Below are 57671 nucleotides of genomic sequence, written 5' to 3'. Positions count from 1 at the left end.
TCTGAGCCTGCCCCACCCCCTTGGACACCGGGGCCCCGGCGCCACCCGCCGGGCCCCACGAGATCGACAGGATGAACAGTGGCACGCGTCAAAAGGGCCGTGAACGCCCACAAGAAGCGCCGTACCACCCTTGAGCTCGCCAGCGGCTACCGCGGCCAGCGCTCGAGGCTGTACCGCAAGGCCAAGGAGCAGGTGCTCCACTCGCTCGGCTACGCGTACCGCGACCGCCGTGCGCGCAAGGGCGACTTCCGCAAGCTCTGGATCCAGCGCATCAACGCCGCGGTCCGCGCGAACGGCATGACCTACAACCGCTTCATCCAGGGTCTGCGTCTGGCCGAGATCGAGGTCGACCGCAAGATCCTGGCCGAGCTGGCCGTCAGCGATCCGGCCGCCTTCACCGCGATCGTCGAGCTGGCCAAGGCCGCCATGCCCGACGACGTGAACGCGCCGCTGGCCGAGGACAAGGCCTGAGCGACCACACTCGCGCACAACGACCCGAGGCAGCTCCGTTCACCGAACGGACACCTCGGGTCGTTGCTGCTCGGAGGCTGACCCGCCGTCCGGGCAGGGACCGCGCAGAACAATTCCTCGCCGAGGGCGCCCAAGCCGTCCGCGAGGCGCTCGCCTGGTCCGCCTCGGGGCGCGGCCGGGTCCACGAGCTGTTCGTCACGGACACCGCGGCCGAACGCAACCAGCCGATCGTGCACGCCGCGGTCGACGCGGGCGTGCGGATCAGCGTGATCACCGACAAGGCCGCCGCAGGCCTCTCGGAAACCGTGACGCCCCAGGGCCTCCTCGCCGTGTGCGATCCGGTCGACGTGCCGCTGGACGTCGCGCTGCGCGGCACGCCGCGACTGGTCGCCGTCCTGCACGGCGTCACCGACCCCGGCAACGCGGGCACGGTCGTCCGCGTCGCCGACGCGGCGGGCGCCGACGCGGTGATCTTCGCGGGCGACACCGTCGACCCGCACAACGGCAAGTGCGTGCGCGCCTCCACCGGCAGCCTGTTCCACCTGCCCATCACCCGCGCCCGCGACGCGGACGAGGTCTTCGACGCCTGCCGCACGGCGGGTCTCACGCTCGTCGCCGCCGACGGCTACGCGACCGACGACCTGGACACCGCCGACCACCGCGGCGACCTCGGCCACCCCACGGCGTGGGTGTTCGGCAGCGAAGCCCACGGCCTCCCGGACACCGTCATCGCGACCCTGGACACCTCCCTCAAGGTCCCGATCTACGGCAGCGCGGAGAGCCTGAACCTCGCGACGGCCGCCGCGGTGTGCCTCTACGCCTCGGCGAAGGCGCTGCGGAAGGTGTGAGTCGGGGCGCGAACCCGCGCTAACCCGGCCACGCCGATCCAGTGGACGGCTTCGGCAGCGCTTCGAGCCGGGTGCACGCCGCCGTGGCCTCGGCCGTCGGCGGGGTCGGCGCGGGCGGCAGCTCCCGCAGCTTGATCAGCTCCTCGTACTCCGCACCGGTCAACCCCATCGACTGGTAGTCGAGCCCGCTCGCGTCCGGCGACGTGCGGATCCGGTCCAGCCAGTAGAGCAGCCGGTCCGCGCACTGCACCACCGGATCACGCGGGGGAGGGGCCTGCGTCGTGGACGACACCGCGGGCGGGGGAGAGGGCGACCCGCACGCCACCACGGCGAGCAGCAGCGAGACCACGGCGACCCACCGCACGCCTCAGCCCTCCAGTCGCGCCGTCAACGCCCGCACCAGCGGGTCCGTCCCGGTTGGACGGTCGAGTTCGGTCAGCGCGTCCTCCAGCACCGACACGACCTCCGCGACCACCTCGCCCGGAGTCTCGTCGCCGAGCAGCGCGGCGGCTCGCCGCGCGGCGGTCTCCGCCGCCGCCGCGTCACCGGACCGGAGCCGGAACCGGCCACCGCGCGCGACGAGGAACGCCTGCCAGCCCTCGTCCTCCAGGTCGATCGCGGCCTGCTCGGCCAGGGCGTTCTGCTCGATCGCCAGGTCGTACTCGCCAGCCTGCGCGTGCAGGAACGCCCTGATCGCGGCGATCCGCGCGGCGATGTGCGTGCGCACGCCGCTGTCCTCGATACCGGGCAGCAGGCGTTCCGCCTCGGCCAGCGCGGCCAGACCCTCGGTGGACTCGCCCGCGGGCAGCACGTTCGCCGCCTCGACCCACGACCCGGCGGCCTCACCGGGCTGGTCGATCAGCATCCAGAACCGCGCGGCCTCGGAGTAGGTGTGCGACGACTCGACGAGCTGGTCGAGCCTGCGGCGCGCGTTGGCGAGCGCGTCCAGCGCGACCGCACGCTGCCAGTGCTCGTCGGGGCCGATGTGCTCCAGGGAGATCGTCAGGTGGCGCAGCGCGGCCTGGTTCTCGCCGAGCTGCGCGCACGTCTGGCCGAGCCGGAAACGCACCTGGAGCCCCAGTTCCGCCTCGACCCCGGCCGACTGGACCAGCCTCAGCGCCTCCTCCAGCGTCTCGGCCGCCTCCACGAGCCTGCCGGTCTTGAGGTAGCCACCGCTCAGCGAGTAGCACGCCTGCGCGGTGTGCGCGTCGCCGCCGTACTCGCGGCACGCGGCCACGGCCTCGCGCAGCTCGCCCAGGTGGGTGGCCTCCAGGCCGAGTTCCTCGACGGTCACGGCCCGCAGCCGCTGCGCTTCAGCGCGCCACCGCCCAGGGTACCGGGCCGCCCTCGCCACCAGGGCGTTGGCGGTGCGCACGGCCGCATCCCCTTGCCCCAGAACGGTTTCCAGCCGCAGCTTGATCCGCGTCCCGTCGAACCGCACGCTCTCCGGCAGGTCCTCGGCCAGCACCTCGGCGACCGCGGCGAGCGCCCCCTCCAAGTCCTGGCAGCGGGCCAGGTGCTCGGCCTGGTCCACCCGCACCCTGGTCACCAGCTCCGGCGCTTCCGCCGTGGCCTGGGCGTGCGCTTCGGCGAGCAGGAACTCGGCGGGCTCGTGCTCGTGCGCGTGGTCGAGCAGCTCCGCCAGCACGAGCCGGGCCAGCACGGCGGTGAACGGCCTGCCGTGCGCGTCGGCCTCGGTCAGGCACTCCTGGGCCACGGCGGTGCTCGCCTCCAGCCCGTCCTCCAGCAGCCGCCACACGGCCAGCCGAGCCCGGTAGCGGTTCGCCAGGTCGGCCTCGCCCGCGTCGGCGAGCTGGGCGACGACGTCGGCGAACCCGGTCAGCAGCTGCTCGCGCGGGATCCGGGACGCGTTCGCGGTCAAGCGCTTCGCCATGAGCTGCGCGGCCAGCGCGTCCGGCAGCAGCGCGTCCATGTCCGCGGGCAGCGACCGCAGCAGCCTGCTGCCGGTGATGAAGTCGCCCGCGTCGAACGCCGCGTTGGCGCGCTCCGCCAGCTCGACCGGGTCCGACGGGAGGTCGAGTTCGTCCAGCTCCTCCACGACGTCCGCGGGCGTGAGGACGGGAACGGCCAGCGGCACGTGCCCGGTGTCGGGGCGCTCCAGCGTTTCGCGCACCCGGTCGCCGACGGCGCTCGTGCCGTTGCGCTCGTCGAAGCGCTCGGCCCACGACAGCGCGGACGCCTCCAGCTCGGCGCGCAGTTCCCCCGCGCTCATGCTGCTGGTGGTGACGCCGTCGACCTGCGGCACCTCGAACCGGACGTCCTCGCCGACGCGGCTGAGCAGCAGGGCCGCGGCGGCGGCGAAGTCCATCGCCTCGGCCGGGCTGGTGGACTGGTGCACGCGGTGGAGTTGCCCGGAGAGCAGGTCCACGCCCCTGGCCGCGTGGCCCGAGGTGGCGCAGAACTCCAGGTGCGCGTTGAGGTAGCTCGTGAGCTCGTCGTCCTTGATCAGCCTGCACGCCACCAGGTGCGCGTTGCTCGCCCGCTCGTGGTCGCCCAGCGCGACGAACGCGGGCAGCAGCGCCGTCAGGATGCCCTGCGGCTGCGTCGAGCACGTGGTTTCCTGCCGCAGCACGGGTTCCGCGAGCGCCACGGCCTCCGCGTGCCGCCCGAGGCGGGTCAGGTGGGCGGCCTGGTCCTCCACGACGCACGCCTCGCAGTCGCTCATCGGACCGCGGTCGAGCGCGAGGAACCTCGTCAGGTGCTCGCGGTACGCCTCGTCGTCGCCGACGTGCAGCGCGAGGGTCGCCCGCACGCCGTGCACCGGCTGCATCGAGAAGCCGTGCTGCCGGTAGCGGTTCTCGAACTGGTCGACCACCGCGTTGAGCTGCGCCAGGCTGAACCGCGGGTCGCGCCGCAGACCGTTGGCGATCCACTTGTGGCACCAGTCGAACGTGTGCGACTCCCAGCGCCCGAAGTCCTCGGGGCCGCGCTTCTCCGCCGCGGTGCACCACGCGAACGGCGCCAGCATCAGGTCGTAGCGGCCGAGGTCGTAGCAGGAGCGGATCAGCGCCACCCGGCACGACACCGCGAGCTGCTGGTGGTCGGCCGCGTCCGCGACCCGCGCCGCGCGTTCGAGCGCCTCGTGCCGGGCCATGCCCGGCGGCAGGTGGTAGGCCTCGGTGAACTGCTCCTCGGCTGCCAGCTTGTCGGTCATCGGTCCCCCACGGCCCGGTTGAGCAACTCCAAGAACGATCGGTTGAGCGCTGCGGTGTCCTTGGGCCGCATCGGGCGCCGCGCCTGGAGCAGCGCGTGCACGTACAGGGATTCCACGGTCAGCTCGACCAGTGACGGGTCCGACAGCGCGGCCAGCCTCCGCACCAGCGGGTTGCGGCAGTTCAGCACGAGCTGCTGGCTGGCCGTCGACGCCTCGCCCAGCAGTTCGCCGAGCAGCTCCGCCCACAGCGGGTCCGCCTCACCGGAGATCTCCTCGGCGTCGCGCTTGCGCTCACCGTCCACGTTGGAGATGAGCAGCGCGGGCAGCGACACGGGGTCGAAGTCGCGCGTCACGGCCTCGCAGTCGTGGCGGTCCAGCACGCCCCGCGCCTCCGCCAGCCGCGACTTCAGCTCGGAGTCGAACAGCGGCTCCGGGTGGTCCAGCGCGGCCAGCAGCTCGCCTGGCGCGACCTGGCGCGCGGCCACGGCGCCGTCCAGCGCCACCAACCGGTCCAGGATCTCCACGTCGTAGGCGTAGCCCGCGTTCAGCAGCCCGATGCCCTGCGCCTGCGCGACCGGGGCGAGCTGGCGGAACTCGTCCACGTTCGGCACGTACAGCACGGTGCCGTGCATCCGGCGGAACTGCCGCAGCGGCACCGCGCCCTCGGTCGTCTCGAACGGCAGCCAGCGCTCGACCAGCCGCAGCATCTCGTCGTCCGCGCGCGCCAGCGACTTGATGCCGAGGTGGTGCGCGGACAGGAGCTGCGACGTGCGGTCCGGGTCGGTCGCGTCCAGGCGCACCAACCAGTCCCGCACCTGCTTGCCCAGCTCGTCGCGCACGGCCAGCAGCGTTTCATCCTGGTACAGGGATTCCCGGCTCGCGGTCGGCCGCAGCGCCGACGAGTCGACCACGCAGCGCACGAAGTACGCCCAGTCCGGCAGCAGGCCTTCGACGCCGTCGCCGACCAGCATCCGCTTCAGGTACACCCGGTGCGACTGGCGCGTGCCGGGGTGCACGCCCTCGGGCAGCACGAACGCGACCCCGGTCAGCCCCACCGCGGGCACCTCGATCGGGATGGCGTCGAACGGCCGGAACCCGAACAGCTCCTCGCCGTAGTCGGCCATCCGCTCGCCGAGGTCGGTGCCGGTCTCCTCCGACCGCCGCCCCCACGGCAGCTCGCCGGTCGTCGCGACCTCGCCCGCGACGCGCACCACGACCGGCAGCAGGTCGCCGTACTCGGTCACCAGCACCCGCACCATGTCCGTCGTCAGCCAGTGCTCCGCGTCGCGGTTCGGCACCAGCTCGATCGTCGTGCCGATCGCGTCGTGCGCGCCGTCGTCGACCTCGACCCGGTAGTTGCCGGACGCGTCCGCCGTCCACCGCACCGCGGGACCGCCCCCGGCTGACCGAGTGGTCAACCTGATCTCCTCGGCGACGAGGAAGGCCGACAGCATCCCGACCCCGAACTGCCCGAGGAAACCCTGCCGCGCGAACCCCAGGTCGTCTCGTTTGGACGTCTTGCCGAGGGTCGACAACAGGTCGTGGACCTCGTCCTCCGACAGACCGATCCCGGTGTCCGTGACGCGCAGCACACCCCCCGTCACCTCGACGGGCTCGATGTGCACCTCGGCGGGAGCGTCCGGGTCGAGGGCGCGGCGCGCGGTGATGGCGTCGACCGCGTTCTGCAGCAGTTCTCGCACGTAGACGCGGGGGCTGCTGTAGAGGTGGTGGCTGAGCAGGTCGATCATTCCGCGCAGGTCGACACCGAAGGTGTGGGACATGGGTGTGCTGCTCACCTCGGGGTCGCGTGGCCTGGACCTCGGATCCTAGTGCGCCGCGTGGCCTCGCAGGCGTTCGTTTCCACTAGCCGGGCAAGTGCAGCACCTCGACCGGGCCGCCCGACCACCGCGGGGGGACGACGGCGAGCGCGTCGGCGAGGGCCGCGCCCCACAGCGTGCCCGGACGGTCATGGCCGACCGGTGCGGCCGTCGAACCGGACAGGACCACGGGAACCAGTCGGGTGTCCCGAGGGTGCGCGACCACGTCCGATCGCAGGTGGGCGGTGACCGCCGGTTTCACCGACCGCCCCGCCAACGCTCCGACCAGCGGTTCCACCAGCGTGGCGCACGCGCCGAGCGCCGCGAACGGGTTGCCCGGCAGCCCGACGACGCACCGGCCGTCCGGCAGGACGGCCAGGAGTTGCGGATGCCCCGGCCTGCACCCGACCCCGGCCACCCGGACGTCGGCGCGCAGCTCTCCGAGCACCGTCCGCAGGTGGTCGGCTGGACCCTTGGAGGTCGCACCGCCCACGAGCAGGACGTCGACGCCCTGTCTCCGCAGCGCATCGGCCAGCGGTTCCGCCTGGTCGGGGACGTGCACGACGTCCACCAGTTCGGCACCGGCCGCGGCCAGCACGCCGGGGAGCACGGGCCCGATCGCGTCCCGCACCTGACCGACCCCCGGTGTTCCCGCCCGAACCACCTCGTCACCGGTCAGCACCACCGCCACCCGCGGCCTCCGGTGGACGCGCAGGACGTCGTGACCGGCAGCGGCGGCCAGCCCGAGAACGGCGGGGGAGACGACCGTGCCCGCGGGCAGCAGCTCCCGACCCCGCTCGCAGTCCTCACCCCTGCGACGAACGTGCTGACCGGCGCGGACCTCACCGGTGACCGTGCGGCCGACGAGAACGGCCCGCTCGATCGGCAGCACCGCGTCAGCGCCTCGGGGGACTGGGGCGCCGGTAGCGATACCGACAGCCTGACCGGGCGACAGGATGAGGTGTCCAGTCGACTGCATACAGTGTCCCGAAGCCTGTGCGTGTTGGCGTGCGTCTGCGCGCGATTCACACGATTGAGCGGACTGCGCAGGGGGCCCAGTCTGATCGACCACGTCCACGCGGGTCGATTCCGCGGCACCCAACCGCCCGCCATTGGTTGGTGGCGGCTCCGCGGCACCTGCTCGCACCGGTTCCGCGACACTCGCTTGAAGAGTGTTCGCTCGCCCGCCGCCTGTTCGTATCGGTGCTGTGGTGCCCACTTGCTGGTCATCCGTTGGTGGCGGCTTTGAGGCACCTGCTCGCGTTGGTTCCGTGGCACTCGTTTGAACAGTGTTTCCTCGCCTGCCGCTTGTCCGCATCGTTTCCGCGGCACTCATCCGCTGCCCCTCCGCTTGTGGCGGCTCTGCGGCTCCTGTTCGCACCGGCCCCACGGCACTGGTCTGGCCCGCGTCTGCTCGCTCACCGCCTGTTCGCATCGTTTCCGCGGCGCCCATCCGCTGTCCCTCCGCTCTCGGCGGCTCTGCGGCACCTGCTCGCGTCGGGTCCGCGGCACTCGCTCGAACAGCGTTCCCCCGCCCGTCGCCCGTCCGCGTCGGTTCCGCGGCACTCGCCTGATCGACACCCGTCCAGCCGACACCCACCCCGGTCGACGATGCGTCAGCCGCCCACCGCGCACTCGCCCGCCCGGTCTCCACCCACCCGGCACCCGTCGGAAGCAGGCGCCCGCCCGCCCGAACCTCCCCCACCAGCGACCACGGTGGAGGACCGGCGACGGCGTACCCGTCCATCGCGGACGTGTCGAAGGCGGGCATGGCGGTGTGTGCGGTGAGCGGCTCGGCGAGCGTGGCGCCCAGCGCGTCCGCCAGCGGCACCTCCACGGCCTCCAAGGGCTTCGCGGCGTCTCGGGCCGCTTGTCGGGCTTCTGGCCAGCTGGTCATGAGATTGCTCCCGACGTGGACATCCGGCACGGGCGGTGTTATACAAGAGGCTACTTAATACTGTATACGATCTCCAATGTTAGTGGGGTGGGAGTATGCCCGAACCACAGGAGATGCGGGACGTCTACGGCAGGCGCTACCGCGTGGGCGAGACGGACCGGGACCTGGTGGGCCGGTCGAGGAACTGGGTTCTGTGGTCCGCCTGGGCGGCGATGCTCGCCGCCGGGGTCCAGCAGTACGGGTTCGGCGCGGTGGTGCCGGTGCTCGTGGAGACCCACCGGCTGACCGACGTGGTCTGGGCGCTGGCGCTGTGGACCGTCTGCCAAGCGGCCACGGCGTTCCCCGCCGCGCGGCTGCGCGACCGGGGCCGCCTGTCCCCGGCGTTCGCCGTGGTCACGGGCGGCGTGCTCTGCGGGACCGGGCTGGCGACCCTGGCCCACGCCACCAGCCTCCCCGTCCTCTACCTGGGCTACTCGCTGCTGGGAGGCGTCGGCGCGGGCCTGGTGTACGCGGCCTGCGTGGGCACCGTGGTCCGCTGGTTCCCCGAGCGTGTGACGTCGAAGGTGGGGATCGTCAGCGGCGCGTTCGCCTACGGCTGCGTGCCCTTCGTGCTGGCCGCGGGCTTCGTGTTGGACACAGGCAGCAGGATCCCGTTCCTCGACATCGCCGCCCTGGTGGTGCTCGTCCTCATCGTCGCCGCGGGCGTGACGCTGAAGGACCCGCCGCGGCACTGGTGGCCCGCGCACGTCGAACCCCGCGCGTGGGCGCTGGACAAGGCCCGGCGGCGCAACCAGTCGGCGGTCCGCCAGTACCTGCCCGCCGAAGCGCTGCGCAGCGGAGCGGGCGCGCCGATGTTCCTCGCGGTGGCGCTCGCGGCCGCCGTGTCGCTGTTCGACCTTGCCTTCCTGGCCACGTTCAGCGGCACCGACCCGCTGTGGGCCGCGGTGGCGCTCAGCGCGCTCGCCGCCTGCACGGGCGGCGGCCGGGTCCTGGTCGGCCGCGTCTCCGACCACCTCGGCCGCAGACGCACCTGGTACCTGTCGCTGCTCACCGGCAGCGCCGCCCAGTTCGTCCTGCTCTGGGGCGGCACGCACGACAGCCCGGCCGCACTGCTGTGGGGCGCGTGCCTGGCGGGCCTGGGCACGGGCTGCTGCTACACCCTGCTGGTGGCGCTGGTCCGCGAGTTCTTCGGCGAGGAGAGCGGCCTGCAGAACTTCGGCCTCCTCTACAGCGCGAAGGCGCTCGGCGGGGTGCTCGGCATCGGCGTCGCGGGCGCGGTGGTCACCAGCCACGGCTACCCGGTCGCGTTCGTCGCGGCCGGGCTCGTCGGCCTGATCGGCGCGCTGCTCACCAGGGCGCTGGTGCAGCCGGGCCGCTCCCGACTCCTCCCCACGCCATGACCGCCGCGCCGAGGCTGTCGCGCGGCAGGCACCCCACGCCGGGCCACGGCCAGTGCCTGCTGGAACTGGTGTCGACGCTGGCGGGTGAGGTCTGGTCGGACCGCCCGGCCGCCGTCCACCCGGTGCTGGCGTCGATCGCCAGGTCCGTCAACGACGAGTGCACCGACGACGGCAGGCAACTCCTGTTCCCGTTCGCCGCGCGGCTCCTGCGCACGACCCGAGCGCCGGTCGTGGACCTGGTCCTGCACTGCGCGGCGCTGGCGGGCGTCAAACCGCTGCGCGGCAGGCTGATCGCGCCCACCGTCGTCGCGCACGCGACCAGGATCATCGCCCTCAGGGCGGGGGACCGCCGCGACGAGGTGCTGCACCGGCTGCTGACCGACTGCCTGGCGCTCTGCCACGACCCGACGACGAACTGGTGGACCAATGGGAAGAGTGACGACCAGACGCAGGGTGTTGCGCGTGCTGGAGGGGAAGGCGACCGCGCGGCCGGACACCCTGACCGTGGAGGAACCCCTGGAGATCCGGGTCGGCGGGAAACCCCTGTCCGTCACGATGCGCACCCCCGGTGACGACTTCGACCTGGCCGCGGGGTTCCTGGTCGGTGAGGGCGTGACCAGGGCGGTGTCGGACGTGGCCGCGATCCGCTACTGCGCGGGCGCCACGGCCGACGGCGTCAACACCTACAACGTCCTGGACGTGAGCCTCGCCGACGGCGTCGCGCCACCCGACCCGTCGGTGGAGCGCAACTTCTACACGACGTCGTCGTGCGGCCTGTGCGGCAAGGCGAGCCTGGACGCGGTGCGGATGGCGTCCACGTGGTCGGTGCGCGACGACCCGCTGCGGGTCGACCCGGCGACGCTGTCGTCGCTGCCGGACAAGCTCCGCGCGGCGCAACGGGTGTTCGACCGGACGGGAGGCCTGCACGCGGCGGGCCTGTTCTCCGCAGGCGGTGAACTCCTGTGCCTGCGCGAGGACGTCGGCAGGCACAACGCGGTGGACAAGGTCATCGGCTGGGCGGCGCGGTCGAACTGGCTGCCCGTCACCGGGACCGTGCTCGTGGTCAGCGGACGGGCGTCGTTCGAACTGGTGCAGAAGGCCGTGATGGCCGGGATCCCGGTGCTGGCCGCCGTGTCCGCGCCGTCGTCGCTCGCCGCCGAGCTGGCGGCGGAGATGGGCCTGACGCTGGTCGGGTTCCTGCGCGGCCCGTCGATGAACGTCTACACCGGAGCGCACCGGCTGGGTCTCGTGCCCGCGCCGGTGTGAACGGGCTTCCCCCGGGGCCTTCGGGAGCGCGAGCCCCGAAGGCCCCGGGGGTTCACGCCTCCAGCGCGGCCCGCACCAGCGCAGCCGTCTCGCCGGGCGTGCGCCCGACCCGGATCCCCGCCGCCTCCAGGGCTTCCTGCTTCGCCGCGGCCGTGCCGGACGAGCCGGACACGATCGCGCCCGCGTGGCCCATCGTCCTGCCCTCGGGCGCGGTGAACCCGGCGACGTACCCGACGACCGGCTTGGAGACGGTGTCCCGCACGAACTCGGCGGCCCGTTCCTCGGCGTCGCCGCCGATCTCGCCGATCATCACGATCAGCTCGGTCTCCGGGTCCTCCTCGAACGCGGCGATGGCGTCGATGTGCGTGGTGCCGACGATCGGGTCGCCGCCGATCCCGACGCACGTGGAGAAGCCGAAGTCCCGCAGCTCGTGCATCAGCTGGTAGGTCAGGGTTCCCGACTTCGACACCAGCCCGATGACGCCGGGTTTGGTGATGTCGGCCGGGATGATGCCCGCGTTGGCCTTGCCGGGGGAGATGACGCCGGGGCAGTTCGGCCCGATGATCCGCGTCCGGCCGGACTCCACCGCGTGCGCCCAGAACGCGGCGGTGTCGTGCACCGGGATGCCCTCGGTGATCACGACCGCCATCCCGATCCCGGCGTCGACGGCCTCGACCACCGCGTCCTTGGCGAACCTCGGCGGCACGAACAGCACGGACACGGTCGCGCCCGTCTCCGCCATCGCCTCGGCCACGTCGCCGAACACCGGCAGCGCTCGTCCGTCGAAGTCGACCGCCTGCCCCGCCTTGCGGGCGTTCACGCCGCCGACCACGGTCGTGCCCGCGGCCAGCATCCGCCGCGTGTGCTTGGTGCCCTCGGATCCGGTCATGCCCTGCACGACGACCCGACTGCCCTCGTCGAGGAAGATCGCCACCTCACACCCCCCCGCGCCGCGAGCGTGGCCGCCTGGTGGGCCGCGCCGTCCATGGTGTCCGCCAGAGTGATCAGTGGATGGTCTGCGGTGTGCAACATCCGGCGTCCTGCATCCACGTTGTTCCCGTCCAGTCGCACGACGATCGGCTTGTGCGCACGGTCGCCCAGGATGTCCAGCGCCCGCACGATCCCGTCGGCGACGGCGTCGCACGCCGTGATGCCGCCGAAGACGTTCACGAACACGCTGCGCACACCGGGGTCGCCGAGGACGACCTCCAGGCCGTCGGCCATCACCTGGGCCGACGCGCCGCCGCCGATGTCCAGGAAGTTCGCCGGTCCCGACCCGCCCAGTCCGGCGCTCGCGTCCGCCACGACGTCCAGCGTCGACATCACCAGCCCGGCGCCGTTGCCGATGACGCCGATCTCGCCGTCGAGCTTGACGTAGTTGAGGCCCTTCCGGTGCGCCGCCCGCTCCAGCGGGTCGCCCGCGTGCTGGTCGGCGAACCGGGCGTGCGCCGGGTGCCGGAACGCGGCGTTGCCGTCCAGCACGACCTTGCCGTCGAGCGCGAGGATCTCGCCGGACGCGGTGCGCGCCAACGGGTTGACCTCGACCAGCGTGGCGTCCTCGGCGACGAACACCTCCCACAGCGCGACGACGACCGGCGCCACCTCGTCCGGGAGGCCCGCCGCGGCGACGATCTCCCGAGCCCTGCCCAGGTCGACGCCCGCGAGCGCGTCGACCGGCACCCGCGCGAGCGCGGACGGGGTGGACGCGGCGATCTCCTCGATCTCCACGCCGCCCTCCGCGGAGGCCATCGCGAGGAAGGTCCGGTTCGCCCGGTCCAGCAGGAACGAGAAGTAGTACTCGGCGGCGATCTCGCAGGCCGCGGTCACCAGCACCTCGTGGACGGTGTGCCCCTTGATGTCCATGCCGAGGACCGCGGCCGCCGCGGTGGCCGCGTCGTCGGGTGACGGGGCGAACTTCACGCCGCCCGCCTTGCCCCTGCCGCCGGTCTTGACCTGCGCCTTGACCACCACGGCTCCGCCGATCGAGGTGGCGGCTGCGCGGGCCTGGTCCGGTGTGGTGGCGACGAGCCCGGCGGGCACCGGCACTCCGTGGGCGGCGAACAGGTCTCTCGCCTCGTGTTCGTAGAGGTCCAAGGCGGCCGTCCTCTCTGCGCGCGACCGGGCCGCACGGGCCTGGGACCCCGTGCGGCGACCGGTCTGGGAGGGATAACGGGCCGACCGGGTCACGTCACCGAAATCTTCCTGACGCCCTCTGGACATCGGCCCCAACGAGGCGTAACTATATGCCTACCCCATACGGTATGCAATCTACAGAGAACATCACCGGAGCGGCCAGCCGGACCGGCCGAGTGGAGCGAACTAAGGAGTTGACCAGCAATGGCGCGGACAGCGACCGAGGCCGCCTCAGGCGGCACCGTTGCGCCCAGCACCGACGACACCCCAGCCGGTCCGGACCTGATCTCCGGTGGACACCTGGTGGCCAAGGCGTTGAAGGCCGAGGGCATCGACACGATCTTCACCCTCTGCGGCGGCCACATCATCGACATCTACGACGGCTGCGTCGACGAGGGCATCAAGGTGATCGACGTGCGCACGAGCAGGTGGCGGCGCACGCGGCCGACGGCTACGCCCGCATCACCGGCACACCCGGCTGCGCGGTCGTCACGGCCGGTCCCGGCACCACCGACGCGGTCACCGGTGTGGCCAACGCGTTCCGCGCGGAGAGCCCGATGCTGCTGATCGGCGGCCAGGGATCGCTGAGCCAGCACAAGATGGGCTCGCTCCAGGACCTCCCGCACGTCGACATGATGACCCCGATCACGAAGTTCGCCGCCACCGTCCCGGCCACCGCGCGCATCGCGGACCTGGTGTCGATGGCGTTCCGCGAGTGCTACCACGGCGCTCCCGGCCCGTCGTTCCTGGAGATCCCGCGCGACGTCCTGGACGCCAAGGTTCCCGTGGACGAGGCCCGCGTCCCCGAGGAGGGCCGCTACCGCGCCTCCACGCGTTCCGGCGGCGACCCCGCCGACGTGGAACGGCTGGCGGACCTGCTGGTGGGCGCCAAGAAGCCCGCGATCCTGCTCGGCAGCCAGGTCTGGACGACGCGGGGCACCGACGCGGCCGTGGACCTGGTGCGGCAGCTCAACATCCCGGCCTACATGAACGGCGCGGGCCGCGGCAGCCTCCCGCCCGGCGACCCGCACCACTTCCAGCTCTCCCGCCGGTACGCGTTCGACAACGCCGACGTCATCGTCATCGTCGGCACCCCGTTCGACTTCCGCATGGGCTACGGCCGCAGGCTCTCGTCGAAGGCGACGGTCGTGCAGGTCGACCTGGACTACCGCACGGTCGGCAAGAACCGCGACGTCGACCTCGGCATCGTCGGCGACGCGGGCCTCGTGCTGTCCGCGGTCGCCGCGGCGGCCTCCGGACGGGTCGACAACGGCGCCGTGGGCCGCAAGGCGTGGCTGGAGGAGCTGCACGGCGTGGAGGAGCAGGCGAGGCAGCGCAGGCTGCCGCAGCTCCTGTCGGACGCGTCGCCGATCCACCCGTACCGGCTGGTCCACGAGATCAACGAGTTCCTCACCGAGGACTCGATCTACATCGGCGACGGCGGTGACATCGTCACGTTCTCCGGCCAGGTCGTGCAGCCCAAGTCTCCGGGCCACTGGATGGACCCCGGCCCGCTGGGCACGCTCGGCGTCGGCGTGCCGTTCGTCCTCGCCGCCAAGCTCGCCCGCCCGGACAAGGAGGTCGTCGCGCTGTTCGGCGACGGCGCGTTCAGCCTCACCGGCTGGGACTTCGAGACCCTGGTCCGCTACGACCTGCCGTTCGTCGGCATCGTCGGCAACAACTCGTCGATGAACCAGATCCGCTACGGCCAGGCGCGGAAGTACGGCGTGGAGCGCGAGCGCGTCGGCAACACGCTCGGCGACGTGAAGTACGACCAGTTCGCCACGATGCTCGGCGGCTACGGCGAGGAGGTGCGCGACCCCGAGGACATCGCACCCGCCCTGCGGCGCGCCCGCGAGTCCGGCCTGCCCTCGCTGATCAACGTCTGGGTCGACCCGGACGCGTACGCGCCCGGAACCATGAACCAGACCATGTACAAGTAGCGCGCGCCCCTCTAGCGGGAGGACTTCCCCATGGGAAAGGCACTGGAGGGCGTCCGCGTCCTCGACATGACGCACGTCCAATCAGGACCGTCGTCCACGCAGCTCCTCGCGTGGCTCGGCGCCGACGTGGTGAAGCTGGAGACGCCCGGCCGCGGTGACATCACCCGCGGCCAGCTCCGGGACATCCCCGGCGTGGACAGCCTCTACTTCACGATGCTCAACGCCAACAAGCGCAGCATCACGCTGAACATGAAGAGCGAGCAGGGCAAGGAGGTGTTCACGAAGCTGGTCGAGAACACCGACGTGCTGGTGGAGAACTTCGGCCCCGGCGTGGTCGACCGCTTCGGGTTCCCCTGGGAACGGCTCTCCGAGCTGAACCCCGGCCTGGTCTACGCCTCCATCAAGGGGTTCGGCCCCGGCCGCTACGCCGACTTCAAGGCCTACGAGGTCATCGCGCAGGCCATGGGCGGCTCGATGAGCACCACCGGCTTCGAGGAGGGCCCGCCGACCGCGACTGGCGCGCAGATCGGCGACTCCGGCACCGGCGTCCACCTGGTGGCGGGCATCCTCGCCGCGCTCTACCAGCGCACGTCCACCGGCCGCGGCCAGCGCGTGCAGGTCGCCATGCAGGACGCGGTGCTGAACCTGTGCCGGGTCAAGCTGCGCGACCAGCAGCGCCTGGCCCACGGGCCGCTGGGCGAGTACCCCAACGAGTCGTTCGGCGAGGACGTGCCGCGCTCCGGCAACGCCTCCGGCGGCGGCCAGCCCGGCTGGGCCGTGCGGTGCGCGCCCGGCGGGCCGAACGACTACATCTACGTGATCATCCAGCCGGTCGGCTGGAAGCCCATCACCGAGCTGATCGGCAAACCCGAGCTGGCGAACGACCCGGAGTGGGCGACCCCGGAGGCACGTCTGTCCAAACTGGACAAGGCGTTCGCGCTCATCGAGGACTGGACGCTCAAGCACACCAAGTGGGAGGTGATGGACCAGCTCAACGCCCACAACGTGCCGTGCGGACCGATCCTGTCCACCAAGGAGCTGATCGAGGACGACACCCTCGCCGCGATCGGCGCCGTCGTCGAGGTGCCGCACCCGCAGCGCGGCTCGTTCAAGACCGTCGGCTGCCCGATCAAGCTGTCGGACTCCCCGGTCGACATCGAGACCTCGCCGCTGCTCGGCGAGCACAACGACGAAGTGCTGGGCGCGCTGGGCTACAGCCCCGAGCAGCTCGGCGAGCTCCGCACCGCAGGCGTCATCTGATACCCGAGGAGACAGCCGGACATGCCTGACACAGCAACGGGTTACGACCGCGCGGCGGTCGAGGACGTGCTCAGGGCGGTGAGCGCGGACGGCCGCGACTCGCTGACCGCGCCCGAGGGCAAGAGGGTCTGCGACGCCTACGGGATCACCACGCCCGAGGAGGGGCTCGCGGTCTCCTCGGAGATGGCCGTCGCGATGGCCGAGGAGATCGGCTTCCCCGTCGTCCTCAAGATCGTCTCACCGGACATCCTGCACAAGACCGAGGCGGGCGGCGTGCTGGTCGGCCTGAAGACGGCGAAGCAGGTCGCCGAGGGCTTCCGCACGATCGTCGACAGCGCCCGGTCCCACCAGCCGAACGCGAAGATCGTCGGCGTGCAGGTGCAGCAGATGCTGACCGAGGGCCAGGAGGTCATCGTCGGCGCGGTCACCGACGAGACGTTCGGCAAGATCGTCGCGTTCGGCCTCGGCGGCATCCTGGTCGAGGTGCTCAAGGACGTGACGTTCCGGCTCGCGCCGACCGACGTCGCGACGGCCGCCTCGATGGTCGACGGCATCGGCGCCGCGGAGGTCCTGCGCGGCGTGCGCGGGAACCCCGGCGTGGACCGGGAAGCCCTCGCCGACCTGATCAGCAGGGTGTCCGACCTCGTCACGGACTTCCCGCAGCTCGCCGAGGTCGACCTGAACCCCGTCCTCGCCACGCCGACCGGCGCGACCGCGGTCGACGTGCGCATCCTGGTCGACGCGACCGCGGCGGAGGTGCCGCACCGCTTCACCCAGGACGAGATCCTGACCTCGATGAACCGCATCATGCGGCCGTCCGCCGTCGCCGTCATCGGCGCGTCGGCGGAAGAGGGCAAGATCGGCAACTCGGTGATGAAGAACCTGGTGAACGGCGGCTACCAGGGGGAGATCTACCCGATCAACCCCAAGGCGACCGAGATCCTGGACCGCAAGGCGTTCAAGAGCATCGCCGACGTGCCCGGCGACATCGACGTCGCGGTGTTCGCCATCCCGGCCAAGTTCGTGCCGCAGGCCCTGGAGGAGGTCGGTGCCAAGGGGGTGGCGGGAGCGATCCTCATCCCGTCCGGCTTCGGCGAGACCGGCAACCACGAGCTCCAGGACGAGGTCGTGGCCATCGCCCGCAAGCACGGCACCCGCATCCTGGGCCCGAACATCTACGGCTACTACTACACGCCCGAGAACCTGTCGGCGACGTTCTGCACGCCCTACGACGTCAAGGGCGGTGTGGCGCTCACGTCCCAGAGCGGCGGCATCGGCATGGCCATCCTCGGCTTCAGCCGGTCCGCGGGCATGGGGGTGTCGTCGATCGTGGGCGTGGGCAACAAGGCGGACATCGACGAGGACGACCTGCTGACGTTCTTCGAGTCCGACCCCAACACCCAGCTCATCGCGATGCACCTGGAGGACCTCAAGGACGGCCGCTCCTTCGCCGAGACCGCCAAGCGCGTGTCGGAGAAGAAGCCCGTCGTGGTGCTGAAGGCCGGGCGCACCGCGCAGGGCGCCAGGGCCGCCAGCTCGCACACCGGGGCGTTGGCGGGCAACGACCGCGTGTACGACGACGTCCTGCGGCAGAGCGGCGTCATCCGGGCGCCGGGCCTCAACGACATGCTGGAGTACGCGCGCGGCATCCCGCTGCTGCCCACCCCCAAGGGCGAGAACGTCGTCATCATCACCGGCGCGGGCGGCTCCGGCGTGCTGCTGTCGGACGCCTGCGTCGACAACGGCCTGACGCTCATGGGGATCCCGGACGACCTGGACGCGGCGTTCCGGAAGTTCATCCCGCCGTTCGGCGCGGCGGGCAACCCGGTCGACATCACCGGCGGCGAGCCGCCGTCGACCTACCGCAACACGATCGCGCTCGGGTTGGCGGACGAGCGCGTCCACGCCCTGGTGCTGGGGTACTGGCACACGATCGTCACACCGCCGATGGTGTTCGCGAAGCTCGTGGTGGAAGTGGTGGAGGAGTACCGGAGCAACGGCATCGACAAGCCCGTCGTGGCCTCGCTGTCCGGGGACGTCGAGGTCGAGGAGGCCAGCGACCACCTGTACTCCCACGGCGTCGTCGCGTACCCGTACACCACCGAGAAGCCGGTCGCGGTCCTCGGCGCGAAGTACCGCTGGGCGCGGTCCGCCCGGCTGCTCTAGCGCCGACCACCGCTGCCCAGGAGGTCAGTCGAGAACCCAACTCCCGTGGGAGGCCCAACCGTGGACTCGTCGAAAGCCCCGGCCACCAGCTCGTCCGAGAGCGGAGCCACCCCTCCGCCCTCGGTCGAGCGGGTGTGGCCAGCGGGGCGACTGGAACCGATGCCCATCCGCAAGCTGCCCGACGCACCACCCTCCATCCACCTGCTAGGCCCGACCGTCTTCCTCGTCGCGCTCGGTGTCGGCATGGGGGAGTCGTACATGTGGCCCCGACTCGTGCTGCTGTTCGGGCCCGAGATCCGGTGGCTGTTCCTCATCGGCGTCACGCTCCAGGCGGTCGTGATGCTGGAGATGGCCCGCTACGCCATGGCCACCGGGGAGAGCATCTTCTTCGGCGCCGCACGCGTGTTCAAGCCGATCATGTGGTTCTTCTTCGTGGTCGCGATCCTCGTCTACATCTGGCCCGGCCACCTCTCGGCAGGCGCCGCCGCGCTGGAGAGGATCACCGGTATCCCCTGGGTGGTCTCCGCCTGCGTGGGCCTGGTGCTCGTCGGGATCCTCTTCAGCATGGCCAGGGTCATCTACCCGCTGCTGGAGAACGTGCTGGCCATGCTGATCGGGCTGCTCGTCGTGAGCACCTCGGTCGTGGCGGCGATGGTCGGCCAGTGGTCCGACGTCGTCTCCACCATCACCGGCATGTTCCACTTCGGCTACTTCCCCGAGCAGGCGATGTCGCCCGCGTGGTTCCCGATCATCGTCGGCTCGATCGCGTTCGCGGGCCCGTCCGGCATGCAGCAGATGTGGTACACGCTGCACCTGCGCGACAGCGGTGCCGGCATGGGCGCGCACATCCCGAAGGTGCGCGGCCTGCGGCACGCGGGCGAAGAGGAGGAGATGCCGTCCCGCGGCTTCATGTTCGACACCTCCGACGCGGACGAGATGGAGAAGTGGAAGGGCTGGCGGCGCTGGGTCACGTTCGACGCGCTGCTGCTGTTCTGGGGCATCACGATGCTCGTCACGATCTCCTTCACCGTGCTGGCGCAGGCCGCGTCGCGGCAGAGCCCGGACGTGAAGGGGCTCATCGAGTCCGGTGAGCGCGAGGCGGCGCTCAACGCCATGTCCGACGCGTTCGCCTCGGCGGGCGGGTCGGTGCTCGGCGGCGTGTTCCTCGGGTTCATCGCGCTGATCGGCCTCAACGCCACGCTCGGCCTGTTCGACTCGTTCTCCCGCGGCCAGTCGGACATGGCCTACCACTTCGTGCCCGGAGCCAAGAGGTTCGGCGTCTCCAAGCTCTACGCCGGGTTCCTGTGGGGCGTCATCCTGTTCGGCATCGCGATCCTGCTGTGGGGCCCGGCCGACGGACCCGGCGCGATCCTCGACGTGCTCGCGTTCCTGTCGACGTTCGCCATGGGCGCGTACTGCGTCGTGCTGCTGCTGGTGAACAACAGGATGCTGCCGAAACCCATCCGCCCTGGGCTCGTCACGAACCTGATCATCGGGTTCGGCGCGGTGTTCTACCTGGGGATGCTCATCTTCAGCCTGGTCAAGTTCGGCGTCGTGGTGGGGTGAGGTGACCGCTGTGAGGCGACTCGGTGAGTTGGCCGTGCCCGGTGCGGTCGTCGGCATGACGGCGGGCTTCGTGGCGGGCGGTCTGGCGCTGGTGGTGGGGCAGCCACCGGGCTGGGCGATGGTGACCGCGCTGACCCTCGGCGTGCCGCTCGCCCTGCTCGGCGGGGTCTACGGCCTGCTGGTCGGGTCGGGCAGGATCAGGATCGGGGTCTTCGCGCCCGCCGCGCTGTTCTGGTTCGCGGGCTTCCCGCTCGCGCGGCTGGCGCACGAGGTGCTGTCCGGGCTCGTCCTCGGCGGTGCCCCCGCGTGGCCGCCGGACCTGCCGGGGTTCCTGGCGTACCAGGCGATGGTGAGCGTCGGCTGGGCCATCGGCTTCCTCTGGCTGCACGAGCGGATCGCGCCCGGCTGGCTGCGCCGCGTGCGGGCGGGCAACCCGGCCGCGGACCGGTTGTTCCAGCGGTACGTCGAGCACGCCGCGTCGCTCGCGGAAGCCCGTGAGCGCAGGCGGTCCCGCGCTGGGAGGGCGTGAGCATGGACCTGCACACCTGGGTGTGGCTGGCGACCATCGGCGGGTTCGCCGCCGTGATCGGGTTCGACTTCTGGCTCGTGGCGCGGAACCCGCGCGACCCCTCGTTCCGCGAATCCGTGCTGTGGGTGCTCGGCTACGTGTCCCTGGCCGTCGTGTTCGGCCTCGGGGTCACGCTGTTCGCGGGCGGCCGGTACGGCGGCGAGTTCTTCGCGGGGTGGATCACGGAGTACTCGCTCAGCGTCGACAACCTGTTCGTGTTCGTGCTGATCATGTCCAGGTTCGCCGTGCCGCGCGAGTACCGGCAGAAGGTGCTGCTCGTCGGCATCGTGCTGGCGCTCGCGCTGCGGGCGGTGTTCATCGTGGCGGGAGCGAGCGCGATCTCCCGGTTCGACTGGCTCTTCTACGTCTTCGGCGCGTTCCTGGTGTTCACGGCGTGGAAGCTGCTGCGGCAGGAGGAGGCCGAGGAGGAGTTCGCCGAGAACGCGGCCCTGCGGGCGGTTCGCCGGGTGGTGCCGACCTCGGACGGCTACCACGGCGCGGCGATCACCGCCCGCGTGAACGGACGGCGGGTCGTCACGCCGATGCTGATCGTGATGGTCGCGGTCGGCACCACGGACCTGCTGTTCGCCGTCGACTCGATCCCGGCGATCTTCGGGCTCACGAGGGAGCCGTACCTGGTGTTCACGGCCAACGCGTTCGCCCTCATGGGGCTGCGCCAGCTGTTCTTCCTCGTGGGAGGACTGCTGGACCGGCTCGTCTACCTGAGCAAGGGGCTGGCGTTCGTGCTCGCGTTCATCGGCTTCAAGCTGATCTTCGAGGCGCTGCACCACCACGGGGTGCCGTGGGCGCCCGAGGTGCCGATCGCGCTGTCCCTCGGCGTGATCGTGGTGACCCTGCTGATCACCACGATCGCGAGCCTCGTCGGGACCCGACGCCGGGCGGCGGCGGTGACGCGGGAGGCGGAGGCCGAGGTGGGGTGACGGGCGGCCGGGTGGTGCCCCCCGCCCCACCACCCGGCCGGCCCGCCTTCGGACGTGCTGTTCCGCTGGCACGTCCCAGCGGGGTTCGCTGCTGGGCGTGCGGTTCGTCCGGCGTGGGGTGTCGGACGTGGGGTCCTGCTCCTGCGTCCCGCCCTGGCCGGTGTGGGCGTCCCGCTTTGGCCGGTGCGGGCTTCCCGGCTTGGCCGGTGTGGTGGGTCGTTCGTGCCGCTCGCGGTGCGGAAGCGGTGTCGGGCGCTCAGTCAGGTCGTTGCGCTCCGGCCGGTTCGCGCTCCGGCCGTTCGTGGTCTGGCCGGTTCGCGCTCCGGCCGGTTCGTGGTCTGGCCGTCACGTTCCATCGGTTCGTGGGCGGACGGCGGTTCGGTTGTCGTGCTCCGTCTGGCTGGTTCGCGGCCGGACGTCGTGGGGTCGGACGCCACGCTCGCTCCATCCGGTCGGTTCGCGGCAGGACTCGCGTTCCGGCTGTCGCGCTCCACCGGCCGTGCGTGTGGTCCGCCGCACCTGCTCCACCCGGCTGGCTCGCGTCCGGTCGTGTGCTCCGGTAGTCGTGTCCCCCGGCCGGTTCGCCGCCGGTCGTTCGGGTCCGCTCGCGCGTCGCACTCGGCGCGGATCGGACGTGCGGTTCAGCCTCCGCGCCTCACCCGGTGCGGGGGCGGTGCCGCTTTCCGGTACGCGGCTCGTCGTGGACCTCGTTGTTCCGGATCTCGGCGTCCTGGACCCCGGTGTTCTGCGTCCGTTGTCCTGAATCCGGTCCTCAGCGAGGCGGTGCCGCCGCGGGGAACCGGCTTCAGTGCATCGCCGAGCTGCCCTGGTCCTTCGCGGCGGTCCGGCGCAGGTAGTCCTCGACGTCGGTGACGGACTCGTCCTTGCGGCGCTGCTCCTCCATGGCGGTGGCCAGCCCCAGGCCGAGGGTGCGGCCGTCGGCGGAGAACCCGCGCGGACGGCGAAGTGCCTCGGTGAACCAGTTTCCCATGACCTTCTCCTCACTTCTCGTCCACAGTGGACGGTTGGATTCGGGTGTGCGTTCTCCCGTCGACGATGACCCGTCCGGGCCGTGCGCGCCGGGTGAGGGCTCCTGGGGCGACGTTGACCCTGCCCTGATGGATTCAGAATACAGGCTTTCGTATGCAATATGGGCGGTGGTGGTCACCATCACCGCCCTCTGGTGGAGGTGGGTGCTGGTGACGCTGCTCCTACGCCCGATCGCCCCGAGGCCGGTCGTGGTAGGCCTGCCGGGTCCGGTCGGTGTGCTGGGTCATGATCGTGCCCGCGCGGTCGACGTCCTTCGCGGAGATGGCCCGGATCAGGTCGGCGTGCTCGATCCAGGAGTCCGCGCCGCGCCTGCCCGCGATCGGCGTGTAGTACCACCGCACGCGGCGGTCGACCATGCCGATCATCTCGGCGAGCACGGTGTTGCCGGACAGCTTGGTGATGAAGGCGTGCAGGGCGGCGTTCGCGGCCACCATGCCGTCGACGTCGTTGGCCTCGACGGCGGCCTGGCCCCTGGCCTGGAGTTCCCAGAGGTGGTCGACGTCGGCCTCCTCGGCGCGTTCCGCCGCGAGGCGGGCCGAGTGCGTTTCGAGGACGGCGCGGACGCTGAGCAGCTGGTCCGCCTCCTCCTCGGTCGGCATGTGCACGAACGCGCCCTGCGCGGGCCGCAGGTCGACCCAGCCCTCGGTCTGGAGGCGCTGGAGCGCTTCGCGCACCGGCTGCCTGCTGACCCCGAGGTACTCGGCCAGCTCCACCTCGACCAGGTGCTGGCCCGGCTGGAGGGTGCGGTTCACGATCAGGTCGATCAGCGCCTCGTACACCGCCTGGCGGAGCGGGGCCGGTCGTTCCACGCGCTTGGCCGCGGCGCCGCTCAACGCGGCCCGCGAACCGCGGCGTCCGGTGGTCACGTCGCCGGGGAACGGTGTCGGCTGGTTCATGGCCACCTCCTCGCTCGTTGGGTGAATGGTTTCAGCATACAGGTTGTTGTATGCAAAGTTCAGAGTGCGGTACGTCACGTTGGTGCCCAACAGGTCAATTGTCGTCGATGTCGGACTCTGTGTAATCACTCGATCGCGTTTCGTATGCACTTTCTTCGGCCTATCCCGTTATCGACAAATCGGTATACTGTATACAATCAATCGGAGATGAGACGAGGCAGGACATGAGAGTCGCCGTTCTCGGGGCAGGAGCGATCGGCGCCTATGTGGGCGCAGCCCTGCATCGCGCTGGAGCAGAGGTCCACCTGGTGGCCAGGGGGCCGCACCTCGCCGCGCTCAAGGCGCACGGTGTGCGGGTGCTGAGTCCTCGCGGGGACTTCACCGCACACCCGCACGCCACCGACGATCCCGGAGTCGTCGGCGAGGTCGACTACGTCTTCCTCGGTCTGAAGGCGCACGGCTACGCGTCGGCGGGGCCGCTGCTCGCGCCGCTGCTGGGGCCGGACACCGCGGTGGTCGCCGCGCAGAACGGCATCCCGTGGTGGTACTTCCACGGTCTGGCGGGGCATCCGCTGGAGAACCGCCGCATCGAGGCCGTCGATCCCGGCGGAGCCGTCAGCGCGGTGCTCGACACGCGTCGGGCCATCGGCTGCGTCGTCTACTGCTCCACCGAGATCGAGGCGCCCGGCGTCATCCGCCACCTGGAGGGCACCCGCTTCTCCATCGGTGAACCGGCGGGCGGGGTGTCCGAGCGCTGCCGGGCGCTCAGCGAGGCCATGGTCGCGGGCGGGCTCAAGTGCCCCGTCGAGCCCAACCTGCGCGACGACATCTGGATCAAGCTCATGGGCAACGTCGCGTTCAACCCGCTCAGCGCCCTCACCAGGGCCACGATGGCCGAGATCTGCGCCCACCAGGACACCCGCGAGCTGGTCGCCACGATGATGGCCGAAACCGTCGCCATCGCCCGCGCCGCGGGCAGCAGCCCCGAGATGTCCATCGAGAAGCGCATCGACGGCGCGCGCCGCGTCGGTCACCACAAGACGTCGATGTTGCAGGACCTGGAGGCGGGCAAGACCCTGGAGATCGACGCGATCATCGGCGCGGTGGTCGAGATAGCCGACCTGACCAGGATTCCCGCGCCCGCGCTGCGCAACGTGTACGCGGCGATCGACCTCCTCAACCGCACCACGGCGGCCACCGTCCCGACCGCGTGACCGGGTGCCCGCCCGTCGCGCGGTGTGGCGGGCGGGCTCGGGTCGGTGCGGATTGGCTGAGGCGAGCGGGTCTGGCCGTGCCCAGGGGTGGAGGCGGGGCAGGCTGGTCGTGTGGGGCGGGTCGGGTGACGCGGGGGCTCTGGTGGGTCGCCGGAACGGGTGATGGCACCGCTTGGTCCTGCGGTGGGTGGGTTTGACGGGCCGTGTTCGGAGCGGGTCGGGTGGTGGGGTGGGTTTTGATGGGTCGTCGGAACGGGTGATGGCACCGCTTGGTCTTCCGCGGCTGGTGGGTCCGGCGGGCTGTGTTCGGAGCGGGTCGTTCGTGCGGGTTCGGTCGGGTGGTGGGACGGACTCCGGCGAGTTGTGGAAACGGGCGGTGGAGACGTCTGGGTTCTTGCTGCGGGTGGGGCTCGGCGGCACGTATCCGCGGCCGGGTTGTTCGCGGGGATTCGGCTGGGTTGTGGGACCGGGTGCGGTGAGTCGCACGGTGGCGGCACCGCCCGGTCTTCGCTGTGGGGCCGGCGGCCGCGTCCAGGGCGGGAACTCGATGGGTCGGTCGAGTGGCGGGACGGGCTCCGGTGAGGCGTGTCAACCGGGCGGTGGCGGCGGTTCGGCCGGGCGTCGGCGGTGGTCTGCCGTGACTGAGCCGCCCGGCCTTCAGCGGTGAGGGCTGGCGGTGCTGTCGGGCTCGCTGTGTGACGCGGGTCGGTGGTGCTGGTTCGTTGAGGTTCGGTCGGTTGTGTCGACTGGTTCGTGCATGTGGCGTGCGGTGGTGGGCCTGTGCGTCCCGTCCCGTGAGCCGTCGTTGGTCCGGGTGAGCGTTCCCAAGGCGGCCCTTGCGCCCTCACCGGGTTCGCCTCTTCCCTTCACGCGATCACTCGAATAACGTATGTTGCATACAGTCGACGATCAGCGACGTGCGCGGGAGGTCTGCGATGAAGCGCGGGAAGAGCGAGCCGTACGTGCGGCTGGTTGAGCCGTTGGTGCGGGAGAACGGCGTCCTCCGGCCCGCCACCTGGGACGAAGCGCTGACCAGGGCGGCGGAGGGGTTCCGGCGGAACGTCGCGGCGAAGGGTCCGGACGCGTTCGGGATGTTCTCGTGCGCGCGGGCCACGAACGAGATGAACTACGTGGCCCAGAAGTTCACCCGCGCCGTCATCGGGACGAACAACGTGGACTCCTGCAACCGCACCTGCCACGCGCCGAGCGTCGCCGGTCTGGCCCGCGTGTTCGACAGCGGCGGGGGCACGTCGTCGTACCGGGAGATCGAGGACGCCGACGTGGTCGTGCTGTGGGGGTCCAACGCGCGGGAAGCGCACCCGATCTTCTTCCAGCACGTGCTGAAGGCGGTCCACAAGGGCGCCAAGCTGTTCGTGGTCGACCCGAGGAGGACGAGCACCGCCAAGTGGGGCCACCGGTGGCTCCAGCTCCACGTCGGCACGGACATCCCGCTGGCCCACGCGGTGGCGCGGGAGATCATCCACTCGGGGCTGGCGAACGAGGCGTTCATCGAGCGGGCCACGGAGGGGTTCGCCGAGTTCAAGGCGTCGGTGGAGCCGTGGACGCTGGAGGTCGCCGAGGAGGTGACCGGGGTTCCCCGGGAGCAGATCCGGGAACTGGCCCACGCCTACGCCCGCGCCGACCGCGGCCAGATGTCGTGGACGCTCGGCATCACCGAGCACCACAACGGGACGAACAACGTGCTGGCGTTGATCAACCTGGCCCTGCTCTGCGGCCACGTCGGCCGCTACGGCGCGGGGCTGAACCCGTTGCGCGGGCAGAACAACGTGCAGGGCGGCGGTGACATGGGGGCGATCCCGGACCGGCTGCCGGGGTTCCAGGACGTCCTCAGCCCCGACGTCCGGGCCAAGTACGACGCGCTGTGGGGCTCGAAGATCCCGCCGTACAAGGGGCAGAACCTGACGCAGATGCTGGAGGCGATGGAGCGCGGGGACATGACCTGCGTCTACATCATCGGCGAGAACCCGGTGCAGTCCGAAGCGGACTCCGAGCACACGCGCAAGCGGCTGTCGAACCTCGACCACGTGGTGGTGCAGGACATCTTCCTCACCAAGACCGCGCAGCTCGCGGACGTCGTGCTGCCCGCGTCGGCGGCCTGGTGCGAGAGCGACGGCACGTTCACCAACAGCGAGCGCCGCGTCCAGCGCGTGCGCAAGGCGCTGGACCCGCCCGAGGGCGCGCGGGACGACATCGCGATCCTGTGCGACCTGGCCCGCAGGCTCGGCCACGAGGAGTGGGACTACAGCGGTGCCGAGCAGGTGTGGGACGAGCTGCGGCAGCTCTCGCCGATGCACGCGGGCATGACCTACCAGCGGCTCGCGGACCTCGGTGGGATCCAGTGGCCCTGCTACAGCGAGGACACCCTCGAACCGAGCTTCCTGCACGGGCGGCTGTGGGAGGACGACCCGGCCGAGCGCGGGCGGCCCGCGCCGTTCTCGGTGCTGGACCACAGCCCGCCGGTCGACCTCCTCTCCGAGGAGTTCCCGCTGCGGCTCACCACGGGCAGGCGCCTGGACTCCTACAACACCGGCGTGCAGTCGGGCGGCTTCGAGTCGCCGCTGCGGCGCGGGGAAACCCTGGACCTGTGCCGGGAGGACGCCGAACGGCTCGGCGTGCGCGAGGACGAGCTGGTGCGGATCTCCTCGCGGCGCGGCGCGATCGTCGCGCCCGTCCGGATCGACGACGGGCTCAGGCCGGGGCTGGCGTTCATGACTTTCCACTTCCCGGACGAGATCGACGTCAACTCGATCACCATCGAGGCGACCTGCCCGATCGCGGGCACCGCCGAGTACAAGGCGTCCGCGATCCGGGTGGAGAAGCTGCCGCCGGGGATCACCGAGGACGACCGGTTCACCGTCGTGCCCGTCTGAGCCAGCCCGAGGTGAGGAGTCACCGTGGACCTTCAGTTCCTCAGCTTCACGCCCACCGACGACGAGCGGACCGCCGTGGACGCGGCGGTCGCGGGTCGGCCGCCGACGCGCGACCTGCTGCTGCCCGCGCTGCACGCGGTCAACGACCGGGTCGGCTGGATCAGCCAGGGCGCGCTCAACCACATCTGCCGGAGGCTGGGGGTGCCGCCCGCCGACGCGTACGGCGTGGCGAGCTTCTACTCGCTGTTCTCCCTGGTGGAACGGCCGAAGAGGGTCGTGCACGCCTGCGTCGACCTGGCCTGCCGGGTCAACGGCGCGGAGGGGCTGACCGACGCGCTCACCGACGCGTTCGGCCGGGCGAGCGGCAAGACCGGTGACGTCACGTGGCTGCGCGCCCCGTGCCTCGGGGTGTGCGAGCGGGCGCCCGCCGCGCTGGTGTTCCAGGCGGGCGAGACCGCGGCCGAGGAACTGCTGGCCCCGGTCGAACCGGCGGCGCTGGTGGAGGTCGCGACCCGTGGTCCCTCCACCGTGGACGGTGAGCCGCCGGTGCGCGTGCCCCAGCACGGGGACGGGAATCTGCGGCTGCTCAAGCGGATCGGGGTCGTCGACCCGACCAGCCTGGACGACTACCGCGCCACCGGCGGGTACTCGGGGCTGCGCAACGCGCTGCTGCTCGGCCCGGTCGGTGTGATCCGCGAGGTCGCGGACTCGAAGCTGATGGGCCGCGGCGGCGCCGCGTTCCCGACCGGCCGCAAGTGGGACGCCACGGCCCGGCAGCCCGTCCGCCCGCACTACCTGGTGTGCAACGCCGACGAGAGCGAACCCGGCACGTTCAAGGACCGCGTGCTGATCGAGGGCGACCCGTTCGCGCTGGTCGAGGCGATGACCATCACGGCGTTCGCCACGGGCTGCGCGAAGGGCTACCTGTACCTGCGGGGCGAGTACCCGAGGGCGCTGCACCTGCTGGAGAACGCCATCGCGAAGGCCCGCGAACGCGGTTTCCTCGGCGACGACGTCATGGGGCACCAGGGGTTCTCGTTCGACATCGAGATCAGGCGCGGCGCGGGCGCGTACATCTGCGGCGAGGAAACAGCGATCTTCAACTCCATCGAGGGCTTCCGCGGCGAACCCCGCAGCAAGCCGCCGTTCCCGGTGGAGCAGGGCCTGTTCGGCAGGCCGACCGTGGTCAACAACGTGGAGACGCTCGTCAACGTCCCGCTGATCCTCACGGAGGGCTGCGAGGCCTACGCCCGGATCGGCACGGAGGGTTCGACCGGGTCGAAGCTGTTCTGCCTGTCGGGCAACGTTCGGCGGCCGGGCGTCTACGAGGTCCCGTTCGGCGCGACCCTCGGTGAACTCCTGGAACTCGCGGGCGGGGTGCCGGAGGGCCGGGAGCTGCGGGCGGTCCTGCTCGGCGGCGCGGCGGGCGGGTTCGTCCGGCCCGACGAGCTGGACCTCAAGCTCACGATGGAGGACGCGCGCGCCGCGGGCACCACGCTCGGCTCGGGGGTGGTGCTGGTGCTGGACGACTCCGCCGACCTGGGCGGGTTCCTGCTGCGCATCGCCGCGTTCTTCCGCGACGAGTCGTGCGGGCAGTGCGTGCCGTGCCGCATCGGCACCGTGCGGCAGGAGGAGGCGCTGCACCGGGTCGTCGGCGGCAAGAAGCTCAGCACCGGCGGCGACGACCTGCTGGTGCTGCGGGAGGTCGGCCAGGTCATGCGCGACTCGTCCATCTGCGGGCTCGGCCAGACGGCGTGGAACGCGATCGAGTCGGCCATCGACCGCCTCGGTGCCCTGCAACAGCCGCTGGAGAGGGGAAACCGCGCATGACCGCCATCGACATCGGGTTGCCGCGCAGGCTCGTCGAGTTCGAGCTGGACGGCGAACCCGTGCGAGTGCCTGAGGACGCCACGATCCTGGACGCCTGCACGGCGGCCGGGAAGTCGATCCCCACGCTCTGCTACGGCGACACCCTCCAGCCCGCGAACGCCTGCCGCGTCTGCGTGGTGGAGGTCGAGGGCTCGCGGACGCTCGTGCCGTCGTGCTCGCGCAAGGTGGAGCCCGGCATGGTCGTGCGCACCGACACCGACCGCACGAGGACCAGCCGCAAGGTCGTGCTGGAGCTGCTGGCGTCGGCGACCGACCTGTCCACCACGCCGGAGGTCCGGGGCTGGCTGGAGGAAACCGGCGCCGAGCCCGAGCGGTTCGGGCCGCCCGCGCCGCCGAGCGACGACCGCGACCACCGGCAGCCGGGCGAGCACGAGATCCCCGACGGGATGACGGCGGCGACCGTCCGCCAGCCGGTCAAGGTCGACAACGAGCTCTACGTTCGGGACTACGGCAAGTGCATCCTCTGCTACAAGTGCGTCGACGCGTGCGGTGACCAGTGGCAGAACTCCTTCGCCATCACGGTCGCGGGTCGCGGGTTCGACGCGCGGATCTCCACGGAGTTCGCGAACCCGTTGCCGGACAGCGCCTGCGTGTACTGCGGCAACTGCGTCGAGGTGTGCCCCACGGGCGCGCTGAGCTTCAAGGCCGAGCACGACCGGCGCGAGAACGGCACGTGGGACGAGGAGCGGCAGACCGAGACCACGACCATCTGCACGTTCTGCGGCGTCGGCTGCAACCTCACCCTCCACGTGCAGGACAACGAGATCGTCAAGGTCACGTCACCGCACGACAGTTCGGTGACCCACGGGAACCTCTGCATCAAGGGTCGCTTCGGCTGGCAGCACGTGCAGAACCGCTAGACCGGGAGGTCCGCGCATGTCCTTGATCCTCAAGCCCGGGACGTCGTGGCGCGAGCTGTACGCCCGCTGCGTCGAGATCGCCCCGGAGGCGTTCCACGACGACCGCCTCCTCAACTTCTACGGCGGACGCTGGCGCCGCGAGGGGGTCCCCGGTCCGGCGACGACCCCGGTCGACGGCAGCGCCATCGCCGGTCCGCCCAGGCTGGACGCGGGCAGCGCCCGAGCCGCCGTCGCCGCCGCGGTCGACGACCACCGCGCGTGGGCCGAAGTCCCCCTCGCCGAGCGGAAGGCCCGCGTCACGGCCGCGCTGGACGACCTCCAGGCCAACCGCGACCTGCTGGCGCTGCTGCTGGTGTGGGAGATCGGCAAGCCGTGGCGGCTCGCGACCGCCGACGTCGACCGCTGCGTCGAGGGAGTTCGCTGGTACGTCGAGGAGATCGACCGAATGCTGGAGGGCCGCGCGCCGCTGGGCGGGCCGGTCAGCAACATCGCGAGCTGGAACTACCCGATGAGCGTCCTGGTCCACGCGGTGCTGGTGCAGGCCCTCGCGGGCAACGCGGTCATCGCCAAGGCCCCGACCGACGGCGGCGTGAGCTGCCTGACGCTGGCGACCGCGCTGGCCGCCCGCCACGGCCTGCCGCTCACCCTGGTCAGCGGAGGCGGCGGCGAGCTGTCGCCGGTGCTGGTCGGCTCGCCGGACATCGGCTGCCTCTCGTTCGTCGGCGGGCGAGGGGTCGGCGGCGAGATCGTCGCGAGCCTGGTCGACTCCGACAAGCGGCACGTGCTGGAGCAGGAGGGCCTGAACTGCTGGGGCATCTGGGAGTTCGGCGACTGGGACAGCCTCGGCCCGCAGATCCGCAAGGCGTTCGACTACGCCAAGCAGCGCTGCACGGCCTACCCGCGCTACGTCGTGCAGCGGGAGCTGTTCGACCGCTTCCTCGCCGTCTACCTGCCCGCCGTCCGCGGGGTCGCGTTCGGCCACCCGCTGGCCGTCGAGCACCCGGACGACCCGCTGCCCGACCTCGACTTCGGTCCGCTGATCACCGACGCGAAGGCCAAGGAACTGGCCGACGTGGTGGACGAGGCCGTCCGGATGGGCGGCGTCCCGCTCTACCGGGGCTCGCTCGACGACGGCCGGTTCCTGCCCGGCCAGCAGACCGCGGCCTACCTGCCGCCGACCGCGATCCTCTCGCCGCCGCGCTCCTCACCCCTGCACCACGCCGAGCCGTTCGGACCCGTCGACACGATCGTCCTCGTGGATACAGAAGCCGAAATGCTGTCTGCGATGAACGCGAGCAACGGTGCCCTCGTGGCCACGCTGGCGTGCGACGACCAGGCCACGGCCCGGAGGCTGGCCGCCGACCTCCAGGCGTTCAAGGTCGGCGTCAACGAGCCCCGGTCGCGCGGCGACCGCGACGAGGTCTTCGGCGGCAGGGGCGCGTCGTGGCGCGGCGCGTTCGTCGGCGGCGCGCTGCTGGTGCACGCCGTCACCGAGGGACCGCCCGGCGAGCGCCTGTACGGCAACTTCCCGTCCTACTCGCTCTACCCGCCGACCTGACCCCGAAGGGGAGGACGATGTCGCTCCGCTCCGACCTCACCCGGATCACCAGGACCGTCGTCGCCCCCGCCGCGGTCGGGACCGACCGGCTCCACCGGTTCCCGCGCGCGGCCGTGGAGGCGTTCGGCCGCGCCGGGATCCTCGGCATGACCGTCCCGCGCGGCCTGGGCGGCGGCGGTCAGGGGCTGGCCGAGGCGAGCCGCGTCGTCGAGGAGGTCGCCCGCCACTGCGGCGGCACGGCGACCGTGCTGCGCTCGCACTTCGCCGCGGTCGCCGTGCTCAACCGCCACGGCGACCGCGGCCTCCGCACCGAGGTCGCCGCGGGCGGGCACCTCAGCACGCTCGCCGTCTTCCAGGCGGGCGACCCGCTCACCCCGACCGGCACCGCCCGCCGGAGCGGCGACGTCGTCTCCCTGCACGACCGCAAGACGTGGGTGGTCTCCGCGGGCGAGGCCGACAGCTACGTCTGGTCCTCCCCACCCGTCGCCGCCGGGGGCACGACCACCCTCTGGCTCGTCTCCGGCCAGGCCCCCGACCTGCTCGTCCCCGCCTCCCACGACGGCATCGGCCTGCGCGGCGGCGCGGCCACCACGGTCTGGGCCGACCCCGTCCGCGTCCCCGCGAGCTGCCGACTCGGCGAGGACGGCGCCGGCCTGGACACCGTGCTGCACGACGCCCTGCCGTGGTTCGCGCTGCTCGGCTCCTCCGTCGCGCTCGGCCTGATGGAGGGCGCCCTCGCCGCCACCCTGGAGCACCGGGGGGACCGGACGGCCGACCTCGCGCGGATGCGCCTGCGCACCGACGCCGTCCGCGTCCTGCACGACGACGCAGTGGCCGCGCACGGCTGGGAACCCGACCGCGCCCGGCGCAAGGTCTGCCAGCTCACCCTCGCCGCCGCCGACGCCGTGCTCACCGTGACGGACCTCGCCATGAAGCTGTGCGGCGACGCCGCGTTCCGCCGTGACCTGGGCGTGGAGCGGCGTTTCCGCGACGCGCGGGCGACCACGGCGGTCGAGCCCACCGCCGAGTCGGCGCTGGACCTCGTCGCCCGCGGACCGTGGGGCAACGCCTGAGCGCGGCCCGGTGCCGGTGACGGCCGTCACCCGTTCCGCTGACGTCGCAGAACGCCCGCTGGGCGCACGAACGGCACGCGGGAGAAGTCGGTTCGGCCGATCGCCTACTATCGGCCTGCTCCGCCGCGTGTCGGGTGGTGGAGTCGATTCCGCCTATCCGCGACGTGCCCAACGGGAGCTGTCCACCACTCATGTCCGGAGCAAACGACCCGTACGACCCCAAGGAGGTCGCGGCGCTCGCGCCGGAGGCCCTCGACGCGGCCGTGCAGAAGGCCCAGGAGGCGTTCGCCGCCGCGGCCGACCTCGACGCCCTCGCCGCGCTGAAGCCCGCGCACGTCGGCGACCGGTCGCCCGTGCTGCTCGCGCGCCGCGAGATCGGCGCGCTGCCGCCCAAGGCGAAGGCCGAGGCGGGCAAGCGGGTCAACGTCGCCCAGGCCGCCGTGAAGAAGGCGTTCGAGGAACGCCTCGCCGTGCTGCAGACCGAGCGGGACGAGCACGTGCTCCGCGAGGAGACCGTCGACGTCACGCTGCCGTGGGACCGGACGCCGCGCGGCGCCCGCCACCCGATCACCACGCTCGCCGAGCGCGTGGCCGACGTCTTCGTGGCCATGGGCTACGAGGTCGCCGAAGGCCCCGAGCTCGACACCGAGTGGTTCAACTTCGACGCGCTGAACTTCGGCAAGGACCACCCGGCGCGCACGATGTCGGACACGTTCTACGTCGCGCCCGCCGACTCGGGCCTGGTGCTGCGCACGCACACCTCGCCGGTGCAGGCCCGCACGATGCTGGAGCGCACGCCGCCGATCTACGTGGTGTGCCCCGGCCGCACGTTCCGCACGGACGAGCTGGACTCCACGCACACGCCGGTGTTCCACCAGGTCGAGGGCCTCGCCATCGACAAGGGCCTCACCATGGCGCACCTCAAGGGCACCCTGGACGCGTTCGCGCGCGCCATGTTCGGCGAGGGCTCGAAGACGCGGCTGCGCCCGCACTTCTTCCCGTTCACCGAGCCGTCCGCCGAGGTGGACGTGTGGTTCCCGGAGAAGAAGGGCGGCGCGGGCTGGGTCGAGTGGGGCGGCTGCGGCATGGTCAACCCCAACGTCCTGCGCGCCACCGGCGTCGACCCGGACGTCTACTCCGGGTTCGCCTTCGGCATGGGCCTCGAACGCACGCTGCAGTTCCGCAACGGCCTTCCCGACATGCGCGACATGGTCGAGGGCGATGTCCGCTTCACGCTGCCCTTCGGAACGGAGGCCTGACCGGTGCGTATTCCGGTTAGCTGGTTGACCGAGCACCTCGAGTTCTCCGAGGTGCCCACGCCCGAGGAGCTGGCCGACGCCTTCATCCGGATCGGCATGGAGATCGACGACGTGCGCCCGCTCGGGCCCGTCACCGGTCCGATCGTCGCCGCGCGGGTCGTCGAGATCACCGAGCTCACGGAGTTCAAGAAGCCGATCCGCTACTGCCAGGTCGAGGTCGGACCCGACCAGGTCAACGGCATCGTCTGCGGTGCCACGAACTTCGTCGAGGGCGACACGGTCGTCGTGGCGCTGCCCGGCGCGGTGCTGCCCGGCGACTTCACGATCTCCGCGCGCAAGACCTACGGCCACACCAGCGACGGCATGATCTGCTCCGCCTCGGAACTGGGCCTCGGCGACGACCACTCGGGCATCCTCGTGCTGCCCAGCGGCACCGCCCAGCCCGGTGACAGCGCGGTGGAGCTGCTCGGCCTGGAGGACACCGTCCTGGAGATCACGCCCACGCCCGACCGCGGCTACGCCTTCTCGGTGCGCGGCCTGGCCCGCGAGATCGCCTGCGCGTTCGACGTGGCGTTCGGCGACCCGGCCGTGGCCGAGGTCCCCGAGGCCGAGGGCGAGGTGTGGCCCGTCCACGTCGAGGACGGCGCCGGGTGCTCCCGGTTCGTCGCGCGCCAGATCAGCGGGGTCGACCCGACGGCGCCGACGCCGTGGTGGATGCGCCGCAGGCTGATGCTCGCGGGCATCCGCTCGATCTCGCTGCCGGTCGACGTGACCAACTACGTGATGATCGAACTCGGGCACCCGCTGCACGCGTTCGACGCGTCGAAGGTCCGCGGCGGCCTGGTCGTGCGGCGCGCGAAGGCGGGCGAGAAGCTCACCACGCTCGACGACACCGTGCGCGTGCTCGACGCGGACGACATCGTCATCGCCGACGACAGCGGCGTCATCTCCATGGCCGGTGTCATGGGCGGCGCCTCGACCGAGGTCGGCGACAAGACCGGCGACATCCTGCTGGAAGCCGCCATCTGGGACCCCGCGACCATCGCCCGCACCGTGCGCCGCCACAAGCTGCCCAGCGAGGCGGCGAAGCGGTACGAGCGCACGGTCGACCCGGCGCTGTCCCCGGTCGCCCTGGAGCGCGCGGCGCGGCTGCTGCACCACTACGGCGACGGCTCGATCAAGCCCGGTCGCACCGACGTCGGCACGCCCGTGCTGCCCGGCCCGGTCACGATGCCGATCGACCTGCCGGACCGCGTCGCGGGTGTGCGCTACGCCCGTGGCGTGACCGCGCGCAGGCTCGGCCAGATCGGCTGCCAGGTCGAGGTCTCCACCGGCGACGACGGCGCGACCCTGGTCACCGCTACGCCGCCGACGTGGCGCGCGGACCTCGTGCAGCCCGCCGACCTGGTCGAGGAGGTGCTGCGGCTGGAGGGCTTCGAGACGATCCCGTCCACGCTGCCGCCCGCCCCGGCCGGCCGTGGCCTGACCGAGCAGCAGCGCCGCCGCCGCACCGTGTCCCGCGCGCTGGCCGAGTTCGGCTACACCGAGGTGCTGCCGTTCCCGTTCATCTCGCCCGCGGTGTTCGACACGTTCGGGCTGAGCCCGAACGACTCGCGCCGCAACGTGGTCAGCGTGCTGAACCCGCTCGAAGCGGAGAAGCACGCGCTCGCGACCACGCTGCTGCCCGGCCTGCTGGACGCGGTGCAGCGCAACCTCGCGCGCGGCCAGAAGGACGTGGCGCTGTTCAACATCGCCCAGGTCACGCTGCCGCGCACCCAGCAGGTGCCGGTGCCGGAGGTCGGGGTCGCCTCCCGTCCGACCGACGCGCAGGTGGCGTCCATGTTCGCGGCGCTGCCGCAGCAGCCGGTGCACGTCGCCGTCGTGCTGGCCGGGCACCGCGAGCACGCGGGCTGGTGGGGCAAGGGCCGTCAGGCCGACTGGGCGGACGCGGTCGAGGCCGCGAAGCTCGTCGGCAAGGCGTACGGCGTGACGCTGCGCGTGGTCGCGTCCGACCTCGCCCCGTGGCACCCCGGCCGCTGCGCCGAGCTGCGCGTCGGCGACTGGCCCGTCGGCCACGCCGGTGAGCTGCACCCGAAGGTGGTCGAGGCGCTCGGGCTGCCCAAGCGCACGGTCGCGATGGAGCTGGACCTGGACGCGCTGCCGCTGAACGACAACCGGCCCGCGCCGATCATCTCGGCGTACCCGCCGGTGCTGCTCGACGTCGCGGTCGTCGTGGACGCGGCCGTGCCCGCCGCCGAGGTGGCCGCCGTGCTCGAATCGGGCGGCGGGGACCTCCTGGAGGACATCCGGCTGTTCGACGTCTACACGGGCGAGCAGGTGGGCGAGGGCAAGCGGTCGCTGGCGTACGCGCTGCGGTTCCGCGCGCCGGACCGCACGCTGACCGTCGAGGAGGCCACCGCGGCGCGGGACGCGGCCGTGGCGTCGCTCGCCGAGCGGTACGGGGCAACCCTGCGCTAGCGTGGTGGGTGGTCGTGTCACCCGGTCGGTCTGGCTAGGCCGACCGGGTGAATCGCGGTCGCGGGGAATATCGGTGAACTGCCTGATCACCGCGCTGCGCGAGCCTCTCGGCGGGTCCAAAGCCCCTAGTGAACCCGGCTCACTTTAGATGAATGGTCCTTGCGTCTCAGTTGAAAGTTCTCCAAGATTGGCGGGCGGCCCGCTGGGCCGAGGGGCGAAGCGATGAACTGCCGGGCGAGTTGGTCGCCGGTCCGGTAGGGAGCTAGCGGCGAACCCACCGCCTGGAGCAACAGCCTGTGGAGTTGCGCCATGCGAAGTTTGGGCCCGCGGATGGAAGTCGCCGTCGCCACGACCATTCTGGGTGTCGGGGCGGCCGTCGTCGCCGCCATGCACCTGACGTGGCCGGATCCCGAGTTGCCCGCCATGGCGTACTCCGTGAGCGCGGGCGAGGCCGGGGTGTCGGACCTCAAGCCGTTCGAGATCGACGACGTGTCCGGCGCGGCCGTGGAGCTGACGCCCGGCACCGAGGGTGTGCGGCAGGTGAGGCTGTCGAACCCGAACGCGGTCGACATCATCGTGGTGAAGCTGTCCGCGATCCCCGGTCAGCCGGTCGACTCGGCGAAGAACAAGGTCGAGGGCTGCCCGTCCGGCCTGCTCAGCGTCGCGGCGATGGACACGCCCGTGCTGATCCCCCCGGCCGGTGAGGTCGAGGTCGAGATGGTCGTGCAGGTGGCGCACGACGTGCCCGCGTCGTGCAAGGACCTCGTGTTCCCGCTGACCTACTCCGGTCACGCGACCAGGGGTTGAGCTTGGTCCGCTGGACCGCTGAGCCGGTTCCCGCTCCCGTCTCCGGTGGTCGTGCCGCGCCCTTGGGGGCGTTCGAGGCCGACGGGACCGTGCTGATCGGTGACGGGTGGCGGCACGAGTGCGGTGCCCGGCCCAGGGCGGCGCACGTGAGTGCGGATCGTGTGCTGGTGCTGACCGACTCGCTGGACTACCACCCGTGGGGTCTGCTCGGACCCGCGCTGCTGCTGGACCTGCGCACCGGGGAGCGGATCGCCGAGCTGCGCGGGGAGCGTGGGGCGGCGGTGGGTGGTGGTCGGTTCCTGCTGGGGTTGGAGGGGTACGACGTCTTCGACACCTGGCTGCACGACCGTGACGGTGCGCTGGTGACGACGTGGCGTACGTACGGCCACTACGTGGTCGACGGCGACGGTGGCGGTGACGGGGTTCGGGTGGTCGAGTGCGATCGGCGGCAGCCGACCCGTTCCGCCGTGGTGCGGCTGTTGCCCGACGGTGGGCTCGATCGCGGTCGTGCGTTGCGGCACGGTCAGGTCGCCGCTCCGGTGGTGCTGCGCGACGGGACGGTGGTCGTGTTCGACGGTGGGGTGCTGGTGGCCGTGGATCGGGAGTTGCGGGGGACCGTGCTCGCGGAGGTGCTGGACATGGGGGGCGAGTTCTGGCGGTTCACGGCGACGTTGGAGCTGCGGGAGGACGTGCTTGCGGTGACGGTGGTCGAGCGTGATCGCACAACGTCTTCTGTATGCAGTACGCACCGGATTGCATACAGACTGCGGACGTAATTCGCCGCGCGGGTCAGTGTTCAGTCCGAGCTGCTGCACGCTGCTCGTCGGCAGTGGCAGGTCATTGCGGTTCTCTGTGCCAGGCTCGCAATATCGCATGATGACTACTGCATACAAATACTGGTCGACTGTATGCACGTTCTGTTGAGTGGTATGAGCCAGGGCGCTCGTGGTCAGCCGAGGTGTTTGAGTGCTTCGCGGCGGGACAGTGGTGACAGGGCCGGGTGGGTGTCCACGAATGCTCGAACCCAGTGGGGGTCGGTTCTCGCGTGTTGTCGCAGTGCCCAGCCGATGCCCTTGCGGAGGAAGAAGTCCTGGTCGGCGATGTTCGCCTCGACGCACTCGGCCAGCAGGTCGGTGTCGGTCGCGGCTTTCGAGCCAAGCTGGCAGATCACCGACGTGCGCCGTCGCCAACGGTCGTCGTCACGGGCCCACGTCCGCAGCAGCGGAGCGACCACCTCCGGGTCCGAGCGCAGCAGGGGACCGACGCGCTTGCTCGCGATCTCGTCCACGAAGTCCCACCACGCCCCGGTGACGATCAGCTCGTCGTAGAGCGGCAGCAGCCCGACGTCCTGCCACCGCGGGTAGGCGCCGATCAGGTCCAGGGCCAGGTAGCGCTCCTCGCGGTACTCGGCTCCGCGCCACAGTTCCAGCACGGTCGCCACCCACGTCTCGGCGTCCGGCATCGGGTGCGCCGCGAACAACTGCTTCGCCAGCCTCGCCCGCTCCGGCTTCGCGACACCGCGGAAAGGGAGCGCCGACCTCATGTAGCGGCGCATGTCGTCGGCCTTCGCCGGGTCCGCCACCCGAGCCAGTCCGGCACGCGCCGCGCCGACCAGATCCATGCCGGTCACCGTAGGCGACTCGGGCGAGTTCGGCGTCATGGACCTGATCAACCCGGCGGTGAGCGACCACCTCCTGGCCGACGAGGTGGTCGACCTCGCGTTCGTCGACGCCGACAAGGTCGGTACCCCGACCACTACGAGGAACTGGTCCGCCGCCTGCGGCCCGGAGGCCTGATCGCGCTGGACAACGTGCTGCGCGGCGGTCGGGTGCCCGACGACTCGTTCCAGGACGAGGTCGACGTCGTGATGTGCCGGACGACGGTGTCACCCTGACCCCGCAGCGCCGACCCCGGCAGCGCGGAGCCGGGAGAGCTGATCCCGGACGACTCCGGCGGCGGCCCGCGCCCGTGGCGCACGGCCCGCGTCGACACCCGGTCAGAGCGGTGTCGATCCCCTATCCACCCGGCACCGGCACAGACCTCGACAGGATCGGGCCGATAAGATCATCGGTCGGTGGAGGGGAGCCATGCCGCGTCCTGAGAGCCCGGTGGACCCGCACGCGGGCCCGGTGCAGCACTTCGCGTTCGACCTGAGGCGGCTGCGGGAACGGGCGGGTTCGCCCGGCTACCGCGAACTGGGCCGCGCCACGCACTACTCGCCGACGACGCTCGCCGACGCGGCCAGGGGCCAGCGGCTGCCCAGCCTCCCGGTGCTCCTCGCCTACGTGCGCGAGTGCGGCGGCGACGAGGGCGAGTGGGAGCGGCGGTGGCGCGCGCTGTCGGAGCCGGGGTCGTCGACCGCTCCCTACGTCGGGCTCGCCTGCTTCGGCGAGCGGGACGCCGATCGGTTCTTCGGCCGCGAACGGCTGCTCGGGAAGCTGCGGGACCGGCTGGCCGAACGCGGTCTGGTGGCCGTGGTCGGGGCGTCGGGGTCGGGCAAGTCGTCGCTGCTGCGCGCTGGTCTGCTGGCGTCGGCGGACGGCACCGCGAAGCTGGTCACGCCGGGCGCGCACCCGGCCGCGCTGCTCGACGACCTCGGCCCGGTCACGCTCCTGGTCGTCGACCAGTTCGAGGAGGTCTTCACGCTCTGCGGAGACCAGGAGGAGCGCGCCGCCTTCATCGCCGGGCTCGTCGCGCTGCCGAGGCGGACGCGGGTCGTGCTGGGGCTGCGGGCCGACTTCTACGGGCACTGCGCCGACCACCCGGACCTCGCCGAGGCCGTGGAGTCGGGCCAGCTCCTGGTCGGGCCGATGTCCGCGGAGGAGCTGCGAAGTGCGATCACGCGGCCCGCGCTCAAGGCGGGCTGCGTGGTGGAGGCGGACCTCGTGGCCCGGCTGGTCGCCGACGCGACCGGTGAACCCGGAGTCCTCCCGCACCTGTCGCACGCCCTGCTGGAGACGTGGCGCCGCCGCGAGGACGACACGCTGACCGTCGCGGGCTACGAGGCGACCGGCGGCATCGCGGGCGCGGTCGCGAAGTCCGCCGAGGACGTCTACGCCGGGTTCGACGACGGGAGCAGGGCCTTGGCCCGCCAGGTCTTCCTGCGGCTCATCGCGCCCGGTGACGGTGTCGAGGACACCAAGCGCCGGGTCCGGCGCGCGGAGTTGACCGGCGACCACGCCGAGGTGCTGGAGAGCCTCGCGCGGGCCCGACTGCTGACCGTGGACGACGACGGGGTGGAGCTGAGCCACGAGGCCGTCCTGCGGTCGTGGCCGCGGCTCGGGGAGTGGATCGCCGAGGACCGAGCCGGTCTGCGGGTCCACCGCCACCTGACCGAGGCGGCACGGGCGTGGGAGGAGCACGGGCGGGACGCGGGGTCGCTGTACCGGGGTGCTCCGCTGGCCCTCGCGACGGACTGGGCGCGGCGCGACCCGAGCGTGCTCAACGAGCGGGAGCGGACGTTCCTCGACGCGGGCCTCGCCGCCGAGGCGGCGGAGCGGGAGGCCGCGCGGCGGCGGACGCGCAGGCTCCGGCAGCTCGTCGGCGTGCTGTCGGTGCTGCTGGTGGTCGCCGTGGCGGCCACGGTCGTCGCGGTCGGCGCCCGAGGCGCGGCCGACGCGCAGCTCGCGGTCACGCTGGCGCGCAAGGCGGTCACGGACGCCGACGTGATCGGCCAGACCGATCCCGCGCTGGCCGCGCAGCTCCGGCTGGCCGCGTACCGGCTGGCGCCGCTGCCCGAGGCGCGCGACAGCCTCCTCAGCACGGTCGCCGCCCCGTACGCCACCAGGATCACCGCGCACGCCGAGGCGACCACGGGGGCGGTCTTCCACCCCGGCGGCACGCTGCTCGCGACGGCGGCCCGCGACCGGGTCGTGGTGCTGTGGGACGTCGGCGACGTGCACCGGCCGCGTGAACTCGGCAGGCTCACCGGGCACCAGGACGCCGTGCACGCGCTCGCGTTCAGCCCGGACGGCTCGCGGCTGGCGACCGCGAGCTACGACGGCACCGCGCGGCTCTGGGACGTGACCGATCCCCGCGCCCCGGTGGCGCTCGCGACCGTCACCGGGCACGTCGGCCAGATCGAGGCCGTGGCCTTCCGGGCCGACGGCCGGGTGCTCGCCACCGCGGGCGAGGACGGCACGATCCGCCTGTGGGACCTGGCCGATCCCCGCGGGCCTGCGCCGCTGCGCACGCTCGCGGGCCACACCGGCCTGGTGCACGCCCTCGCGATCGGCGGCGGCGTGCTGGCCTCGGCGAGCTGGGACGGCACGGTCCGCCTGTGGGACCTCGCCACCGGCGGACAGCTGTCCGCGGTGGACCTCGGCGGCGAGGCGCTGGCCGTGGCGTTCACCCGTGACGGCCGCACGCTGGCCACGGGCGGCGGGGACCGGACCGCGCGGCTGTGGGACGTCGCCGATCCGACGCGACCCGCCGCGCTGTCGACCGCCGCGGGCCACGCGGGCGTGGTGCACGGCCTCGCGTTCGGCCCGGACGACCGGACGCTCGCCACCGCCGCCGACGACAAGACGGCCCGGCTGTGGGACGTCTCCGACGTCCGCGCGCCCTCCGAGCTGGTGGCGTTCACCGGTCACACCGACGCCGTGTGGTCCGCGTCGTTCAGCCCCGACGGCAGCACCCTGGCCACCACGAGCGACGACCGCGTGGTGCGGTTGGAGGACCTCGGCGGGCTCGCCGTCGCCCGGCACACCGAACCGGTGTGGTCGGTGGCGTTCAGCCCGGACGGCCGCACGCTCGCGTCCGGGTCCGAGGACGCGACCGTGCGGACGTGGCGGCCGGAACCGTTCCACGTCACCGAGGTCGGCGCCCTCCCGGTGCACGCCGGACCGGTCGGCGTCGTCGCCTACGCGCCGCGCGGCGACGTCCTCGCCACCGGTGACCTCGACGGCGTGGTGCGGCTGTGGCCGGGCACCGAGCCGGTCGCGCTGCCCGCCGAGTCCACCGGGGTGGTGACGGCCGCGTTCAGCGCCGACGGCGCACTGCTGGTGACGTCGAACGTCGACGGGCTGGTCGCGCTGTGGGACGTCGCCGATCCCCGGAGCCCGCGGCTGCGGAGCACCGTCACCACCGACCCGCACGACCAGTTCTCGCACCTGGCGATCAGCGGCGACGGCCGCACGCTCGCCGTCGCCACCGACCACCGGGAGGTGGGGCTGTGGGACGTCGCGGACCCCGACCACCCGCGCGCCCTGCCGCCGTTGACCGGTCACAGCGGCACCGTGTCCTCGGTGGCGTTCACCGGGTCGGTGCTCGCCACGTCGAGCATCGACGCCACCGCCAAGCTCTGGGACCTCGCCGACCCCCGCCACCCCCTGCCGCTCGCCACGCTGACCGGCCACAACGGCCCGGTGCAGCGGGTGGTGTTCAGCGCGGACGGCCGCCGGGTGGCGACCGCGGGCAACGACGAGACGGTCCGGGTGTGGACCGTGGCCGACCCGCGCGACCCGCTGGTGCTGCGGGGCCACACCGACCGGATCTGGACCGTCGCGTTCAGCCCGGACGGCCGGACCCTCGCCTCGGCGGGCGGCGACCACGCGGTGCGGCTGTGGGAACTCGACGTCGACCGGGTCGTGGAGCGGATCTGCGCGGTGGCCGCACCGCCCATCACCGCCGACCAGTGGGCCCGGCAGTTCCCCGGCCTGCCGCTGGAACCGCCGTGTCCCTAGTGGATCCGGCGCACGGCCCACGCGCCGACGCCCAGCAGCGCCGCGACGGCCAGGACGACGATCCCGCTCTCCAGGAGCTGGAAGTCCCAGAACCGCTCGGCCGGGTGGAACCTGGTGAACTGGCCCGCGACGCCGTGCTGGGTCATGCAGACCGGGAGCGACTCCAGCCCGCACTCGCCGGGGGAGAAGTCCATCGGGTTGCCCCGCGCGTCCTGGTAGCCGATCTCCACGCGCCACGCGCCGGGCTCGCCCGCGCCGGACGGGGCGAACTCCGGCGTGGCGTAGTGGGGCCGGGCCGCGTTGCCGACGACGACCAGCAGCGCGAGGTACCCGGCGATGGTGATCGCCATGGAGGCCAGCGTGCTGCGCACCAGCAGCCCCGCCGTGGCCCCGAGCGCGAACGCGAACGCCGTGTACGCGCCGAGGACGAGCCCCTGGCTCTCGAACATCGGGGTCTGGAGCCTGCTCGTCATCAGGGTGCTCAACGGCCCCAGGGCCTTCGCGTTGAGCAGCCCGAGCAGCGTCATCGCCACCGTCACCGGGACACCGGCGACGAGCACCTTCGTCGTCCACCACCGGGTCCGGCCGATCGACTGGGTGAGGCCGAAGACGTGCGTGCCCTGCTCCAGTTCGCGGGCGAACACCGGGGCACCGGCGAACATCCCCAGCAGCACCGGCAGGACCAGCATCACCATCGGGACGTACTGGAGGAACTCGTCGTAGCGCAGGTCGAGGCCCGCGAGGTCCATCGGCATCACCGAGGCCACGTCGGCCCACAGCCAGGCCATCCCGGCGGCGACCACCGCCACGATCCCCAGCGACACCAGGGTCAGCAGCCGCTGCTGCCGCCACGCCACCCACGTCATGCCGCCACCCCCCGCTCGGCCGCCACGCGACCCGCCCGGAAGTACCCGAGCGCCAACTCCTCCAGCGTGGGGTCGAGCACCTCCACGCCCGGCGGGCCCTCCCACCCGCGCACCAGCACCGTCGACTGGCGGTCGGTGTCGCGCCGCTCCACCAGCACCTCGGGCGGCACGTCCAGCGACCGCGGTCCGACCACCAGCCGGTGCTCGGCCAGCAGGTCCTCCACGTCGCCCGCGAGCCGCACCCGCCCGTTGGACAGCAGGAGCAGGTGGTCGCAGATCCCGTCGAGGTCCGCGAGGACGTGCGACGACAGCACCACGGTCGTCCCGGTCTCGGCGACCTCGGCCATCAGCGCCTGCATGACCTCCTGGCGCGCCAACGGGTCCAGGTCGGCCAGCGGCTCGTCCAGCAGCACGACCTCCGGCCTGCGGCCGAGCGTCACGGCCAGCGCGACCCGCGTCCGCTGCCCGCCGGACAGCGTGCGGACCTTCGCCCCCAGCGGCACCCGAGCCTCGTCGACCAGCCGCCGCGCGTACTCGTCGTCCCAGTCCGGGTTCAGCAGCCGACCCGCCCGCAGCATCTCGTCGACGGTGAACCCCTGGTACAGCGGCTTCCCCTGCGCGAGGAACCCCGGCCTGCCCAGCACCTCGACGCCGCCCTCGGTCGCGCGCAGCAGCCCCGTCGCCAGCGACATCAGCGTCGACTTGCCCGCGCCGTTCGGCCCGACCAGCGCCGCGATCCGCCCGACGGGCAACGTGAACGTGCAGTCCTTCAGCGCCCAGCCCCGCCGGTAGCGCTTGCCCAATCCGGCCGCGGCGAGCGCGGCCGACCCCTCGTCCATGGTGACTTCCTCACGTCCCGTAGTGCTCGTCCAGCACGGCCTTCACCAGTGCCTCCACGTCTTCCCGCTCCAGCCCGGCGGTCTCGGCCGTCGCCAGCCACGCCCCGAGCCCTTCCCGCAGCGGCCCGTCGTCGCTCGCCCCCGGCCTCGCCAGCGTCCCGATCACGAACGTGCCCAATCCCCGCCTGCCTTCGACGAGCCCCTCACGTTCGAGCTCCCGGTACGCCTTCAACACCGTGTTGGGGTTCATGGCGGTCGCCGTCATGACCTCCTTGGCCGTCGGCAGCCGGTCGCCGGGCTGGAGCAGTCCCAACCGCAGTGCCTGCTTCGTCTGGTGCACGAGTTGCAGGTAGGCGGCGACCCCGGAGCGGCGGTCGATCCGGAACTCGATCACCCAAGACCCTTTCACTACTTAATTGGTGAAAGCATGATGCACCGGGGGCCCACCGTGACGCAAGTCCCGTCCCGACGGCGGTACCGACCGCGAAGCGGGTGGTGCGACCCTCTTGCGGAATTCGAGGAGGGTGGCAAGTGGGAGATGTGGAAGAGCGCGTCCGGGCCTACTACGACGTGGCCGGACCCGCGTACGAAGCGCTGATGGGGCCGTTCTGGCACCACGGTGACCTGGCGTCGGAGCAGGCCGGGCACTCGCCGGCCGAGGCCGCGCGTGTCCTGGAGGAGCGGCTGGTCGCGGACGCCGGGCTCGGCGCGGGCGACTGGGCGCTCGACTTCGGCTCCGGTGTGGGTGGCGCGACGGTCCACATGGCGTCCGTCAGCGGAGCCCACTTCGTCGGCGTGAGCAACAACGAGTGGCTGTCCCAGCGGGCGCGGGACTACGCCCGCGAGATGGGGTTCGGCGAGCAGGTCGCGTTCCACACGATCGGCGACGACGACTACCGCACCCTCTCCGCGTGGCCCGACGGCTGCCTGGACGCCGTGACCTGGTACGAGTCGGTCTGCCACCTGCCGGACAAGGCCGCGTTCTTCCGCGCGGCGGCCCGCGTCCTCAAGCCGGGCGGACGTCTGGTCGGTGTGGACTGGCTCCAGCGCCCGTTCGGCGAGCACCGGACCGCGGAGCAGATCAAGCGGTGGATGGACCCGGTCGAGCACCACATCTCGATCCCCTGGCACGGCACCGTCGAGGGCTACCGGCGGATGATCGAGGACGCGGGCCTCGTGGTGGAGCGGGCCGTCGACCTCTACCCCGACGTGCCCTGCTGGGGCAGCACCCCGCCGGAGGACGGCCAGGGCTGGTTCGCCTACGAGGGCGAGGAGAGCGACGTGTTCGCGGAGGGCAAGCGGGCGCTCGACGCCGCGCGCGCCGCGGGTGTGTTCACCGTCGGCGAGTTCGTCGCGGTGAAGCCCGCCTGATCCGGGTCGCGTCGCGGGGCCGTGGTCGAGCCGACCGCGGCCCCGCGTGCTGCCGGGGTGTTTCCGCTGGCAGACGGCGCCCCGCGGAGGTCGGGTGCCGTGTACGGTCGGATGTCGGGGTGCGCTGTGCGGGTGCGAGCCGGGTCACCCGGACAGGGGCCCGAATAAGGGTTGAGTAAGTTTGCAGCGCAATGCATAATTATCCGCATGACAGTGCGGATCGCGGTCGCCGGAGCCAGCGGGTACGCGGGGGGCGAGGTGCTGCGGCTCCTGCTCTCCCACCCCGACGTGGAGATCGGTGCCCTCACGGCCGGTGGCAACGCGGGCAGCCCGCTGCTCGCCCACCAGCCCCACCTGCTGCCGCTCGCCGACCGGGTGCTCCAGGACACGACGGTCGAGGTGCTGGCAGGCCACGACGTCGTGTTCCTCGCGCTGCCCCACGGCAAGTCCGCCGACCTGGCGGCCCGGCTCGGCGACGACGTGCTCGTCGTCGACTGCGGGGCCGACCACCGGCTGGTGGACGCGTGGGCGTGGGAGCGCTGGTACGGCGGCGAGCACGCGGGCCACTGGCCCTACGGCCTCCCCGAACTCCCCGGTCAGCGGGAGAAGCTCGTCGGGACCAGGCGCGTCGCCGTCCCCGGCTGCTACCCGACCGTGTCCTCCCTCGCGCTCGCCCCCGTGGTCGCCGCCGACCTGGTCGAACCCGAGGTGGTGGTGGTCGCGGTGTCCGGCACGTCCGGCGCGGGCAAGGCCGCGAAGACGAACCTGCTGGGCTCGGAGGTGATGGGCTCGCTGAGCGCGTACGGCGTCGGCGGCACGCACCGCCACACGCCCGAGATCGTGCAGAACCTCAGCGCCGTCGCGGACCGGCCGATCGGGGTGTCGTTCACCCCCGTGCTGGCACCGCTGCCGCGCGGCATCCTCGCCACCTGCTCGGCGCAGCTGCGCCCGGAGGCGCGGGACGTGCGGGCGGTCTACGAGGAGGCGTACGCGGACGAGCCGTTCGTGCACCTGCTGCCCGAGGGCCACTGGCCCACCACGGGCGCCGTGCTCGGCTCGAACGCGGTGCAGATCCAGGTCGCGGTGGACCCCGACCTGAACCGCCTCGTCGTCGTGGCGGCGATCGACAACCTGACGAAGGGCACCGCCGGTGCCGCCGTGCAGTGCATGAACCTGGCGCTCGGCCTGCCGGAGACGACCGGCCTGTCCACTGTGGGAGTGGCTCCATGATCCGCGACAAGGGTGTTACCGGCCCCCTGGGCTTCACGGCGGCGGGCGTCGCCGCGGGCATCAAGGCGACCGGTGCGCCGGACCTTGCCCTGGTGGTGAACACCGGGCCGCTGGACGCGGCCGCGGGCGTGTTCACCACGAACAAGGTCAAGGCCGCGCCGGTGCTGTGGTCCGCGCAGGTCATCAAGGAGCGGCGGCTCACCGCGGTCGTCCTCAACTCCGGCGGCGCGAACGCGTGCACCGGCCCCGAGGGCTTCCAGGACACGCACGCCACGGCCGAGAAGGTCGCAGAGGTGCTGGACTGCGGCGCGATCGAGGTCGCCGTCTGCTCCACCGGCCTGATCGGCGAGCGGCTGCCGATGGACGCGGTCCGGTCCGGTGTGGACAGCGCGGCCAAGGCGCTCGACAGCACCGTCGAGGCGGGCTTCAACGCCGCGACCGCCGTGCTCACCACGGACTCGCGCGCCAAGCAGTCGTGGGAGGCGCACGCCGACGGCTGGTCGATCGGCGGTTTCGTGAAGGGCGCGGGGATGCTCGCGCCGAACATGGCCACGATGCTGTCGGTCATCACCACCGACGCCGTCATCGACGGCGCCGCGCTCGACACGGCCCTGCGCGCGGCCACCACCCGGACGTTCGACCGCCTCGACGTCGACGGCGGCACGTCCACCAACGACACCGTGCTCGTGCTGGCCTCCGGCGCGTCGGGCGTGACGCCGACCGCCGAGGACTTCACGGCCCTGCTCACCGCCGTCGCGGGCGACCTGGTCAAGCAGCTCCAGGGCGACGCCGAGGGCGTCACCAAGGAGGTCTCGATCACCGTCCGAGGTGCCGCGACCGAGGCGGAGGCGGTCCTGGTCGGCCGCACGGTCGCCGAGGACAACCTGGTCAAGACCGCGCTGTACGGCTCGGACCCGAACTGGGGCCGGATCGCGATGGCGATCGGCCGCGCCGACGCCGTGATCGACCCGGACCGGCTGGGCATCACGATCAACCGCGCCACGCTGTTCGCCAACGGCACCAAGGCCGAGGACCGCTCCGCGGCCGACCTGTCCGGCCGCGAGATCGAGATCGTGATCGACCTCGGCGTGGGCGGCGCGACCGCGACGATCCTCACCACCGACCTGTCGCACGAGTACGTCGAAGAGAACAGCGCGTACTCGTCGTGAACCCGGCGGGCGAGAAGGCGGCCGTCCTGGTCGAGGCGCTGCCGTGGTTGCAGCGGTTCCGCGACGCGGTCGTCGTGGTGAAGTACGGCGGCAACGCCATGGTCGACGACCGGCTCAAGAGGGCGTTCGCCGAGGACATGGTGTTCCTCAAGCTCGCGGGCCTGCACCCGGTCGTCGTGCACGGCGGCGGCCCGCAGATCGGCGCGATGCTCACGAGGCTGGGCATCCACAGCGAGTTCCGCGGCGGCCTGCGGGTCACCACGCCGGAGGCGATGGACGTCGTCCGCATGGTCCTGGTCGGCCAGGTCGGCCGGGAACTCGTCGGCCTGATCAACGCCCACGGCCCGCACGCGGTCGGCATGTCCGGCGAGGACGCCCACCTGTTCACCGCGAGCCGCCGCCCCGCGATCGTGGACGGCGAGCCGGTGGACATCGGCCTGGTCGGCGACATCGTGGGCGTGAACCCGGACGCCGTGCTGGACCTCGTGCGGGCGGGCCGGATCCCGGTCGTCAGCTCGGTCGCGCCGGACGCCGACGGCGTCGTGCACAACGTGAACGCGGACACCGCCGCCGGTGCGCTCGCCATCGCGCTGCGGGCGCGGAAGCTCGTGGTGCTGACCGACGTCGAGGGTCTGTACTCGGACTGGCCGGACCGGTCGTCGCTGCTGCACGAGGTGAGCGCGGACGACCTGGAGAAGATGCTGCCGCACCTGGACAGCGGCATGGTCCCGAAGATGGAGGCCTGCCTGCGGGCGGTGCGCGGCGGTGTCCCGCGGGCGCACGTCATCGACGGCAGGGTGGAGCACTCCGTGCTGCTGGAGGTCTTCACCTCCAGCGGTGTCGGAACGATGGTCACGGGGGATGGATCGTGAACGACCAGCAGCGGTGGCAAGCCGCGATGATGAACAACTACGGGACGCCGCAGATCACGCTCGACCGCGGCGAGGGCGCGTTCGTCTGGGACACCGACGGCAACCGCTACCTCGACCTGGTGTCGGGCATCGCGGTGAACGCGCTCGGCCACGCCCACCCGGCGATCGTCGCCGCGGTGACGGAGCAGATCGGGAAGCTGTCCCACACCTCGAACTTCTACATCAACCAGCCGTCCCTTGCGCTGGCCGAGCGCCTGCTCGAACTGTCCGGTGTGGACGGCGCGGGCCGGGTGCTGTTCTGCAACTCCGGCGCCGAGGCCAACGAGACCGCGTTCAAGATCAGCCGGCGGACCGGCCGCACCAAGGTCGTCGCCACCGAGGGCGGGTTCCACGGCCGCACGATGGGCGCGCTCGCGCTCACCGGCCAGCCGCCCAAGCGCGCCCCGTTCGAGCCGCTCGTCCCCGGTGTCGTGCACATCCCCTTCGGTGACGTCGCCGCGCTCGAGGCCGCGGTCGACGACGAGACCGCCGCGTTCGTCGTCGAGCCGGTCCAGGGCGAGAACGGCGTCGTCGTCCCGCCCGCCGGCTACCTCCAGGCCGCCCGCGAGATCACCTCGCGGCACGGCGCGCTGCTGGTGCTGGACGAGGTGCAGACCGGCATCGGCCGCCTCGGCACCTGGTTCGCCTTCCAGCAGGCCGGTGTCGTGCCGGACGTGTTCACCCTGGCCAAGGGCCTCGGCGGCGGGCTCCCGCTCGGCGCGTGCGTCGCCGTCGGCGACACCGCGGCCCTGCTCGAACCCGGCCAGCACGGCACCACGTTCGGCGGCAACCCGGTGAGCTGCTCCGCCGCGCTCGCCGTCCTCGACACCATCGTGTCCGAGGGGCTGCTCGAACACGTCTCGACCGTCGGCAAGGAGATCGCCACCGGCATCGAGGCCCTGAACCACCCGCTCGTCTCCGGGGTCCGCGGCGCAGGCCTGCTGCTCGGCATCACGCTGCGGGAGGCGGTCTCGGCCAAGGCCGCGGCGGCCGCGCAGCGCGCCGGGTACCTGATCAACGCCGTCCAGCCCGACGTGGTCCGGCTCGCCCCGCCGCTCGTGCTCGAGGAGACCGACGCCCTTCGGCTCGTCGCCGACTTCCCCACGTTCCTGGAGCCGTGATGACCCCGAGGCACTTCCTCCGCGACGACGACCTGACGCCCGACGAGCAGCTCGCCGTGCTCGACCTGGCCGACACCTACAAGGCCGACCGGTTCACCGCGAAGCCGCTGGCGGGCCCCAAGTCCGTCGCCGTGATCTTCGAGAAGAACTCCACCCGCACCCGGCTCTCGTTCGAGGTCGGCATCGCGCAGCTCGGCGGCAACCCGGTCATCATCGACGGCCGCTCCATGCAGCTCGGCCGCGAGGAGACCATCGAGGACACCTCCCGCATCCTGTCCGGGTACGTGGACGCGGTGGTGTGGCGGACGTTCGCGCAGAAGCGCATGGAGGCCATGGCCTCGGTGTCGCGGGTGCCGGTCGTCAACGCGCTCACCGACGAGTTCCACCCGTGCCAGGTGCTCGCCGACCTCCAGACCATCCGCAGCAGGCACGGGAAGCTCGCGGGCCTCACCGCGACCTACCTCGGCGACGGCGCGAACAACATGTCGCACTCGATGCTGCTCGGCGGGGCCACCGCGGGCATGAACGTCCGCATCGCCGCGCCCCCGTCGTTCGTGCCGCTGCCCTGGATCCTCGACGACGCCAAGAAGCGCGCCGCCGAGACCGGCGGCTCCGTGGAGCTGGTCACCGACCCGCGCGAGGCCGTTGACGGCGCGGACGTGCTGATCACCGACACGTGGACGTCCATGGGCCAGGAGAACGACGGGCTCGACCGCGTCAGCCCGTTCCGGCCCTACCAGGTGAACGCCGCACTCGTGGCCGCGACGGGCGTCAGGACCACGGTCCTGCACTGCCTGCCCGCGCACCGCGGCTGGGAGATCACCGACGAGGTCCTCGACGGCCCGGACAGCGCCGTGTGGGACGAGGCCGAGAACCGGCTGCACGCCCAGAAGGCGCTGCTGGTCTGGTTGCTGGAGAACTCCGAGTCATGACCAGGACCGCGCGCCAGGGGCGCATCGTCGAACTCGTGTCGCAGCGGGCCATCCGCAGCCAGTCGGAGTTGGCGAAAACCCTGGCCATGGAAGGCATCGAGGTCACGCAGGCGACCCTGTCGCGCGACCTGGACGAACTCGGCGCGGTCAAGCTGCGCGGAGCCGACGGGGGCGCGCCGGTCTACGTGATCCCCGAGGACGGCAGCCCCGTGCGCGGCGTCCAGGGCGGCACGTCCCGCCTGGCGCGCGTGCTCGGCGAACTGCTCGTCTCCGTCGACCACTCGGCGAACCTCGCCGTGCTGCGCACCCCGCCCGGCGCGGCCTCGTTCCTCGCCAGCGCGCTCGACCGGGCCGCTCTGCACGACATCGTCGGCACCATCGCGGGCGACGACACGATCATCGTCGTCGCCCGCGACCCGCTCACCGGCGCCGAGCTCGCCGAGCGGATCACGTCGCTGTCCGAGGGCCAGCAGGGCGACGACCATGACTGAGCGGGTGGTCCTCGCCTACTCCGGCGGCCTGGACAGCTCGGTCGCCCTCGGCCGCCTCGCCGAGCGGACCGGGGCCGAGGTGGTGGCCGTCGCCGTCGACCTCGGTCAGGGCGGCGAGGACCCGGCCGTGCTCCGGCGGCGCGCGCTGGCCTGCGGTGCCGTCGACGCCGTCGTGGTGGACGCGCGCGACGAGTTCGCCACCGACTACTGCCTCCCCGCCGTCCGCGCGAACGCCCTCCGCCGCGGCGAGCGCCCGCTGGCGTCCGCGGTGTCCCGCCCGGTCGTCGTCAAGCACCTCGCCGAGGCAGCCGAGCGGCACGGCGCGACGGCCGTCGCGCACGGCTCCGCCCGCGCCGAGTGGTTCGAGATCGGCATCGGCGCCCTCGCCCCCGACCTGGAGGTGCTCGCGCCCCTGCGGTACTCCTCCTGGACGCGGGAGGAGGCGATCCGCTGGGTCGAGGAGCGCGCCCTGCCCATCGACGTCACCCGGACCTCCCCGTACTCGGCCGACCGGACCGCGTGGGGCCGCGTGGTCGGCCTCTCCCAGCGCCGCGGCGCCGAGTGGTACGACCCGGACGAGGTCGTGGTGACGTTCGACCGGGGCGTCCCCGTCGCGCTCGACGGCGAGACCGTCACCGCGCTCCAGGCCGTCCGCGAGCTGAACCGCCGGGCGCGCGACCACGGCGTCGGCAGGCTCGTCGACGCCGACGGCCGCGAGTGCTGCGAGGCACCCGGCGCCGTCGCGCTCATCACCGCCCACCGGGCGCTGGAGGCCGTGACCCTGGACCGCGACACCGCCCGGTTCAAGCGGGACGCCGAACGCCGGTGGGGTGAACTGGTGCACGACGGTCTCTGGTTCTCCCCGCTGAAGAACGCCCTGGACGCGTTCATCGAGACCACGCAGGACCACGTCTCCGGGGAGGTCCGGGTCCGCCTGCACGGCGGGCGCGCGGCCGTCGACGGCCCCCGCGGCGACGCCGCCAGCGGCACCGACCGCCGAGGCGATACCTTCGACGAGTTCCCGGATCTGCCGAGCAAGAGGGATTTGAACAAGTGAGCGCACTGTGGGGCGGAAGGTTCGCGTCGGGGCCCGCGGAGGCGATGGCGCTGCTGTCGGCGTCCACGCACTTCGACTGGCGACTGGCTCCGTACGACATCGCGGGCTCGCGGGCCCACGCCCGCGTCCTGCACGCCGCGGGGCTGCTGACCGACGACGAGCTGACCAGGATGATCCAGGCGCTCGACCTGCTGGAGACCGACGCGGCCTCCGGCGCGTTCGAGCCCACGATCGCCGACGAGGACGTGCACACCGCCCTCGAACGGGGGTTGATCGAACGGGCGGGCCCGGAACTCGGCGGCAAGCTCCGCGCGGGCCGGTCGCGCAACGACCAGGTCGCCACCCTGTTCAAGATGTGGCTGCGGGACGCGGCCCGCCGGGTCGGCGACGGCGTGCTCGACGTGGTCGACGCCCTCGTGGGCCAGGCGCAGGCGCACCCGACCGCGGTCATGCCCGGCCGCACCCACCTCCAGGCCGCGCAGCCCGTGCTGCTGGCCCACCACCTGCTCGCCCACGCGCAGTCGCTGCTGCGCGACATCGAGCGGATCCAGGACTGGGACAGGCGCACCGCGCTGTCCCCGTACGGCTCCGGCGCGCTGGCGGGCTCCTCGCTCGGGCTGGACCCGGCCGCCGTGGCGGCCGAACTCGGCTTCACCGGGCCCGTGGAGAACTCCATCGACGGCACCGCGTCGCGCGACTTCGCCGCCGAGATCGCGTTCGTGCTGGCCATGATCGGCGTGAACCTCTCGCGGATCGCCGAGGAGGTCATCATCTGGACCACGTCGGAGTTCGGCTTCGCCGTGCTCGACGACGCGTGGGCCACCGGCAGCTCGATCATGCCGCAGAAGAAGAACCCCGACGTCGCCGAGCTGACCCGCGGCAAGTCCGGACGCCTGATCGGCAACCTGACCGGCCTGCTGGCCACGCTGAAGGCCCAGCCGCTGGCCTACAACCGCGACCTCCAGGAGGACAAGGAGCCCCTGTTCGACTCCGTCGAGCAGCTGGAGCTCCTGCTGCCCGCCATCGCCGGGATGCTGTCGACGATCCGCTACGACACCGACCGGATGGCCGAGGTGGCGCCGCTCGGCTTCACCCTGGCGACCGACATCGCCGAGTGGCTGGTCCGCCAGGGCGTGCCGTTCCGGATCGCGCACGAGGCCGCGGGCGAGTGCGTCCGCGTCGCCGAGGGCCGCGGCGTCGGACTGGACGAGCTGACCGACCAGGAGTTCGCCGACGTCTCCGCGCACCTCACGCCGTCGGTCCGCGACGTGCTCACCGTGCACGGGTCCATCGCGTCCCGCAACGGCCACGGCGGCACCTCGCCCGACCGCGTCGCCGAGCAGCTCAAGCACCTGGTCGACCGCGTGTCGGTCGCGCGTGGGTTCACGGCAGGCCGTGCCAGGTAGGCAGCTCACCGAGCAGGAGCTCGCCGTCGAACCCGTCGACGCGGCGCGGCTCCTGCTCGGCTGCGTCCTGGAGAGCACGACCCCCGAGGGCGTCGTGGGCGTGCGGATCGTGGAGGTGGAGGCGTACCGGGGCTTCGACGACCCGGCGTCGCACTGCCACCGCGGCAAGACCCCGCGCAACGAGGTGATGTTCGGCCCCGCGGGTCACCTGTACGTGTACTTCGTTTACGGCATGCACTTCTGCTGCAACGTGGTCTCGCTGACCGACGGCGAGCCCGGAGCGGTCCTGATCCGCGCGGGCGAGGTGGTGAAGGGCTCCGAGCTGGCCCACATCCGCCGCCCGTCCGCCCGCGGCCAGGCCGAACTCGCCAAGGGGCCCGCGCGGCTCACCAGCGTGCTCGGGCTGGACCGCTCGCACAACGGGGTCGACCTCACCGCGCCGGAGGCGTCGGTCCGGCTCTACGCCGGTGACCCGGTGTCCGACGCCGAGGTCGTGACCGGCCCCCGCGTGGGCATCTCGGTCGCGATGGAGGTGCCGTGGCGGTACTGGATCGCGGACTCGCCCGCCGTGAGCACGTTCCGCAGGGGCGCGAAGCGGCGCCCGTCCTGACCACGGTTCGGCACGACGACCCCGACCGGGTCGTCGTGCCGAACCGACGAGGTCCTAGTAGGTCGCGGTCCGGCGGTACCAGACCCGGCGCTGGCCGACGGGCAGCGCCAGCCGCGTGATCAGGTTCGTCAGCACGGCCCGCAGCACCAGCCAGATGACCGCGGCCAGACCGTCGTTCAGCAGCGTGCGCGCGCCGAGGTTCTCCGGCGTGAACAGGTCGCGCAGACCCAGCGACACCGCCGACGACCAGCCCTCGATCATCTGCGCGAAGCCGTTCGACGCGTTCGCGCCGCCGATCACCAGGAAGATGTGCACCGCCAGCACGATGGCGAACAGCAGGCACACCACGTCGATGATCGCGCACACCACCATCACGGTCTTCACGCGGGCGTGGTCGTCGCGCGGCCGTTCCACGACCTCCTCGCGCCGCACCACGTCCTCCCGCCGGGACACGTCGTCCTCCAGCGGCACGGGCGCACCGACCTGCGTCGGGTGGTCCCCGGCACGGGGATCGCGGACGCGCATCTGCTCGGTCCGCTGCTCCTCGACGGCGTAGCCCGGCTGAGGGTGCCTCTCGGCCGGGCGCCGCGGTTCACGATCCGGATACGTCATCGGTCGAGTCCTCTCGGTTACCCCCGGAACACGACTACCCGGCGTGGGCCTGCCACAAACCGCACTGCACGGTGAACTGCTTTGACCAGGTAGGGGAGAATCGACCCCGTGAGCGAGCACATCCTTGACGAGCTGTCCTGGCGCGGCCTGATCGCGCATTCCACCGACCTCGACGCACTGCGGAAAGACCTGGACTCCGGCCCGCTCACCCTCTATTGCGGCTTCGACCCGACCGCGCCGAGCCTGCACGCGGGCAACCTCGTCCCGCTGCTGCTGCTCCGCCGCTTCCAGCGCGCGGGTCACCGGCCCATCGTCCTCGCGGGCGGCGCGACCGGCATGATCGGCGACCCCCGCGACAACGGTGAGCGGACGCTGAACACGCTCGACACGGTCGCCGACTGGGCGAACCGGATCCGCGGTCAGCTGGAGCGGTTCGTCGACTTCGACGACTCGCCGACGGGCGCGGTCGTGGCCAACAACCTCGACTGGACCGGCCAGGTGCCGGTGCTGGAGTTCCTGCGCGACATCGGCAAGCACTTCTCGATCAACGTGATGCTCGGCCGCGAGACCGTGAAGCGGCGCCTGGAGAGCGACGGGATGTCGTACACGGAGTTCAGCTACCTGCTGCTCCAGTCGCACGACTACCTCCAGCTCAACCGCGCGTACGGCACGAGCCTCCAGGTCGGCGGCTCGGACCAGTGGGGCAACATCCTCGGTGGCGTCGAGCTGGTCAGGAAGGTCGACGGCAGGTCGGTGCACGCGCTGACCGCACCGCTGGTCACCGACGCCGAGGGCCGCAAGTTCGGGAAGTCGACCGGCGGCGGCAGCGTGTGGCTCGACCCGGAGATGACCTCGCCGTACGCCTGGTACCAGTACTTCGTGAACGTGGGCGACGCCGACGTGATCCGCTACCTGCGCCTGTTCACCTTCCTGACCAGGGAGGAGATCGAGGAGCTGGAGCGGGACACCGCCGAGCGCCCCCACCTGCGGTCGGCCCAGAAGCGGCTGGCCCAGGAGTTCACCGACCTGGTCCACGGGGAGCGCGAGACCCAGCAGGTCATCGCGGCGAGCCAGGCCCTGTTCGGGCGCGGCGAGCTGGGCGACCTCGACCTGTCCACGCTGGACGCGGCGATGGCCGAGGCCCCGACCGGCACCGCGGTGCTGTCGGAGTCGCCGACGATCGTCGACCTCCTGGTCAGCTCGGGGCTGGCCGAGAGCAAGGGCGCCGCGCGCCGCACGGTGAAGGAGGGCGGCGCGTACGTGAACAACGCGAAGGTCACCGACGAGGAGTGGACGCCGGGCAAGGAGGACCTCCTGCACGGCAAGTGGCTGGTGCTGCGGCGCGGCAAGCGGAACACCGCCGGGGTGCACGTACAGCTCTGACCTGGGCTTTCTTCGCTGGAACGGCCGCCGTCCCGCTGTGGGGCGGCGGCCGTTTCGATCTCTTTTGAGTGACGGCGGTCACACTGTTGCGCGGAACGGTGGTGCGATAGCGTGCTGGTAGGGTTGGTGAACATGACTTGACCTGCGGTTTCTTGGTGTGCGCCCGCTGTTGGACCCCCGATTTGACCTGGTGTTCCGGCACGTGTAACTTTCTCCAAGTCAGGCCAACACGGACCGCCCAGCGGGCCGGAGCCAGACGGAGAGTGCGAACCAAGCTCCCAGAAGTTGTGGTAGAGTGGGCAGTCTCCGAAACGGGAAGACCCAGTCGGCGGTCCTTAAGGATCGATTTGGCCAGGGCGTCTAGTTTCAGTTAAGCAAAACCTTCAGCTTTGAATATGCACATGCCCCGGATCGGGCCGCAGTTTTGCGGCTGGTGATGGTGTGCGCGTGTTCTTTGAGAACTCAACAGCGTGCCGAATAGCCAGTAACTTATATGAACCCAGTCAATGGGTTTCCTTTGAGATCAAACTGGACAACTGACAGTAATGTCAGTGATTGTTCG

General features: G+C 72.0%; 47 protein-coding genes and 1 pseudogene (1 of these 48 running past the window's edge). 35 read left to right on the top strand and 13 right to left on the bottom strand.

The window, feature by feature from the left end; all coding sequences use genetic code 11:
• The 3 genes from rpmI to AC156L_RS25950 form a co-directional block, all read left to right on the top strand.
• Nucleotides 1-5 carry the 3' portion of a 50S ribosomal protein L35 gene (rpmI, locus tag AC156L_RS25960; protein WP_259629493.1) on the top strand. The gene continues 190 nt to the left of window position 1, outside the view, so only the last 5 of its 195 coding nucleotides appear in the window; the start codon falls outside the window, past its left edge; its stop codon occupies nt 3-5.
• 73 nt (nt 6-78) lie between these two features.
• A complete protein-coding gene (gene rplT / locus AC156L_RS25955; RefSeq protein ID WP_259629492.1) occupies nt 79-471 on the top strand; it encodes a 50S ribosomal protein L20 in 393 nt (130 codons plus the stop codon).
• Nucleotides 468-1319, top strand: a complete 852-nt coding sequence (locus AC156L_RS25950; RefSeq protein WP_330873629.1) for a TrmH family RNA methyltransferase — start codon at nt 468-470, stop codon at nt 1317-1319. The genes rplT and AC156L_RS25950 overlap by 4 nt, the downstream gene beginning before the upstream one ends.
• Nucleotides 1320-1338: 19 nt before the next feature.
• Here AC156L_RS25950 and AC156L_RS25945 read toward each other — a convergent pair whose 3' ends face one another.
• From AC156L_RS25945 to AC156L_RS25930, 4 genes are all read right to left on the bottom strand, one after another.
• Complete coding sequence (locus tag AC156L_RS25945; protein WP_330873589.1) at nt 1339-1683, bottom strand: hypothetical protein; 345 nt, start codon at nt 1681-1683, stop codon at nt 1339-1341.
• Between the two features lie 3 nt (nt 1684-1686).
• The gene (locus tag AC156L_RS25940; protein WP_330873588.1) at nt 1687-4494 is read right to left on the bottom strand and encodes a hypothetical protein; all 2808 of its coding nucleotides are present in this window, start codon (nt 4492-4494) and stop codon (nt 1687-1689) included.
• A complete protein-coding gene (locus AC156L_RS25935; RefSeq protein WP_330873587.1) occupies nt 4491-6275 on the bottom strand; it encodes an HSP90 family protein in 1785 nt (594 codons plus the stop codon). The genes AC156L_RS25940 and AC156L_RS25935 overlap by 4 nt, the downstream gene beginning before the upstream one ends.
• An 82-nt stretch (nt 6276-6357) precedes the next feature.
• The gene (locus AC156L_RS25930) at nt 6358-8208 is read right to left on the bottom strand and encodes a molybdopterin molybdotransferase MoeA (protein WP_330873586.1); all 1851 of its coding nucleotides are present in this window, start codon (nt 8206-8208) and stop codon (nt 6358-6360) included.
• Between the two features lie 95 nt (nt 8209-8303).
• Here AC156L_RS25930 and AC156L_RS25925 point away from each other — a divergent pair, with 95 nt between their 5' ends.
• The 3 genes from AC156L_RS25925 to fdhD are packed head-to-tail and all read left to right on the top strand — an operon-like array spanning nt 8304 to nt 10874.
• The gene (locus AC156L_RS25925) at nt 8304-9608 is read left to right on the top strand and encodes an OFA family MFS transporter (RefSeq protein ID WP_330873585.1); all 1305 of its coding nucleotides are present in this window, start codon (nt 8304-8306) and stop codon (nt 9606-9608) included.
• The gene (locus AC156L_RS25920) at nt 9605-10180 is read left to right on the top strand and encodes a hypothetical protein (RefSeq protein WP_330873584.1); all 576 of its coding nucleotides are present in this window, start codon (nt 9605-9607) and stop codon (nt 10178-10180) included. Before AC156L_RS25925 ends, AC156L_RS25920 begins: the two co-directional genes overlap by 4 nt.
• Nucleotides 10071-10874, top strand: coding sequence for a formate dehydrogenase accessory sulfurtransferase FdhD (fdhD, locus tag AC156L_RS25915; RefSeq protein ID WP_330873583.1), 804 nt, complete (start codon nt 10071-10073; stop codon nt 10872-10874). The genes AC156L_RS25920 and fdhD overlap by 110 nt, the downstream gene beginning before the upstream one ends.
• Nucleotides 10875-10926: 52 nt before the next feature.
• Here the strand turns inward: fdhD and sucD are convergent, their stop codons facing one another.
• Both sucD and sucC read right to left on the bottom strand, forming a co-directional pair.
• Nucleotides 10927-11808 carry a succinate--CoA ligase subunit alpha gene (gene sucD / locus AC156L_RS25910; protein ID WP_330873582.1) on the bottom strand — a complete coding sequence of 294 codons (882 nt, stop codon included), beginning with the start codon at nt 11806-11808 and terminating at the stop codon, nt 10927-10929.
• A complete protein-coding gene (gene sucC / locus AC156L_RS25905) occupies nt 11760-12968 on the bottom strand; it encodes an ADP-forming succinate--CoA ligase subunit beta (protein ID WP_330873581.1) in 1209 nt (402 codons plus the stop codon). The genes sucD and sucC overlap by 49 nt, the downstream gene beginning before the upstream one ends.
• A 243-nt stretch (nt 12969-13211) precedes the next feature.
• Between sucC and AC156L_RS25900 the strand changes: the two are divergent.
• From AC156L_RS25900 to AC156L_RS25875, 6 genes and pseudogenes are all read left to right on the top strand, one after another.
• Nucleotides 13212-14950, top strand: a pseudogene (locus AC156L_RS25900) (thiamine pyrophosphate-binding protein).
• A 30-nt stretch (nt 14951-14980) separates the two neighbouring features.
• Nucleotides 14981-16210, top strand: a complete 1230-nt coding sequence (gene frc, locus AC156L_RS25895) for a formyl-CoA transferase (protein WP_330873579.1) — start codon at nt 14981-14983, stop codon at nt 16208-16210.
• 21 nt (nt 16211-16231) lie between these two features.
• Nucleotides 16232-18376 carry an acetate--CoA ligase family protein gene (locus tag AC156L_RS25890; RefSeq protein WP_330873578.1) on the top strand — a complete coding sequence of 715 codons (2145 nt, stop codon included), beginning with the start codon at nt 16232-16234 and terminating at the stop codon, nt 18374-18376.
• Between the two features lie 159 nt (nt 18377-18535).
• Complete coding sequence (locus tag AC156L_RS25885) at nt 18536-19942, top strand: Nramp family divalent metal transporter (protein WP_330873577.1); 1407 nt, start codon at nt 18536-18538, stop codon at nt 19940-19942.
• A gap of 10 nt (nt 19943-19952) precedes the next feature.
• The gene (locus AC156L_RS25880) at nt 19953-20471 is read left to right on the top strand and encodes a hypothetical protein (protein WP_330873576.1); all 519 of its coding nucleotides are present in this window, start codon (nt 19953-19955) and stop codon (nt 20469-20471) included.
• Nucleotides 20472-20473: 2 nt separating this feature from the next.
• Nucleotides 20474-21451, top strand: coding sequence for a TerC family protein (locus tag AC156L_RS25875; RefSeq protein WP_330873575.1), 978 nt, complete (start codon nt 20474-20476; stop codon nt 21449-21451).
• 805 nt (nt 21452-22256) lie between these two features.
• Here AC156L_RS25875 and AC156L_RS25870 read toward each other — a convergent pair.
• Nucleotides 22257-22442, bottom strand: coding sequence for a hypothetical protein (locus AC156L_RS25870; protein WP_330873574.1), 186 nt, complete (start codon nt 22440-22442; stop codon nt 22257-22259).
• A gap of 220 nt (nt 22443-22662) precedes the next feature.
• Complete coding sequence (locus AC156L_RS25865) at nt 22663-23397, bottom strand: GntR family transcriptional regulator (protein ID WP_330873573.1); 735 nt, start codon at nt 23395-23397, stop codon at nt 22663-22665.
• Nucleotides 23398-23621: 224 nt separating this feature from the next.
• Here AC156L_RS25865 and AC156L_RS25860 point away from each other — a divergent pair, with 224 nt between their 5' ends.
• The 10 genes from AC156L_RS25860 (at nt 23622) to AC156L_RS25815 (ending at nt 38203) form a co-directional block, all read left to right on the top strand.
• The gene (locus AC156L_RS25860) at nt 23622-24611 is read left to right on the top strand and encodes a 2-dehydropantoate 2-reductase (RefSeq protein WP_330873572.1); all 990 of its coding nucleotides are present in this window, start codon (nt 23622-23624) and stop codon (nt 24609-24611) included.
• Nucleotides 24612-25546: 935 nt separating this feature from the next.
• Complete coding sequence (locus AC156L_RS25855; protein ID WP_330873571.1) at nt 25547-27502, top strand: molybdopterin oxidoreductase family protein; 1956 nt, start codon at nt 25547-25549, stop codon at nt 27500-27502.
• 24 nt (nt 27503-27526) lie between these two features.
• Nucleotides 27527-29332: an NAD(P)H-dependent oxidoreductase subunit E gene (locus AC156L_RS25850; protein WP_330873570.1), complete on the top strand. Its 1806-nt coding sequence runs from the start codon at nt 27527-27529 to the stop codon at nt 29330-29332.
• Complete coding sequence (locus AC156L_RS25845; RefSeq protein WP_330873569.1) at nt 29329-30252, top strand: 2Fe-2S iron-sulfur cluster-binding protein; 924 nt, start codon at nt 29329-29331, stop codon at nt 30250-30252. The genes AC156L_RS25850 and AC156L_RS25845 overlap by 4 nt, the downstream gene beginning before the upstream one ends.
• 16 nt (nt 30253-30268) lie before the next feature.
• Complete coding sequence (locus AC156L_RS25840) at nt 30269-31810, top strand: aldehyde dehydrogenase family protein (RefSeq protein ID WP_330873568.1); 1542 nt, start codon at nt 30269-30271, stop codon at nt 31808-31810.
• Nucleotides 31811-31827: 17 nt separating this feature from the next.
• Nucleotides 31828-32883 carry an acyl-CoA dehydrogenase family protein gene (locus AC156L_RS25835; RefSeq protein WP_330873567.1) on the top strand — a complete coding sequence of 352 codons (1056 nt, stop codon included), beginning with the start codon at nt 31828-31830 and terminating at the stop codon, nt 32881-32883.
• Nucleotides 32884-33074: 191 nt separating this feature from the next.
• Nucleotides 33075-34142 carry a phenylalanine--tRNA ligase subunit alpha gene (pheS, locus tag AC156L_RS25830; RefSeq protein ID WP_330873566.1) on the top strand — a complete coding sequence of 356 codons (1068 nt, stop codon included), beginning with the start codon at nt 33075-33077 and terminating at the stop codon, nt 34140-34142.
• 3 nt (nt 34143-34145) lie between these two features.
• Nucleotides 34146-36620: a phenylalanine--tRNA ligase subunit beta gene (gene pheT / locus AC156L_RS25825; RefSeq protein ID WP_330873565.1), complete on the top strand. Its 2475-nt coding sequence runs from the start codon at nt 34146-34148 to the stop codon at nt 36618-36620.
• 309 nt (nt 36621-36929) lie between these two features.
• Nucleotides 36930-37427 carry a hypothetical protein gene (locus AC156L_RS25820; RefSeq protein WP_330873564.1) on the top strand — a complete coding sequence of 166 codons (498 nt, stop codon included), beginning with the start codon at nt 36930-36932 and terminating at the stop codon, nt 37425-37427.
• A 146-nt stretch (nt 37428-37573) separates the two neighbouring features.
• A complete protein-coding gene (locus AC156L_RS25815; protein WP_330873563.1) occupies nt 37574-38203 on the top strand; it encodes a hypothetical protein in 630 nt (209 codons plus the stop codon).
• Between the two features lie 173 nt (nt 38204-38376).
• Here the strand turns inward: AC156L_RS25815 and AC156L_RS25810 are convergent, their stop codons facing one another.
• On the bottom strand, nt 38377-39048 hold the full coding sequence (locus AC156L_RS25810) for a DNA alkylation repair protein (protein ID WP_330873562.1): 672 nt from the start codon (nt 39046-39048) through the stop codon (nt 38377-38379).
• Here AC156L_RS25810 and AC156L_RS25805 point away from each other — a divergent pair.
• A complete protein-coding gene (locus tag AC156L_RS25805) occupies nt 39047-39223 on the top strand; it encodes a hypothetical protein (RefSeq protein ID WP_330873561.1) in 177 nt (58 codons plus the stop codon). The two genes, AC156L_RS25810 and AC156L_RS25805, sit on opposite strands and share 2 nt — an antisense overlap.
• Nucleotides 39224-39514: 291 nt before the next feature.
• Entirely contained in the window at nt 39515-43111 is a 3597-nt protein-coding gene (locus tag AC156L_RS25800; protein WP_330873560.1) for an nSTAND1 domain-containing NTPase, read from the top strand.
• Here AC156L_RS25800 and AC156L_RS25795 read toward each other — a convergent pair.
• From AC156L_RS25795 to AC156L_RS25785, 3 genes are read right to left on the bottom strand one after another with little or no spacing between them, the layout of a single operon-like run.
• Nucleotides 43108-43977, bottom strand: coding sequence for an ABC transporter permease subunit (locus tag AC156L_RS25795; RefSeq protein WP_330873559.1), 870 nt, complete (start codon nt 43975-43977; stop codon nt 43108-43110). The two genes, AC156L_RS25800 and AC156L_RS25795, sit on opposite strands and share 4 nt — an antisense overlap.
• Nucleotides 43974-44816: an ABC transporter ATP-binding protein gene (locus tag AC156L_RS25790; protein WP_330873558.1), complete on the bottom strand. Its 843-nt coding sequence runs from the start codon at nt 44814-44816 to the stop codon at nt 43974-43976. Before AC156L_RS25790 ends, AC156L_RS25795 begins: the two co-directional genes overlap by 4 nt.
• Nucleotides 44817-44826: 10 nt before the next feature.
• Nucleotides 44827-45210, bottom strand: a complete 384-nt coding sequence (locus tag AC156L_RS25785; RefSeq protein WP_330873557.1) for a GntR family transcriptional regulator — start codon at nt 45208-45210, stop codon at nt 44827-44829.
• 137 nt (nt 45211-45347) lie between these two features.
• Here AC156L_RS25785 and AC156L_RS25780 point away from each other — a divergent pair, with 137 nt between their 5' ends.
• From AC156L_RS25780 to AC156L_RS25735, 10 genes are all read left to right on the top strand, one after another.
• Nucleotides 45348-46187, top strand: coding sequence for a methyltransferase domain-containing protein (locus AC156L_RS25780; protein ID WP_330873556.1), 840 nt, complete (start codon nt 45348-45350; stop codon nt 46185-46187).
• A gap of 207 nt (nt 46188-46394) precedes the next feature.
• On the top strand, nt 46395-47417 hold the full coding sequence (gene argC / locus AC156L_RS25775; protein WP_330873555.1) for an N-acetyl-gamma-glutamyl-phosphate reductase: 1023 nt from the start codon (nt 46395-46397) through the stop codon (nt 47415-47417).
• On the top strand, nt 47414-48586 hold the full coding sequence (gene argJ / locus AC156L_RS25770) for a bifunctional glutamate N-acetyltransferase/amino-acid acetyltransferase ArgJ (RefSeq protein WP_330873554.1): 1173 nt from the start codon (nt 47414-47416) through the stop codon (nt 48584-48586). The genes argC and argJ overlap by 4 nt, the downstream gene beginning before the upstream one ends.
• Entirely contained in the window at nt 48583-49458 is an 876-nt protein-coding gene (gene argB, locus AC156L_RS25765; protein ID WP_330873553.1) for an acetylglutamate kinase, read from the top strand. Before argJ ends, argB begins: the two co-directional genes overlap by 4 nt.
• Before the next feature lie 26 nt (nt 49459-49484).
• Nucleotides 49485-50618: an acetylornithine transaminase gene (locus tag AC156L_RS25760; RefSeq protein WP_414719770.1), complete on the top strand. Its 1134-nt coding sequence runs from the start codon at nt 49485-49487 to the stop codon at nt 50616-50618.
• On the top strand, nt 50618-51550 hold the full coding sequence (gene argF, locus AC156L_RS25755) for an ornithine carbamoyltransferase (protein WP_330873552.1): 933 nt from the start codon (nt 50618-50620) through the stop codon (nt 51548-51550). Before AC156L_RS25760 ends, argF begins: the two co-directional genes overlap by 1 nt.
• Nucleotides 51547-52041: an arginine repressor gene (locus AC156L_RS25750; protein WP_330873551.1), complete on the top strand. Its 495-nt coding sequence runs from the start codon at nt 51547-51549 to the stop codon at nt 52039-52041. The genes argF and AC156L_RS25750 overlap by 4 nt, the downstream gene beginning before the upstream one ends.
• Nucleotides 52034-53098, top strand: a complete 1065-nt coding sequence (locus AC156L_RS25745; protein ID WP_330873550.1) for an argininosuccinate synthase domain-containing protein — start codon at nt 52034-52036, stop codon at nt 53096-53098. The genes AC156L_RS25750 and AC156L_RS25745 overlap by 8 nt, the downstream gene beginning before the upstream one ends.
• The gene (gene argH / locus AC156L_RS25740; protein ID WP_330873549.1) at nt 53095-54504 is read left to right on the top strand and encodes an argininosuccinate lyase; all 1410 of its coding nucleotides are present in this window, start codon (nt 53095-53097) and stop codon (nt 54502-54504) included. Before AC156L_RS25745 ends, argH begins: the two co-directional genes overlap by 4 nt.
• Nucleotides 54494-55114: a DNA-3-methyladenine glycosylase gene (locus AC156L_RS25735; RefSeq protein WP_330873548.1), complete on the top strand. Its 621-nt coding sequence runs from the start codon at nt 54494-54496 to the stop codon at nt 55112-55114. Before argH ends, AC156L_RS25735 begins: the two co-directional genes overlap by 11 nt.
• 54 nt (nt 55115-55168) lie before the next feature.
• Here the strand turns inward: AC156L_RS25735 and AC156L_RS25730 are convergent, their stop codons facing one another.
• Nucleotides 55169-55726 (bottom strand): hypothetical protein, encoded by a 558-nt coding sequence (locus AC156L_RS25730; RefSeq protein ID WP_330873547.1) that lies wholly within the window; start codon nt 55724-55726, stop codon nt 55169-55171.
• Between the two features lie 108 nt (nt 55727-55834).
• Between AC156L_RS25730 and tyrS the strand changes: the two genes are divergently transcribed.
• Nucleotides 55835-57109: a tyrosine--tRNA ligase gene (gene tyrS / locus AC156L_RS25725; RefSeq protein ID WP_330873546.1), complete on the top strand. Its 1275-nt coding sequence runs from the start codon at nt 55835-55837 to the stop codon at nt 57107-57109.
• Nucleotides 57110-57671 lie beyond the last annotated feature (562 nt).

It is taken from the genome of Umezawaea sp., from assembly GCF_057122925.1.
The sequence above is the reverse complement of the archived record's forward strand: the minus strand, read 5'-3'. Positions and strand labels throughout refer to the sequence as shown.

Excerpts from the sequence above, each read along its gene's own strand:
- AC156L_RS25795 (WP_330873559.1), bottom strand. The coding sequence starts at position 43,977 with ATGACGTGGGTGGCGTGGCGGCAGCAGCGGCTGCTGACCCTGGTGTCG.
- frc (WP_330873579.1), top strand. The coding sequence starts at position 14,981 with ATGGGAAAGGCACTGGAGGGCGTCCGCGTCCTCGACATGACGCACGTC.
- AC156L_RS25810 (WP_330873562.1), bottom strand. The coding sequence starts at position 39,048 with ATGGATCTGGTCGGCGCGGCGCGTGCCGGACTGGCTCGGGTGGCGGAC.
- AC156L_RS25840 (WP_330873568.1), top strand. The coding sequence starts at position 30,269 with ATGTCCTTGATCCTCAAGCCCGGGACGTCGTGGCGCGAGCTGTACGCC.
- AC156L_RS25935 (WP_330873587.1), bottom strand. The coding sequence starts at position 6,275 with ATGTCCCACACCTTCGGTGTCGACCTGCGCGGAATGATCGACCTGCTC.
- AC156L_RS25730 (WP_330873547.1), bottom strand. The coding sequence starts at position 55,726 with ATGACGTATCCGGATCGTGAACCGCGGCGCCCGGCCGAGAGGCACCCT.
- AC156L_RS25940 (WP_330873588.1), bottom strand. The coding sequence starts at position 4,494 with ATGACCGACAAGCTGGCAGCCGAGGAGCAGTTCACCGAGGCCTACCAC.
- AC156L_RS25790 (WP_330873558.1), bottom strand. The coding sequence starts at position 44,816 with ATGGACGAGGGGTCGGCCGCGCTCGCCGCGGCCGGATTGGGCAAGCGC.
- AC156L_RS25865 (WP_330873573.1), bottom strand. The coding sequence starts at position 23,397 with ATGAACCAGCCGACACCGTTCCCCGGCGACGTGACCACCGGACGCCGC.
- AC156L_RS25745 (WP_330873550.1), top strand. The coding sequence starts at position 52,034 with ATGACTGAGCGGGTGGTCCTCGCCTACTCCGGCGGCCTGGACAGCTCG.
- AC156L_RS25885 (WP_330873577.1), top strand. The coding sequence starts at position 18,536 with ATGCCCATCCGCAAGCTGCCCGACGCACCACCCTCCATCCACCTGCTA.
- AC156L_RS25890 (WP_330873578.1), top strand. The coding sequence starts at position 16,232 with ATGCCTGACACAGCAACGGGTTACGACCGCGCGGCGGTCGAGGACGTG.
- AC156L_RS25870 (WP_330873574.1), bottom strand. The coding sequence starts at position 22,442 with ATGGGAAACTGGTTCACCGAGGCACTTCGCCGTCCGCGCGGGTTCTCC.
- AC156L_RS25835 (WP_330873567.1), top strand. The coding sequence starts at position 31,828 with ATGTCGCTCCGCTCCGACCTCACCCGGATCACCAGGACCGTCGTCGCC.
- AC156L_RS25860 (WP_330873572.1), top strand. The coding sequence starts at position 23,622 with ATGAGAGTCGCCGTTCTCGGGGCAGGAGCGATCGGCGCCTATGTGGGC.
- AC156L_RS25925 (WP_330873585.1), top strand. The coding sequence starts at position 8,304 with ATGCCCGAACCACAGGAGATGCGGGACGTCTACGGCAGGCGCTACCGC.
- AC156L_RS25875 (WP_330873575.1), top strand. The coding sequence starts at position 20,474 with ATGGACCTGCACACCTGGGTGTGGCTGGCGACCATCGGCGGGTTCGCC.
- AC156L_RS25750 (WP_330873551.1), top strand. The coding sequence starts at position 51,547 with ATGACCAGGACCGCGCGCCAGGGGCGCATCGTCGAACTCGTGTCGCAG.
- pheS (WP_330873566.1), top strand. The coding sequence starts at position 33,075 with ATGTCCGGAGCAAACGACCCGTACGACCCCAAGGAGGTCGCGGCGCTC.
- AC156L_RS25820 (WP_330873564.1), top strand. The coding sequence starts at position 36,930 with ATGCGAAGTTTGGGCCCGCGGATGGAAGTCGCCGTCGCCACGACCATT.
- AC156L_RS25805 (WP_330873561.1), top strand. The coding sequence starts at position 39,047 with ATGCCGGTCACCGTAGGCGACTCGGGCGAGTTCGGCGTCATGGACCTG.
- argC (WP_330873555.1), top strand. The coding sequence starts at position 46,395 with ATGACAGTGCGGATCGCGGTCGCCGGAGCCAGCGGGTACGCGGGGGGC.
- argJ (WP_330873554.1), top strand. The coding sequence starts at position 47,414 with ATGATCCGCGACAAGGGTGTTACCGGCCCCCTGGGCTTCACGGCGGCG.
- AC156L_RS25920 (WP_330873584.1), top strand. The coding sequence starts at position 9,605 with ATGACCGCCGCGCCGAGGCTGTCGCGCGGCAGGCACCCCACGCCGGGC.
- AC156L_RS25800 (WP_330873560.1), top strand. The coding sequence starts at position 39,515 with ATGCCGCGTCCTGAGAGCCCGGTGGACCCGCACGCGGGCCCGGTGCAG.
- AC156L_RS25855 (WP_330873571.1), top strand. The coding sequence starts at position 25,547 with ATGAAGCGCGGGAAGAGCGAGCCGTACGTGCGGCTGGTTGAGCCGTTG.
- AC156L_RS25930 (WP_330873586.1), bottom strand. The coding sequence starts at position 8,208 with ATGACCAGCTGGCCAGAAGCCCGACAAGCGGCCCGAGACGCCGCGAAG.
- AC156L_RS25760 (WP_414719770.1), top strand. The coding sequence starts at position 49,485 with ATGATGAACAACTACGGGACGCCGCAGATCACGCTCGACCGCGGCGAG.
- AC156L_RS25845 (WP_330873569.1), top strand. The coding sequence starts at position 29,329 with ATGACCGCCATCGACATCGGGTTGCCGCGCAGGCTCGTCGAGTTCGAG.
- argF (WP_330873552.1), top strand. The coding sequence starts at position 50,618 with ATGACCCCGAGGCACTTCCTCCGCGACGACGACCTGACGCCCGACGAG.